Genomic DNA, 57,671 nt, shown 5'->3' on the forward strand with positions numbered 1-57,671 from the left:
GCTGCTAAAGTTTTTTCAGCTAATGCAAAACCAACTGCATTTGCAATACCCTGACCTAATGGGCCAGTTGTTGTTTCAATACCAGGCGCATAGCCATATTCTGGGTGACCTGGTGTTTTAGAATGTAATTGACGGAATTGTTTTAAATCTTCAATAGATAACTCATAACCAGTCAAATGCAATAATGCATATTGCAACATTGAGCCATGACCATTTGACAATACGAAACGGTCACGGTTCGCCCATTGTGGGTTCGTCGGGTTATGATTTAAAAATTCACGCCAAACAACATCAGCGATATCTGCCATCCCCATTGGTGCACCTGGATGCCCTGAGTTTGCTTGTTGCACAGCATCCATTGCCAAGACACGAATTGCATTTGCAATACGACGTTCATTTAAAGGGGTTGTCATAAGTCAGAATCCGATTAAATCAAATAAGATGAGAGAAGATGAGAAATCATCTTTCAAAAGATGCGACTATTGTCTTAAAAAAACGCCAGTGGGTAAAGTGCAATACACGATATTTCTTATTTTTCACGCATTCATTTGGCATTCTGGAAGCAAATGTTCATGTGATAGACAACACACTTCTTTGCTAGACACAATTTTAGGCCCTAAATTACAGATTTATTCATATAAAAAGGCATTAATATCAGTTTCACTGATACACATATCAATAAAAACATAATGAAAATGAAATAAATTCATGCTTTTTAGTCAGCTTGTGCTAGTCCTCTGCGTCAAGTCGATGTAACATACTCTGTCTTTTTGAAAATACCAATGATAGGACGTTCATGCGCGAGTATGCTGTTTTTACTTCAGAATCTGTAAGCGAAGGTCATCCAGACAAAATGGCTGACCAAATTAGCGATGCAATTTTAGATGCAATCCTAAAAGAAGACCCGTATGCGCGTGTCGCTTGTGAAACATTAGTAAAAACAGGTGCGGTTGTTCTTGCTGGTGAAATCACAACAACAGCAAATGTGGACTTTGAAGCGATTGTACGTCAAACCGTAAATGGTATTGGCTATCACCATTCTGATTTAGGTTTTGATGGTTCTACCTGTGCCGTCATCAACATGATCGGTAAACAATCTCCTGAGATTGCACAAGGTGTTGACCGCCAAAAGCCAGAAGATCAAGGTGCTGGCGACCAAGGTTTAATGTTTGGTTATGCAAGCCGTGAGACTGATGTTCTCATGCCTGCTCCTATCTCTTATGCTCACCGTTTAATGGAGCGTCAAGCAGAATTACGTCGTTCAGGTACATTACCGTGGTTACGCCCAGATGCGAAAAGCCAAGTGACATTTGCTTATGAAAATGGCAAACCTGTTCGTTTGGATGCAGTTGTATTATCAACACAACACGATCCTGAAATCTCTCAAATTCAGCTTAAAGAAGCGATTATTGAAGAGATCGTTAAGCCGATCATCCCAGCTGAAATGTTCCATGCAGGCACTAAATTCCATATCAACCCAACAGGTATGTTTGTAATTGGCGGCCCTGTAGGTGACTGTGGTTTAACTGGTCGTAAGATTATTGTAGATACTTATGGCGGTATGGCACGTCATGGTGGTGGTGCTTTCTCTGGTAAAGATCCATCGAAAGTTGACCGTTCTGCTGCTTATGCTGGTCGTTATGTGGCAAAAAACATTGTTGCTGCTGGTTTAGCAGATAAATGTGAAATCCAAGTAAGTTATGCAATCGGTGTAGCAGAGCCAACATCGATCTCTATTAATACGTTCAATACAGGTAAAGTATCAGATGAGTTGATTATTCAACTTGTACGTGAACACTTTGACTTACGCCCGTATGGCATCACCCGTATGCTCAACCTGATTCAACCGATGTATAAGCAAACCGCAGCTTATGGCCACTTTGGCCGCGAAGGTTCAGACTCTGCCTTTACTTGGGAAAAAACAGATAAAGTTGAAATCCTTAAAGATGCAGCTGGATTGTAATCCATAGTGCTCTTCTATAAAAAAGCTCGCAAATGCGAGCTTTTTTATTTACCCCAAAATTATTTAGCAGAATCTGTATTATCTTGCTTAAACATCTCAAATAGTGAATTGCTTTGAACGGGCTGATCTTCTTGATGATGTTGCGTATACAAATGCGCAAGCTTAATAACAACGACAACGGCTAGACATGCGGCAACACAGAACATCCATAGACCATACGGACTACGGATATGATGAGAGCCACAATGTGGACACTCTTTATCAGTTGATGCAACAACCTTGTCACAACATGCACAATGATATTGATATAACATCATTAATTCCTCCTACCACTTATTTTTTATTTTCTTTTTACAACAATTTCAAATGTTGCACTTTTATCCTATGAAAAAAAAACTGAGAATTCAATCTAGTTTTCTGACCTATTCATTCAAATTAACAATTTTTTATGACAATTTGATTAGAATCTCGATTTTAAACAAATCTTTAAGTTCTTAATATTATTTTGATCTTTCACATAATTTGATAAAATAATCTTTTGAAACTGTGGAATACATCATGACCGAATTAATTAATAAAGGTGGATTTCGAGAACGTGCAAATCGTAGCCGTAAATACAAACAGTCCGAAAATGAGATTACAACTCTTCAACCAAGCCACTATCAGCCACAAAACAAAGAAGCCGATCTGCCTGCCACTCCAGAACCAGCTCAGAATCCACAAGAGCAAAAAGATAAGACATAAAAAAGCACACGCTATTGGTGTGCCTTTTTATCTACATAGAACTGAATCAGTTCACGTCTTTAAACTCAATTTTCTTTTGATCAGGTTTTACTTCACGTGCTTCGCCATCAATAATGGTTGAGTCTCGATATTGACCACCACCTTGTTGATTTTGCATGTCCTGCATTTGGCGCATTAGATCAGCAAATGGATTCTGCCCTGCAGCACCACCAGCGCCCATACCTCCCATCATTTTATCCATCATGGCTTGCTGACGTTTGGCCATCGTTTTCATTAAAGCATTACGAAACGCCGTTTGTACAGGTGGAATTAAAACCAACACTGCCAATACATCAGAAATTAAACCGGGAACCATCAATAGAAAACCAGACATCGCCAGTGCTAATTTCTTGGTGACCGCTGGATCAGCACCTAATTGGCCTGTCATCTGCATTTGCTGCAATTGAGGCATGATGCTCGATGTACTTGAACGAACCATATTCAAGCCAATGAAGAATGCGATAATGAACCAGAAAAAGACATACCACATACTTCCAACGAGGTCACCCACGCCAATCCAAACTAAAACTTCGGCAATTGTGCCAAATACCACGATAAGAAGTAGATTCATGTCAAATCTCGAAAATTAAAACCTTGTGCAATCTTGAAGAATCAATCCTGACACAACAAATAAAATAAACTCAATAAACTAATTGATGGGTACATTTCTCAATTTATCAAGTCTGATATGATAGCTTGTATAAAAAAGCTCCCAATTAAATTTAATCTAATTGAGAGCCTCAATAATTTCTATCGATTAGCCACAAGTCGCTTGGATAATCTTCTTAGACTGCGGATCAATCGTTACTGTTACACGATTTTCACGATAATCCATAGTGACAGGCTGATTTGGTCCTACACTGCGAACAATCTCAGACTTGGTTTTTTGTTTGATTTGATCTTCGCTTAATCCAGACTGACCAATTAACTTTGTCGCTTCATCTGCTAGGCATTTTGGCTGACTTGCACGGAACAACTCCCACTCTTCAATCACCTGTCCATTTGGTAACTTACAGTATCCAACCTGACCATTGGCTTCATTTTTAATTTCCAACTGACCACCTTGCTCTACACAATATTTGCTTGCAGGGTTCGCCATACCAATTTTTGGTGGGGTCATATCTTTATTTGGTGTTGCTGAACACGCCGCCAATGAGGCTACAATTGCACCTAAGAGTAAGATCTTTTTCATAATTTGAATTCTGATAAAGTGAAAAGGCAAAGATAACAAAATAATGTCGATTATTATGTCTATGATTTGAAACAAAAAGAACTTAGGCAAAAAAGTATGGGCTGCATAAGGATGTAACCCATACTTTTTCATTCACAAACTTATCCAATAGAATAAAGATACGCTTATTGAATAATGATGTATTCCAGCCGAATAGCCTGATCAATCAAGTAATGCTCTTTGATAATATAAAAGTAAGGTCGTGTATCCACCCACTCATCCATTGCCATAATAGCTTGCGTATACCCCGTTGCCGCTGAAAAATCTTTAACTTGTATAATATCCATGGACTTCATCCTTTTTTATTTAGCCTAACATATTATATTTATTCATATATAGAACAAATTGAAGTCGAATAAGTCATTTATGCACCAATCATCTTTCAAGCTCAAGAAACATAAAAAAATGTCTCACAGGGTGGAGACATTTTTATTAGAAATGAAGAAAATCGAATATTAAAACGAAACCATTTTGCCAGGATTGAGCATTCCAGTAACACCATACCAACCTTTTGACATTGGAATCGCTAAGGGCGCCAATAAACGACCAAATAAAATATCGTTGTGCTGAATCTTAGTGAGCATTGCATAATCGGTGTTCTTAGCTGAAAAATCATCTGCAATTGCTTTACCTATACGGACGGTTTGCGCCACACCATGCCCACTCCAGCCATGTACCGCATAAATTGGAAATTTATTGCCAAATTTTCGATTATCAGTTGCGCCATTCATAGTCAAATCACTGATACCACTCCAGCAAAAGTCCATTTCGACATTTTCAAGCTGCGGAAAAACTTTATTAATTCGGCCTAATAAATATTGATTCATTTTGGCGGCAGACCAACTTGTGCCTGTACCTTGCCCACCAAAAAGCAATCTATTCTTAGAAACACCACGATAATAATCAATCTGTAATTGCGTATCGTAGACAGGATGATCGTGTGGTAATAATTCAGTAATTGGCATGTCTAATGGCGCCGTAACTGCGATATAGGTATGAAATGGAATTGCTGTTTGTTTCTTTTCAGGAAGTAGCTTAAATGCATTATGATGTACTCCAATGACCACACTTTTACGTGCTTTAATCACACCCGATGCCGTCTGCACATAAACTCCATCTGCTTGCTCAGTGATCGACAACACTTCCGTTTGTTCAAACACCCGCCCGCCATGCTGGCAGAAGCCGTGTGCCAAAGCGCGGTTAAGTGCCAATGGATGAATATGCCCACCCAAGTTATCGACCAAACCACCTTTATACAGGTTGGACTTGATCAACTCTTTTAATTCATACTCACCCACCACTTTCGTGTGATCCTCACCCAAATACTTCCGAGCATCTGCACCTTGAGTCAAGGCAATCAAATGTCCCTCATGTACCGCAGCGGTAATATGTCCACGTTTTCGCGCCAAATTTACAGCATACTTTTCAGCAATTTGATCAATTAAAGACATTGCTTCCGTAGAAGTAAAATGCCAAAGTCTCTTGGCATCTTCATAACTAAAGCGCTTAATCATCTCCTCAGCTTCCCAACGTGCCAAACCTGGGGTAAGCTGCCCACCATTTCGGCCTGAAGCGGCTGAACCGATTCGGTTCTTCTCAACTAAAATGGTATCCACATCTTGTTCAGCCAAATGCAATGCTGTTGAAGCACCTAGCAATCCTCCGCCGATCACAACCACATCACATTCTTGATCTGCTGATAAAGCATCAAAACAATGCCAATCCTCTAAAGAACTCTCATAATAGTTTGCAGGATGATCAAACTGCCCTTGCTTTGGGTTGACCCAACTCCATTCATTAGAATTTTTATATGCTTTACTTTCTTTAAAAACAACATCATCTAAATGCGCTGGTTTCTTTATATCACCAAACATTCTAAATTCACCTAAAACAATTTTTTACCGATTAGTGCAAGCAGCTTATCGCAGAAAAATTGAGTAACAAAACCAGAATCTTTCAATAATTTTGATAGGTATATCAGTAGCCGTATATTCCATCAATATACTCAGATTATGAAAACCAATTAAATTTGATGCGCCCAGATCTTCAAGCATCGACGATAAAAATGAGGTGATTCAATAAAAATCAATAATTGAAATTAAAAAAGCACCCGAAGGTGCTTTTCTCTCTTAGAGGCTAGTTGCAATCAATACCACAAAGCTGAATAACAATGTACCTAAAGATCTCTTGCAATGTACATGAACTTCTTGCTCAAACCCTTGAGCATACGGCTCCAAGTTTTCCATAACTTTAACGCTCATTAAATGTACTACACTTATTAATTTGCCTAACAAATCAATAGAAATAAATTAGCAAAAAGTCGTATATCTCGCTAGTGCAATTTTTCAACCAAATGGTGAATTTATGACAAAAATCGACACTTAATACAAAATAATTTTCAAAAAGAGCCTGCTTTACATCAAGACATAAAAAAAGCCCACCAAAGTGAGCTTTTTTTAAATATCGCGCTTAGTTTTAAGCAACGACAGTAATACCACTTGCTTGAGGGCCTTTTTTACCTTCAGTAATTGTAAAAGACACGCGTTGACCTTCATGTAGCACTTTGAAACCACTGCTTTGGATTTCGCTGAAATGAGCAAAAACGTCTTGTCCAGAGTCTGCATGAATAAAGCCAAAACCCTTAGTTTCATTGAACCACTTAACTGTACCAGTCACAGTATTAGACATATATTTAAACCTATTTTAAAAAATTTGGGGCGCTTAGCAGCGAGCAACTTGGAATCATAAACTCTGAGAGGAAATCTGATAAAACGAAAGGTTTATCTACAACTATATGAGATGCAAGATTTTCTGAATCAACAGCGTTATTCTTCTAGTTAGCTTTCACTATACACGACTTTACATTTTTCACGCAATCTCTATCTATCAATCCTACTCCCTACGTCTTTTTCCCGCAGGTTATTCAAGACTACGAATAAGTAGGAAATAATTTTTTTAATTAATTTTCAGACACTTAAATTTAAATATTTTCATCTAAATTCTAAATTATGATTTTTATATAAATTTTTAACATATTATTTCATTTTCTTTTACTCTCAAATATTCGCTATTTTCACTCAGTTCAAATTGTTTTAGCCACAAAAAAAGCCCACTGTTGTGAGCTTTTTTTTCACTGGTCTAAAGTAATTAGATAACAGTAATTAGAGTTGCTTGTGGGCCTTTTTTACCTTGACCAAGAACAAACGAAACGCGTTGGCCTTCATTCAATACTTTGAAGCCCTTGCTTTGGATTTCGCTGAAATGAGCAAAAACATCTTCGCCAGAGTCAGCTTGAATAAAACCAAAACCTTTAGTTTCGTTGAACCACTTAACAGTACCAGTAACTGTATCAGACATACCTTTAAACCTTTTAAACTTTGTTCATTTATGAATTAAATCAAAATTTTTACATCATGATTTAATACAATCTATCCTTATTGAATAGATACTACAAGTATGTGAACCATTTATGTCAATCGATAAAGTTGATTAACATCGGTATAAAAGCTTTTCCCGTCCAAATTAAAGTCAATTTCTTGACCTGATTCCAACAGGATCTTCTTTCCTACTTCTACCCATTTAAAACCATTCAGCGTATTTTGCTGACGCTTTAAAGGGATGATTCTCACACAAATTTCATTACCATTGCTGGCTTTGGCTACACGCCATTCATTAATAATTTTCAACACAAAATCACTCATTTCTGAGCTCAAGTGATCGATTTTGATTTACTATAACACTAGATAGATGAGAGAGGATAGCTACATTTCTAGAATCTAATAATTTTTAGCTTTATTTAGGGTTATTTCAGCTAACTTTATTACTGTCTATTCTTTTTAGACAGTAACCTTAAATACATCACAGAGCATAACTAATTTAATTCGGTTGGTAGCGGGAGCTGGATTTGAACCAACGACCTTCGGGTTATGAGCCCGACGAGCTACCAGACTGCTCCATCCCGCACCGACGAGTTATCTTTATACGCACATCTTTCCCACAATGCAAATTATTTTTATAAAAATCGCTTAATTTATCAATTAATGTCTAAATTACACACAAAGTGATCAAAACTCACTCTTATTCAATAGGCCTGAGTTAATCTTGCAAATGAGTTCTAAATTTTCAGATATTCAATAAATCAATTAAGATTCGTTCAATAAAACAACTATTTCTTTATAATTCAAAATTCTACAAAAATATTATGCAGTAAAAAGCCCATTATGTAACAATATCATCACCCTTTCATTTATATAGTGCTTCATGTCATTAATTATTGGTATTGACCCTGGTTCACGCTTAACAGGTTATGGAATTATCGAAAAAGATGGCAATAAGCTGCGGTTTGTTGATGCAGGAACAATTCGTACTGAAACACAAGAAATGCCTGAACGTTTGAAACGTATTTTTGCGGGTGTCGAACGTATCGTTAAATTTCATGGTCCAACAGAAGCAGCGGTCGAACAAGTATTCATGGCACAAAATCCCGATTCGGCTCTTAAGCTCGGTCAGGCCCGTGGCGCGGCAATTGCTGCACTGGTGAATCTAGATTTACAAGTCGCAGAATACACAGCACGTCAAATCAAGCAGTCTGTTGTCGGTTACGGCGCAGCAGAAAAAGAACAAGTTCAGCTCATGGTGATGCGTTTGCTTAATTTAACCATCCAACCTCAAGCAGATGCGGCAGATGCGCTTGCCGCAGCAATTTGTCATGCTCATGCGTCAGGTAGTATGAGTAAAATGGCAGTACTCAATGCTTTAGGTGGTATGGCACGCGGCCGTAGCCGTTCGAGTAGCAGACGCCGTTAAACCTTTTGATTCACGACTTTATATATCATTTTTGCCATGTCATGCGCTTGTAATCCCCTCATACCCTTTTCAGCCAGTAGATCGCCTGCCTGTGCATGCAGGCTGACAATCTCATGCAATGCAATCTGTTGATGAAATTGAGCTTTTAAACTCGCGATCATACCTGCCAATACATCCCCCATTCCACCTGTACCCATACCCGCATTGCCCTGCGTACAGATAAATAATTGTTCTTCTAAAATTAAACTACCTGCACCTTTCAACACCCATTTCCCTGCATATTTTTGTTGTAACTGTTGAATGGCAGCGATACGGTCTTGTTCTATATCCGCAGCAGTACATCCCAACAACGTTGCGGCCTCACCTGAATGTGGCGTTGCATAGAGATGCTGGTTTAATTGTTGCGGATGCTTGGCCAGAAAGCACAAGCCATCTGCGTCAAGTACAACCTCTAAATGTGAGTTTTGCTTGAGTAAATCAAACCATTGTAAATATATTTGCTCTGCCCATTCATCTCGACCTAAGCCCATACCAAAACAGACTGCATCTACTTGCATTAATAGCTGTTGAATGACTTCCTGATCTAAGGCATTAATGTCTCGCACCATAATATTTGGTGAACGTGCCAAAATGGCTTGATGATGTTTTACATGACAAATGACACTGACTTTACCAGCTCCTGCATGGAAGGCAGCTTCAGCGGACATGATCACTGCACCGCCCATGTCTGCATGTCCACCAACAACCAGCACATGCCCATAGCTTCCTTTATGTCCAAAAGCCTGACGTTTCGGCAAAACGATTTTTTCAGGCGACAAATAAGCAAGTGCTTTTAATTCTTGGTCAACTGGAATCAAACTCAGCAAATGTAGTTTCCCCACATATTCCTTGCCTTGACCAGTAAACAAACCTGCTTTGTAACCCAGAATCGTGAAGGTTTGATCAGCTTGCACGGCACAGGGCAAAGCTTGTCCAGTATTGGCGTTGAGTCCACTAGGGATGTCAATCGAAACTTTTAAACCTGTTTGTGCATTGAATAGTTGAATAATATCCTGCCAGTTTGGATCTAGCATTCGGTTGAGACCAATGCCAAATAAGGCATCAATATGACAATCAAAAGTGGGCAGTTCCTGATGGACAGCATTTTCAGATAAAAGATAATCAACACTTTGAATATCGACTTGATGAGACTGGGCAAAATCTGCGGCTTGTTTTAAATCCACGGATTGTCCGAGTTCTGTAGCAAATACCGTAATGCTAAATCCGTATTGCTTAAGAAACGCAGCAATATAATAGCCATCACCCGCATTATTACCCTGCCCGCACCAAACTGCGATCTTTTGAGTTTTATTTTGCTGAAATTGTTGCATTAACTGTTGTGTAATTGTCCAAGCCGCTTGCTGCATGAGCCCTAAAGATGAGTTTTGCTGAGCAAACCAACGCTGCTCCCATGCTTGGATACTTCGGCTATGGTAAACTACAGCTTGCATGTTTTTCTCCTTATTATCGTTTTATGGCTTCAAGCACACCATCTCAAACACAGTCTCAGAAAACGCCTGATAAAATCAAGTTACAACAGCTTGACCCTCAAGCATTAAAAGACTGGATCAAAGCACAGGCTTTAGACTTGGGCTTTGCTGATTGTGTCATTGCCAAACCAGATGCTCAAGATCAAATACCGCGTTTTAAGGAATATTTAGAACGCGGTTATCATGCAGATATGCACTATTTAGAAGAAAACTTAGAAAAACGTGCCAATCCAACCTTGCTCGTTCCTGGTACAAAAAGCATTATTTGTGTGCGCATGAACTATCTTGTGGCATCACCCAAGCCCCGTTATGTACCATTTGAACCAAATTCTGCCATTATTGCGCGTTATGCACGTGGTCGTGACTATCATAAAGTCATGCGTGGACGTCTTAAAACCTTAGCGACCCGTATTAAGGAAAAAGTCGGCGATTTTGAATCACGCCCCTTTGCTGATTCGGCCCCTATTTTTGAAAAATCGCTGGCTGAAAGTGCAGGTATGGGATGGACGGGTAAACACACCTTATTGATTCATAAAAAATCGGGCTCTTTTTTCGTTTTAGGAGAACTGTTTACTTCTCTAGAACTGCCTTTTGACCAACCTGCGACTGCACATTGCGGTTCATGTACTGCCTGTATTGATATTTGCCCAACACAGGCGATTGTTGAACCTTATATGCTGGATGCCCGAAAGTGTATTGCTTATCTAACCATTGAATATAAAGGTATTATTCCTGAGGAACTAAGATCAGGTATCGGCAACCGTATCTTTGGCTGTGATGATTGCCAGTTGATTTGTCCTTGGAATAGCTTTGCTAAAAAAGCGTCAATTCCAGATTTTGATCCAAGACATAACTTAGATGACATCAGCTTATTAGAAATTTGGCAATGGGATGAAGCAACGTTCTTAGCCAATACAGAAGGCAGCCCAATCCGCCGTACAGGCTACCAATCCTTTAAGCGTAATATTGCAATCGGTCTAGGAAATGCTCCATACTCAGCAGAAATCGTCACTCAATTGCAAGAAGCAAAAACGTTGCACGATGACATCGTCAATGTACATATAGATTGGGCAATTCGACAGCAATTGCAGCAAATAAACGTACACTGAATAGAAAAATGGTGTTTTTTGCCCTTTGGCTTTGGCACGATTTCTGTATGATGAATCTCAATGTCTGTAATCAATCATCATGGATATAACAATGACTTTACGTAATGACTGGACTCGTGATGAAATCCAAGCTTTATATGACCAACCTTTTCTAGACTTAGTATTTCAAGCACAAGGCGTTCATCGTCAGCATTTCCAAGCAAATGCGATTCAGGTCAGCACGCTACTTTCAATCAAAACAGGTAAATGCCCTGAAGATTGTAAGTATTGCTCACAATCTGCTCGTTACGACTCTAAGTTAGAAGCAGAAAAACGTATTGCCGTTGATAAAGTTATTCGTGAAGCACTTGCAGCAAAAGAATCTGGTTCATCGCGTTTCTGTATGGGTGCTGCTTGGCGTAACCCGCATGAGCGTGATATGCCTTATGTGCTAGAAATGGTACGTGAAGTGAAAGCATTGGGCCTAGAAACCTGTATGACTTTAGGTATGCTCAACCAATCTCAAGCGGAACGCTTAAAAGATGCAGGTCTAGACTATTACAACCACAACCTAGACACTTCTCGTGAATACTATTCTCATATCATCAGCACACGTACTTTTGATGACCGCTTAGATACTTTAGATCATGTGCGTCAAGCCGGTATGAAAGTATGTAGTGGCGGTATTGTTGGTTTAGGTGAAAGCCGTAATGACCGCATTGGTTTATTACATGAACTTGCAACCATGCCAGTGCATCCTGAATCCGTACCAATCAACATGTTGGTTCCAATCGAAGGCACACCTTTGGCTGATGTTGAAAAACTTGATGTGACTGAATGGATCCGTACCATTGCTGTCGCACGTATTATCATGCCACACAGTTATGTTCGCCTCTCTGCTGGTCGTGAATCATTAAGTGATTCTGACCAAGCGCTTGCCTTTATGGCGGGTGCGAACTCACTCTTCTCTGGTGATAAATTACTTACGACGCCAAATGCGGGTGAAGGCAAAGATCAGGTTCTATTTGCTAAATTAGGTTTAACTGCGGAAAAACCGAAACCAACGGTTGCAGAACTCTCTGTCGATGCCATGAGTGCATAAACAAAAAAGCCTTGTCAGATGACAAGGCTTTTTTAGATATGATTAAATTGATGTCACCAAAATGCCGTATTTGGCATTTAAAAACATTCCAACACGGATGATATCAACACCTGCTGCATGGGTTACTGACAATTCTTGGCTATGCACATCAAAATGAAATGAATCAAAAATGTCTTGATGTTGCATCAACCATGCAATCGTATCAGCAATACACTCATCAACAGTATATGTTTCTGATTTAAAGTCCTTATTCATAACACTATGTTATATCTTCACTTGATCTTTCAATCATAACGGATAGATAAGCTTCGTGCAGCTTGTTAAAAAAACACTTAGTAAAGGACATTACTCACTAAGTGTATTAACTTGAAATATGTTTTGAATTGCTTAAGCCGCTTGTGGGCTCAGGATATTTTGGCCCGCCTTTAAGCTTGCAACAGCTTTGGCATTAAATTCTAAAGTCAGCACATGGTTGTCTAAATGAACATGATAAGACTGAATCAATGACTGCTGACCCTCATCTGTTTCAAGCACATATTCATCTGCAATATTTAAAATACCTTCTAAATTGGTTGTACTAGAGGCACGATCATGACTGAATAAATCATAAATCGTCTGCAGATTAAAGCTTGTTTGCTGTTCCGTAGCATGGCTTTTTAAATAACTTTCTAGGAATAAAACAAACTTGTGTGCGAAGAAATAGTAGTTTGGTTTGTGGGTATAAAGCATGTTCATCGAAAGCTCCTTTACGGTGTTTTTTTCATCTAATCATGACTAAAAAACTAAGGATTTAACCTTAAAAGATTCTTAAAAGAACTTTGAGCTTTTTGTTAATAAACTTAATAATCACGCTAAAAACTTGATTATTCATCTAAATTATTTTTTTATTTTTGCAATACAGATCACAAAAAAATGTAAACCCCTTTATTTTTTGATCAAAAAATAACCAAATAAGCCTTTTTTATGAAAGGAAAAAACAATCAGTCTTAAGCAATATTAAACAAACAGGCTAAAAAAGCTGTTTTTACCAGAAATAAAAATACTTTATATCAACAACTTATTTATGATCGGAATTTTAGATCGAAACACACCATAAAAATGTGATGCAGTTTGCATTTCTAAAACCTAGTGATATATATTTCGCACATTACTTGTTCAGCGCAAAAATCCAACTGAGAAGTAATTTTAATTCAAACTTTTAGCCGATGTGTTCGAGAAATTATTATGAAAAAACTTGCTTTGATCGCTGCTCTTTCAGTTGTAGGTATTGCTAACGCTCAAGCTGCTGACGGAACGATTACAATTAATGGTCTAGTAACAGACAAAACTTGTGACATCGTGACTCCAGCTGGTAAAGACTTTACAGTAACACTTCCAACTGTTTCTAAACAAACTCTTGCTAACGCAGGTGATGTTGCTGGTCGTACTCCATTCCAAATCAACTTGGGTAACTGTTCAGAAGGTAAAGTTGCAACTTACTTCGAACCAGGTGCGACTGTTGATTTCAATACTGGCCGTTTACTTAACCAAAACGCTGGTGGCGCTAAAAACGTTGATGTTCAATTATTAGGCAACAACAACCAAGTAATCCCAGTTCTTGCTGCTGGTAGCAACGGTGCTCAAGCTAACTCGCAATGGGTTGACGTTGTAGAAGGCGGTACTGCTGACCTTAACTACTATGCTGAATACTATGCAACTGGCGCGTCTACTGCTGGTGAAGTAAACACTTCAGTTCAGTACACTATTATTTATCAATAATCTATTGATAAACTTTGCGAATTTCTAGATTTCTAGGAATTCGCAGTTGTACACTTCACGCAATCATAGAGAAAATTTAAATGGCACTGAACGGTTACAATTTTTTGCTTGGTTTAACGATGTCGTCGGCTTTGATCGCAAGTCATACACATGCGGAAATTATTTTGCATGGAACTCGCGTTATTTATCCATCTGACGCTCGTGAAGTGACTTTGCAAGTCAGTAACAATGGTTCTAAGCCATCGCTTGTTCAAGCATGGATTGATGAAGGTGATGCTAAAAGTACACCGGATCAGTCTAAAGTTCCGTTTATGATTACCCCTCCTATTTCGCGTGTAGACCCAATGAAGAGCCAATCGCTTCGTATTACTGCATTACCCAATGCGGCTCAGTTAAATCAAAAACAAGAAACTGTTTTTTGGTTGAATGTTTTGGATATTCCACCAAAGCCAACCGCAAACAGTAAAGATGCTATTCCTGATAATTTTTTACAGCTCGCAATTCGTTCACGCATTAAGTTTTTCTATCGTCCAGCCAGCATCAAAGCTGATGCCAATCTCGCTGGTGAAAAATTACAATGGGCGAAAAGCGGACAAACTTTAATCGTAAAAAATCCAACACCATTTCACGTCACCATGACTGCGGTGTACCAACAAAATGCAGGAAAGCCAGTTGACCTACTGCCTAAAGGTCTAATGCTCTCACCTTTTTCAGAGGACAAAATCCAATTGAAAACTGGGAGTACTGAAAAATTGAGCTATGTAAGCATCAATGATTACGGTGGTCGTATCGAACACCAGATCAAGTTTTAATAACAAACAAATTTATTTCCAATCAATAAATGATTTTGTACCTATCATTGAATAGGCGAACCGATTATGTCAAAGAAAAATGCAACAGCTAAATTCTTGAAGCGTCGTATCTGTTATTACCTTACTTCTGGGGTAGTCACAATCACGATGCCTATGGCTGTTTATGCAGTAGAACAGACAGCAGAAAAAGCTGCACCAATGGAAGCAGAATTTGACTCTGTTTTTTTAATCGGTGACGCCCAAAAAGTAGATATTTCTCGTTTTAAATATGGGAACCCCGTTTTACCTGGGGAATATAACGTTGATGTTTATATCAATGGTAACTGGTTCGGCAAAAGAAGAATGATGTTTCGTTCGGCAGAACAAAACCAAAATGCCTTTACCTGTTTCACTTCAAGCTCATTGCTTGAATACGGCGTAAAACAAGACGTTCTGGTTAACCGTACAGAATCTGCTGCGCCGAATGGTTGTTACAAAATCGAAGAATGGATCGAAAATGCATTTTATGATTTCGATACCTCGCGCCTGCGTGTCGACATTTCGATTCCACAGATTGCATTACAAAAAAATGCGCAAGGCTATGTTGATCCAAGTATTTGGGATCGTGGTGTCAATGCTGGATTTTTATCTTATAGCGGTAGTGCCTACAAAACCTTTAACCGCTTAAATGACAATAAAGAAACCACCAATGCCTTTATGGCGATTACTGCTGGTGCAAACATTGCTGGCTGGCAATTACGCCACAACGGTCAGTGGCAATGGCAAGATGGTGCTCAAAGTGAGTTAGATCCAAATAACAAAAAGAAATCTAACTACGAGTCTACCAGTACTTATTTACAGCGTGCTTTTCCTCAATATCGTGGCGTTTTAACCTTAGGCGATAGCTTTACCAATGGTGAGTTATTTGACTCATTCGGTTACCGCGGTTTAGATTTTTCTAGCGATGATCGCATGCTGCCAAATAGTATGCTCGGCTATGCACCCCGTATTCGTGGTAATGCAAAAACCAATGCGAAAGTAGAAGTTCGCCAACAAGGTCAATTGATTTACCAAACTACGGTTGCACCGGGTAGCTTTGAAATTAATGATCTCTACCCTACAGGGTTTGGTGGTGAGCTTGAAGTTTCGATTATTGAATCGAATGGTGAAATTCAAAAGCTTGCCGTTCCTTATGCATCTGTCGTGCAAATGCTCCGTCCTGGATTAAGCCGTTACTCAGTCACTGCAGGTGAATTCCGCGACCGTGATATTGATTTGACACCTTGGGTCACGCAGGGTAAATACCAACGTGGTATTAACAACTATTTGACGGGCTATACTGGCTTTCAACTGGCTGAAGACTATAGTGCCCTATTATTAGGTGCAGCCGTTGCAACGCCTATTGGTGCGGTGTCTTTTGACGTTACTCAGTCAAATACTGACTTTGACAAGCAAGGTTCGCAATCTGGACAAAGTTTCCGTCTAAGTTATAGCAAACTCATTTCACCGACCAATACCAACTTAACCTTGGCAGCCTATCGTTATTCGACAGAAAACTATTATAAGTTACGTGATGCCCTGCTTATTCGTGATCTTGAAGATAAAGGTGTGAATACTTTTGCTGTGGGTAAACAGCGCAGTGAATTCCAAATTACCTTGAACCAAGGTTTACCTGAGGGTTGGGGTAATATTTATATGGTCGGTTCTTGGAACGATTACTGGAACCGTAATGAGACCAGTCGCCAATACCAAGTGGGTTATAGCAATAACTATCATGGCTTAACCTATGGTCTTTCTGCGACCAATCGCCAGATCGAATATGGTTCAAATAATCAAACCCGTGATACTGAATATTTGATGACTCTTTCGTTCCCTATGAATTTCAGAAAGAGCGCTGTCAATGTCAACGCAAACGTATCTGAAAACAACCGCACAGTGGGTATGAGCGGTATGGTCGGTGATCGCTTTAACTACGGCGCTTCTGTATCTCATCAAGACAGACAGAATCCGAGCTTTAACGTTAACAGCCGCTATCGTACCAACTTTGCGACAGTCGGTGGTTCTTATAGTATCGCTGATTCATATCAACAAGCGATGGTTAGTATGAGCGGTAGTATTGTTGCACATGATAAAGGCATCCTGTTTGGCCCAGAACAAGGTCAAACCATGGTATTGGTCTATGCCCCAGATGCGGCAGGCGCCAAAGTTAATAATACGACCGGTCTGAGTGTAAATAAATCTGGTTATGCTGTGATTCCTTATGTAACGCCATACCGTCTAAATGACATCACGCTTGACCCACAAGAAATGTCGACCAATGTTGAATTAGAAGAAACCAGCCAACGTATTGCGCCTTTTGCTGGCGCGATTGCTAAAGTTGATTTCTCAACCAAGAAAGGCTATGCCATCTACATCAACACCAAAACAGCAGCGGGTGAAAGTTTACCGTTCGCTGCACAAGTCTTTAACACCAAAGATGAGTCTGTTGGTATTGTTGCACAAGGCAGCATGGTGTATTTACGTACGCAAGAGCCAAAAGGTGATTTGTATGTAAAATGGGGTGATGAAGCCAATGAACAGTGCCACTTCAGTTATGATGTCACAGCACAAATTTCTAACGATCAGCAAAGCATGATCATGACTGAGGCAGTATGCAAATGAAAAAGTTACTCTTAAACAGTGTTTTGCTTACCGCAGGTCTTGGCATCTATACAGAAGCAAATGCTGCTTGTACTCCAGAAATAGACAGGGGTAAAGAATTTAAAACAGTCGATATCTCAATGGCTGTGGGTCGTGTCGTTGTGAGACCAACGGATGAGGTTGGTAAAATTTTGCGTAAAGCTACTTTCCCTATTACTCCTAATGGTTCAACCTATTGGTGTGATAGAAATGGAGGAACTTTAGAAGCAAATCTTTCTCAAAGTTATGCTCTGAGTCCTTTAGGGAATAACATCTATTCTACTAATATTGAAGGTATTGGGATTCGCCTTTATCGTGAAGCTGAGAATGCGACAAATTTCTCTGGATATTATCCATATCGAGCATCAACACAAAGAAATACGAGATATACACTTGCAAATGGTTATTTTGTTGTTGAAATTATTAAAACAGCAAACCAAACTGGATCTGGTGCTCTAGTCCCTGGTCGATATAGTGCCTACCATGCTAGCGGATACGGGGTTACGCCTTGGTTAACAAGTACGGTGTATGGTAATGCAATTACTATTGCCTCTTCCTCTTGTGAACTACAAGGTAATATCAATAAAGTGGTTCAACTTCCTACTGTGATGAAATCAGGCTTTAGTGGTGTTGGTTCAACCCAAGGTGAGCAAGCCTTCGACTTAAATATCTTATGTAATGGTGGGAAAAACCCAACGGGATATGAAGAAAAGAACCAAATCAGTTTAGATTTTGATTTTCCACAAGACGGTACCAACAACCAAGTAATGTCCAATACAGCACCAAACTCAACCAAAGCCAATGGTGTTGGTGTACAACTTCTTTGGAAATATCAAAATAAAAATCAAGTGATCCGCAAAGGTGACAAGTTGGATGTTGGTTCAATTAGCTCAAACCAAACAGTACAATACAACATTCCATTATCTGCTCGCTATTATCAAACAGCGACCAATGTCACTGCAGGTACTGTTCGTGCAATGGCAACCGTAACAATCCAATACGATTAAACCTTTTATAAGACCTCTTCCCAAACGAGAGGTCTTTTTTTTATAAAATTCTAAACAGAATATTTCTAATCAATTATTTTTTTTAAATTTATTTCTTAAAAAGTCGCATTTTTTACTTTTGATAATAAGCCGTGAACAATAAACCAGAGGAACAATCAATGAAAAAACTGAGCATATTTGCCCTTAGCCTAGCCTTACTCGGCTGTGGTGAAAATAAGGATAGTTCGCAAAATAATACCAGTACTCAACCTACAGCAGCATCTACAAGCTTTAGTTTACGTAGTTTTAGCCAACCACAAACATGTCAGTATAACTTTGATGCAACACAGCAAGATTATGATACTTGGAACCTACAAAACCCCGGATATACTCCAATTACACAATTTCCTGAGATAAATGGTCAAAGGTTTGGTTTTATCGTTAGCTCTACACCTATAGATGAAGATGCATATGTTAACTATGTCGCTACTAGTAAAGCTCAGCTTAACTCAGCCAATGGAAATGGTGATTTCCCCCTCCCCACAACAGGAATTATTGCATTTGAAATGCAGCTAAAAATTCCAACACCACCACCTACAGGTGATTCTTCTTATACCTCTTCGTTTTTAATTACAGGAGTCACAAATAATGGTTATGCAATTCGCTCAGATTTCGGCTTTCAGTCAGGGACATATGATCCAGATTTTGGGGAAAACCCACCTGATTTAAGCTACTCTCTGAGATATCAACTTAGTGATGGTACTGGGCCTACGACAGTTGACTATTATCAGAATACCAAAGTGACTACTAATACAAATAGTTATCAACGTTTAGGTATCTATATCAACCAGTTAACAAAACAGGTCGGATTTATCTTTAATGGTATTGATCAAGGCTATCAATCTACTTTACCAGCAGCACTTGAAAATCTTAGTTTTAACATTGATAGCGGAGTTTCTATATATTCCAATCATTTAGATGGGCAAGAACTATCATCAGAACTGATCACTGACCGCAATGCTTTGCAATTCAGTTACCCTCAAGGTTCTACGGACATCTGTGGCAATGTAATTTAGTCCAGCTTAGTGTCACAAAAGCCTAATCGTTGATTAGGCTTTTTTCTTGCCAAAAATAGCAATCACATAATTTTCCCGTAACAAGGGTATACATAAGTTCCCTATTTGAATTTTAAAATATGTTACAGCGATCATATAATGTAGACCAGACAGGTCCGGTTTTTAAATTCGCATTAAAACAAAAATATGTGACACAATTATCAAATCCAAATAAACATATTAATTATCAATTTAAAAGCAAAATTTTAAATACATCACACTTTAAATAACTATTTAATCAATCTTTAATTTTAATATTGCCTTAATAATAATACTTATGTTAATTAATACTTAATACATCATATAAAAGGCAATAAACATGTATAACAATATCTATAAATCTGCCCTACTTTTATCATTAATGGCGTTTGCTTCGGTGGGTTATTCTGCAAGCACAATCCAAATGAATGGAAGTATAGTAGAAGATACTTGCTCTCAGCAGCATAACACTAGTGACTGTCAGCAATTGAATCAAATCAGAGATAAGATTGATTCTCAATCAATTTCTCTCAGTGACTTAAGCACTCATACCAAAAAAAATACAACCACCGACATTAGCTTCGAACAGCTACCAGATAAAAAGAATGCTGTTATTATCGCAAGTTACTACTAGTTACTAAAATATACATCAATATGTGAACTAATTAACATTTAAATTATTAGTTCACATTGTTCCAATCATAAAAACACTTAACAAATACTCGGCTTTATTTAGATTTTATTAAAAAATTAATTCAAAAAAACTACCCACTGTTTATTTTCAATAAAATATTCTTAATAAAAAAACTTAAAAAACAATTTAATTAAAACAGAATATGGAATTATTTTATTTATTCCATTGCATACATATTGACCACCCACAATATTTTCTATAATTTCATAAACGATGAAAATAAAAACACTTTAAAATAATAAGGACAAAAAATGGATCACTTAAAATTAGATTCGCCCAGCAATACGCCATGTGTTGATTGTACAAAAGACCCGATTGAATCTTTGAAAGCCATGTTTGTGGACATGGTACAAGCTGGGAGAATTCGCAAAGGTCAATGCCCTGCTATGCGACCAGTATTTCTTAAACCACACGGAATAGCCGCTGCTGAATTCAAAATCCGTGATGATTTACCCGAGAAGCTCCGTGTCGGATTATTTTCAAATTTAGGCAAAAGTTACCCGACCTGGGTTCGCTTCTCATCCGACACCACACCAACAAATACAGACTTCAAATCTACCCTTGGTATCGGGATCAAACTATTTGATGTTGAGGGAAAAAAAATACTCGGTAATCCTGATGCGAATACCTTTGATTTCTTGATGCAGAATTTTGATGCTTTTTTTGTCGACACTGCAAAAGATATGTGTGAATTTACCAAAGCTGGTGTGGTCGATGGTGATTATGATCCTTATCTAAAAGCTCATCCAAAAACCTCAGAATTACTGGATGCAATGGCAAAACCCGTAGCCAGTGTTTTAGCTTCCCCTTACTGGAGTGGTTTACCCTTTCAATTTGGTCCAAATGAATATGTAAAATATAAACTAGAACCTGTTTTTTATCTTGACCCACCGAATCATTCGCCTAATGACCCTTCTTATTTAGCCAACGACTTAATCTCGAGATTAAAAGTCTCTGAAGCACGATTCCGCTTCATGATCCAACTCAGAACAGATCCTGAACGTATGCCATTAGACGAAGCAACTGTCGTCTGGCCAGAAGATTTAAGCCCACCTATTCACGTTGCCGACATCGTCATACCCATTCAAGATATTTCAGCTCGCGGGCAAGCCGAATATGGTGAAAACTTAGCAATAAATATTTGGCGTGTCACTGCTGAACATGCCCCAGTCGGTTCTATCGCAGATGCTAGACGTGTTGTTTACGCAGCTTCGGCAGAGTTACGCCGTAATGTAAATGGTGTACCTCTAGGTGAACCTGATACTCCTCGTCCTGTTATTTCCCCAGCAGCGTGTATTGATACCAAGATCGTTCGTGCAGCAATCCATCCTGCAATTGGGGTCGCTCGCGTAGGTGACAGTGAAAATGAGTTTTTTATTGGACCTGAGCTTGTTGATGCTCCAACAGACCTAACCCAGCAGCCCAATAGCTATCGAGATAAGACTGGTGCAATCAAAAGGCAAGCAGCTCGATTCCGTATCTATGGCTACAATGCTGCTGGCGACGTAGTCCGTGAGCTGAATCCTGACAATGCCGATATTGTCTGGACTGTCCATGTTGCCAACCGTAAAGCTGAATGGTATCAATTTCAGTATGCACTGGACATACCAGAAGCCGTCAATGCTCCTGATAATGCGTTCACGCTACGTAATCCCAAAGTCAAACCAGCCAATCGACATAAATTAGCCATTGATCCAGGCCCACGTAGTATTTTTGGTCGTAATGTTTCGGGTGGTGCTGAACATCGTTTTGATACTGGAACTTTCCAAGCAGCAGCGGAACAGGCTGTGACTGTGCCTTTAGGTGAAATTCAAACAGATGAAAATGGACATTTATTATTTTTAGGTGGGCATGGTAAATCAGCATCTCCAACCCATGCACCTGTTTATGATCCAGACCATCCACCTAGCTTTAATAATGCTGATGATTGGTATGATGACACATCCGATGGCCCAGTCACTGCAACAGTTTCCATAAATGGAATCGAGATACCCGTTGAATCTGCGTGGGTTGTTGTTGCTCCACCCAACTACGCACCAGATGTTGTGAGCTGGCGAACCATGTACGACCTTATGTGCGATGTCTACGTCAATGCAGGTTGGATGGTGATGCCTGAAAAGCCATCCTTTACTAAGGACATTTGGCCACTCCTGAAACGTCTAGGCGGTTTACAGTGGGTAAATAAAGGTTTTGCAGCCTACTTTGGCAAAGGCTGCCCAATGGATTTTAATAACCCTGCACTGCTGGCTAAACTTTCATTCCAATCAAAGAATAAAAATTTACCTGATCCATATAGTGAATTACGTCGTGCCATCTTGCATAGTTTCAGACCATCCAAACCTAGCGTAGCTGAGCCAATACAATGGCCACATATCTGGCCTTGGATTTATGGTGATGCGTTTGGAAGCTTTTCAGAAAATGGGCCCGGCAATATGCTGACTATGACGGGTTTACAAGAAGGCCTACTCCGAAACTGGGTGGACGGAAATTTTATTGATGACTGGTCTAATGAAGAAATTAAATCGCCTTCATCTTTAGATCAAGTTCCATTACAAGATCAACCTCATACATTAGACCAGGCGGCCTTGCATTATTGTCTGGCAGATACCTTTCATCCCGGTTGTGAAATGACATGGCCGATGCGTCATGCCAGTATGTATAGTTCACCATTCAGAATCAGATTACGTGCAGCTACAAATCCCGAACCAGACTATGGCTCAACAATGACACCCATCAAAGTTCAGCAAGTTGATGGTCCCTTATATGCTCAAGTCGCTGGCAGTATTACCCGCTGGATGGCAGTCCCATGGCAAGGGGATACTGCATTCTGCCGCTCTGGATACGATCCAGATTTCGATCCCTATCTTCCAACATTTTGGGCAGCCCGTGTTCCAAACCACGTTCTCACAGAACAAGACTATCAAAAAGTTATAAATCCCGATCTATCGAGAGAAGAACGTATTGCTGCCTTTAATCAACGTCACAGTTGGCTACGCGCAATCCAAAATGCAGATACTGCCGAAGTGATGAAGCGTATGATTGCTCAATTTAATGAACTTGGTATTGTTGAAGTCCGTGCAGGTGTAAAGGACGATCCAGATATTCCTGAATATATCTATGTTGAAACACTGATTGCTGGTCAATTAAAAACGGCTGCCGAACATGCAACCAACTTGTTAGAAAGTAAGGTTGAACCACTTACTGACTTAGAAAAAGCAGGCTGGGCAAGTCATGAACAGTTATTGGCATTCCGCTCTGTCCGTGTACAAAAACGCTAAATGAACAACTTAAAGGTAGATGTCTGTATCGCAGGTCATGGGCCTGCTGGACTTATAGCGGCAAGACAACTTGCTTTGGCTGGGTTATCTGTGTGTACCATTGATAACCCAAGCCATAAGGTACATAAATTTGGTGAAACACTCCCCGGATCGGCAATTCGTCTATTAACCAAACTCGGCCTTCAATCAATCATTGAGCCTTTACAAACAGAGCAGCATGCCAATGGCTACTATTCACCTCGTGTCGGTGGAAATATGTCTTTTTGGGGAAGCGAGTCCCCCATCATTTCTGATGCCTTACATGATCCCTATGGGGTTGGACTTCGGATTGATCGGCAGAAATTCGATATGCTTTTAGCGCAGCATGCTCATGTTGAGGGAATAGTAAAATTTAGTGCAAACATTTTGGATTTAAAAAAAGATCGTAATATTTGGAACATTCAATTGGAATGTGGCAAATCCATTGCAACAAAATGGATTGTTGATGCAACAGGCCGCAGCGCCAAAATCATCCGTCTACTCGGTATTCAGCGCCATCGTGGTGTACCATTGGTTGCGCTGTATCGAACATTTAAACCAGAGAAAAGTATTTCACTCAGTAAAACCATCATTTCATCACATAAAAATGGATGGTTATATGCAGGGAAAATTTCAGAACAAAAATGGGTTCTTGGTTATCACACGATCCCCAAAACCGCAGCAGCACTTCACAACTATCCTATACACTGGGATGAAATTATTAAAACCAATACGATCATACCTGAGCTTTTTGGTGAATTAGAATTTGGAAAAAATATCTGTTGTCATGATGTACGTAGTGTTTGGTTAAAACAGGGTTTGGGGGAAGGCTGGATTGCTTGCGGTGATGCCTTATTGGCATTTGATCCTATCGCAGGGCAAGGTTTGTTTAATGCAATTTATACAGCAATGAAAGCAGCAGAAACGATTGTACAATATGATCAAAATAAGGATGCTCATCAACACTATTTAGCTGAAACTCATAAAATTATTAAAATCTATGAAAATCGAAGATATTCATTATATAAGCAAGAACAAAGATGGTTGAATAGTCCATTTTGGAAAGCACATCAAATGACCACTGGCTAAACTAGACCAAACGACGAACACAAGTATAAAAATCGATTAGATCAGCGTATTTCTTCTACTCACGATCTTTAAGTTGCTAAACTGATTTATGTTATGGAGCAAATATATGTTAGATCTGAAAGCTTTGGTACGCTTCGGTTTATTTTTCACAATCACTCCTCTACTGATCAGTATAAGTGGTTGCGCTTATCAGCATCAAAAATCAAACATTGTGGCTAATACACATAAAATTCCCTATCCAACCATTGATACGGAATTAGGTGAAAAGTTACAACCGAACGAGAGTATTGTGGCTGCACAAATTTCTGAGCAAATTGGACAAAGTATTCGTACACAATACACAGCAGGCCATGTGCTACGTGATGCACATCCTAAAGCACATGGCTGTCTTCGAGCAGAATTCCATGTCTCAAAATCGTTACCATCAAACCTAGCGAAAGGCATTTTTATTGCTGATAAAACATATTCAGCATGGATTCGTTTCTCCAATGCTTCAGGAGATGCCACCCAAGCCGACAATAAAAAAGATGCGCGCGGCATGGCGATCAAAATTCTAGGTGTTACTGGAAAAAAGATTATGGAGAATGATAATCAAGCAATGACTCAAGATTTTATTATGATTAATCATCCTGTATTTTTTGTAAATCAACCTGATCGCTATTTATCCTTTATACGGAATATAAATAGTGGAAGTACGCTCAAAAAATTGCAGATTCCTTTTGTCCTAGGTTTGCAGGGCACTATGAATGCGCTTAAAGCGAGAAATTCAATCATTTCCAATCCAATACAAGCCCGATACTGGTCAATGGTGCCCTATCAATTAGGATTAGGCGCTGACCGTCAGGCAGTTAAATATTCAGCAAGGCCTTGTTCTCAAAATACAACACTAGTGCCAGATCACCCCAATCATGACTTCTTAAGAGAAGCGCTTCGAAATAGCTTACAAAAAGGTGATGCATGTATGGAATTTCTGATCCAACCGAGAACATCAAATAAAATGCTGGTAGAAGATTCGATGACTGAATGGAAAGAAGCTCAAGCTCCATTTTATCAAGTTGCAACGATCCATATACCACAACAAAATTTTGATACGCCTACTCAGAATGAATTTTGTGAGAATCTTTCATTTACCCCGTGGCATTCACTGCCTGAGCATAGACCCTTAGGCGCTATAAATAGATTGCGTAAAGTGATTTACGAGAATATTAGTGCAATCCGACATGAAATGAATTCTACTCAAAGAAAAGAACCACTATAAAAATTTTTGTAGATATTCAATTGAATGAGCCATTCTTGATCTTATATTAAGTTTGATAGCAACTTGACTTCGTCATAAGAATCGAGGAACAGATTAGAATTTATAATAGTATTTAATTAAGCTAGTGCAATAAATAAACATAAAAAAGCCCATCTATCGATGGGCTTTTTCACTGCTCTAACGAATTAGATTACAGTGATAAGTGTTGCTTGTGGTCCTTTTTTACCTTGTCCAGGAACATAAGAAACACGTTGGCCTTCATTCAAAACCTTGAAGCCATTGCTTTGAATTTCGCTGAAATGAGCAAATAAATCTTCGCCAGAATCAGCTTGAATAAAACCAAAACCTTTAGTTTCGTTGAACCACTTAACTGTACCAGTAGCTTTATCAGACATACTTTTAAACCTTTTAAACTTTGTTTATTTATGGATCAAAACCTTAAATTTTGATCCAATCTATCTTTACTAAAAAAGATACTACCATTGTGTGAATTATCTATGTCAAACGATAAAGCTGGTTAACATCAGTGTAGAAACTTTTTCCATCTAAATTAAAATCAATCTCTTGACCAGACTCTAGAAGTACTCTCTTTCCAACTTCAACCCATTTAAAACCTAACAACGTATTCTGTTGACGTTTAAGTGGGATAATTTGCACACAAATTTCATTGCCATTACTGGCTTTGGCCATACGCCATTCATTAATAATTTTTAACACAAAATCACTCATTTCTGAGCTCATGTGATTGATTCGATTTACTATAACGCTAGACAGATGAGAAGAAGATAACTGCATTTCTAGAATCTAATAATTTTTAGCTTTATTTAGGATTATGTAAGCTAATTTAATTGCTATTTGTTCTTTCCAGAATAGCAACTATAAATACATCACAGAGCAAAATTAATTAAGTCGGTTGGTAGCGGGAGCTGGATTTGAACCAACGACCTTCGGGTTATGAGCCCGACGAGCTACCAGACTGCTCCATCCCGCACCGACGAGTTAGCTTTATAGGCGCTTTAACTTAATTATGCAAGTTTAATATTGATTAATAGCAACAAGAGCTCAATTTACAGTCGATTTATCAATATTTTTGAGTTTAACGGCACTTTTACTTCAATTTGAGTTGTATCAGTTTTTCACTAAAGTTAGATAAAAATAAGAAGAAAGTGAAAAAAGTAATATGTAGTATTGCCTATTCAAAGTATTGCTACATCAATTTCCCTAATTTTGTAGAGTTTTAGCTCTTTTCATTTAGAGCGAATAAATTAGTATCAACTATTCAAAAATATTTACTTGAGTCTGTCTATCTATAGAAAATATACACTTCCCTTTGAACTCTTGTGCATTGCCCAACTCATTTTCGGCACAGAACTCTAGGTAAATATACACATCTCCACTTTTTTGATTTATATAGTAATTACCACGTAAATTATCATTAAAACTAACCGTTTTTTTCTTTGTTACATTCGAAAGTACGAGTTTCTTGCACTTTTCAATCAGTTTTTCCTTATTTAAATTAATTTCGGACTTCCGAATATAAGCAGAGCTTTCACTCAAATCTCTCACATTTTTTCGATTATCATTCTCAATTATATAAGAATCAAATTCTGTAATGATATTAGAGTCTTTGCTCTTATAATCTTCAAAACTTTCACACCCTAACAAACCTAACATGATGGTGAAAGCTAAGATATTTCTCACTTTATTAATCTATATAATCAAAAAATATAATATAGCAAAAATAATGAAATATGACAAAGTTGAAAATCCCCAATACTCCCATAATTTATTTTAATTATTGATCTATTTTTATACTCAAAGCTAGGTTTAAAAATCCATTCAAAAATGCAACCACCTTAAATATTTGATATAAAAAATTAAATATATCTAATAAAAATATGTTCAACTTTTTACTATACCTTCTATTTTAAGCTTATAGAATAGATTTCATTTCACTCTTTATTACTCACCTTTTTCTTGTAAAAATAATTCATACTAAATATATCAGGAATATAAATAGTTATTTCCTTATCATCCTCTAATCATAGCTAACTTACTTAGGCTAAAAAGCATATTTAGATCATCAAATTATTTAAAAAGTCTTGTTCTCTAATTTCGATGTACATTGAATTGACTTAGCAAAACTATAAATAATATTCAGCATCTTCCAAACCTAGATAGATCTTGTTTTCACTCTTACTTATTAATTTTACTGATTACATAGCACTTACATAAATTTAGCCAATAAAAAAGCACTTACAATTAATGCATGTAAGTGCTTGATATATATGGTGGGCCCACCGTGACTTGAACACGGGACCAACGGATTATGAGTCCGCTGCTCTAACCAACTGAGCTATAGGCCCTAAACTTAAATCATATTTTATGTATGATTAATGCTGCCTGATCTTAGTCAAATTTAACTTAAATTACAAGCAGATGATTTTATCAAATTACGAAAATAATGTTAAAAATCATAAACTGCGCTGATTCTATCTGATCTTCCCAGCTTGAGTAAAGATCATATTGCACTATTTTGATCATTAATAAGACATCCAATTTTTTTCATCTGGTGTTTTAGGATATGTATTTTACTGAAAACTCGTATTACACTGCTGCGACTCAAAGCCTATGATGATAAACATGAAAAAATTTTTAGGAAAATCTATTTTTAAAGCAACAGGTTGGGAATATAACGTAGACCCAAGCATTTTAGAAAAAAAACAAGTCATTATTGGCTTTGAGCATACCTCAAATCTGGATACCATCCTTTCTCTCGCTTTATTTGAAATTTTAGAACTCAAAATTCATACCCTGATCAAAAAAGAATTATTCAAAGGTCCCTTAAAACCAATTTTAGAACGTTTAGGTGGCATCCCTGTCGACCGTAAAGCCAATAAAGATATCGTGACGCAAATGGTTGAACTGTTTATTCAAAATGACAGCTTTAATCTCGTGATTGCGCCTGAAGCAACACGTGCCAAGGATGGTGAAGAACGCAAACCCATTCGTACTGGTTTTTGGCATATCGCCAAAGCAGCCAATGTGCCAATCATTTTGATGTATGCCAATGCCCGTACCAAGCAAGGTGGCATTCTAGGAAAAATTTACCCAACAGATTTGCAACAAGATCTGGAAAAGATCAAAGCGCTTTATGCGGAATACGACATAGACGTAAAAATTAGCTAATTAATCCAATCTATTTGATCAATCTTTGACGCTTGATCAAGATTTTAAAGTTTGAATATGAGCGATGCTAGTTTTCAACAAAACCATCGCTATGCTAATATTCCTGCACTTTTTTTTAAGTTTTATTTTTTGGAGTTACTTCCATGGCGGGTCATTCTAAATGGGCCAATATTAAGCATCGTAAAGCTAAACAAGATGCAAGTCGCGGTAAGGTTTTTACTAAATACATCCGTGAAATCGTAACCGCTGCACGTTTGGGCGGGCCAGATGCGGCGAGTAACCCTCGTTTGCGTGCTGTAGTTGAAAAAGCACTGTCTGTGAATATGACACGTGACACCATCAACCGTGCAATCCAACGTGGTGCTGGTGGTGAAGACAATGATGATTTAAAAGAAGTTACCTATGAAGGTTATGGCGTTGGTGGTGTTGCGGTTATCGTTGAAACCATGACCGATAACTTAAACCGTACTGTTCCAGATGTTCGTCATTGTTTCTCTAAAACCAATGGTAACTTAGGTACCAATGGTTCGGTGGCTTACCTATTCACCAAGCGCGGTGAAATTTCTTTTGAAGATGTTTCTTTAGAAGACAAAGTCATGGAAGTTGCTTTAGAAGCAGGTGCTGATGATATCGAGATTGATGAAGATAGCATCTTGGTTATTACTAGCCCAGAAAGCTTTGGTGATGTTCAAGATGCACTTACAGCAGCAGGTTTAAAATCTGACAATGCTGAAGTTGTGATGAGCCCATCGACTAAAGCTGAAATCAATGATATTGATCAAGCTAAACAAATCATGAAAATGATTGATATGCTTGAAGATCTTGATGATGTTCAAAACGTTTATACCAACGTTGAATTCTCTGAAGATGTATTAACGCAACTTGATACTTAATACATTCAGATCAGTAAAAAATGCATCTTTTTAGATGCATTTTTTATAGCTTATTTAAAAGTTTATAGCAGTTAAAGACATTATATTCTTTGATCACGAAGCTTGAATGTAGTGCGACGACACTGTCAATCTTACCAATACGGCGTAATAGAATTTCACTATAGTCATCCATATTACGTGCGACCAATTCCAAAATAAAATCTGCACTCTGCCCTGTCACGAGAAAGGCATTGGTCACTTCTGGAATATCTTCAATTTCTTGTAGGAATTTATCAAAAGTTTCACTATCGTGTTTGCTCAACGAAACCTGCAAAAGAATATGCAAACTAAAACCGAGTTTATTGAAATTAATTTCACGTTTAAGCTGTCCCATCACTTGGGATTCGATCAGATTTTTAATGCGACGATGCACTGAACTTACCGAAAGATTGATGCGTTCTGATAGTTCATTCAGATTGACATCTTCATCGGTTAAAATTTCAAGAATTTGTTTATCAAAACGATCCAATTCCATTTTACAGTTCTCTCTTTGAATTTATGTTTTTATCGGAACTGCTCACTCAGTAATTTTAAGGGTCAAGGGAAAACATTCGTTTAACTTTTGACGATGCTGCATGGATAACGCAAACATGATTCCGATAAACTTTTGGTTTATCTCTGTCCCAAAGCCGAAACAAGACCTTTTGAGCAACTGTTCAACTGATCTCCCAATTGTTGAACAACTCGTTTCGATCCCCATCACACCCTGAAACATAAGATAACAAAGCCTTTTTATAATTATTTCCCTCTTTTCAGTTTTTTTAAAGTAAATTTGGCAATAATTTCTAATATTTTCTGCTTAAAACGAATTTTCTTTTAAATATTAATTTTATTCCCCGATAATTTTTTACTTTATCGGTCTTTTTTCTGTTTTCTTTCCCATAAAAAAGCCCCGATTATAATCAATCAGGGCTTTTCGACTCAAAATCTGATTTATAAACCACGCCAATCAACGCGTGCATTACGCTCAGTGGCATAAATACGCTGTACATATTGCCCAATCGGTAGGTCTGATAAATAGTCATAATATTGCTTCAGTTCGCCATCAAACTGTTCAATATCGTCATTCTCGAGTTCCCACGGCGTACCTTTGATCACCAATAAGGGTGCAAGAATTGAACAGACCGCAATATCCGCCAAACCCAGACGATCACCGACCATATAACGCCCTTGATTATCAATCAGACGCTGATTCAGATCACTAATCAACTCAGTCATCCGTAGTTTGGACTGCGCCACTTTTTCAGGACTGAGTTTATAATTGGTCGACACCAGACTTTTTAATATTGGTTTAGAAATCTTCTCGAACTGACGCAAATAGCCTTGCTCGCCCATCATGATTTCAAGTGGATGATCGCCAACCGAAAGCGCATGTGCCAATGACCAGCGACGAACATGTACACCAAGCTCGTCAGTCAGCTTGTCAATTTCTAAAGCTTGCTCACGTAACTGTTCATCTCTTCTGAGCAAGGTATGCTCAGGATAGGTACTATCCAGATATAAAGCGATTTGTGTTGAATCAGCAATCCAGTGTTTATCATCTTTCAACATCGGCAATAAATATTGCCCAGATTTCAGATAAGTAAACGCACGATGAAAACCAGGAATCAAATTATGTGCCACATAGTCCAATTCCTTATGATCTAACAACCAGCGAGCTTTTTCACAATAGTGAGACAAAGGAAATTGGTATAAAACCCGCATAGACTCTCCAAATTTATTTTTCTATTCGATCAAACATAAGGTTTTCCCTACTTTAGAAGTAAAAGTTAATGAATACAATGTCCTTTTTGCTCTATCTTTTTAATTTCAGCGTGATTGCTTTATAAATATTCTTGGTGAGATTATTCCTTTATTTCATAGAAAGCACCTTTTTGCATTGATCAACAAAGATACAATACCACTAAACACCTGTTTTTAATCAATATTCCATATCTATTTTTCTGTTATTTTTCTCATAAAAAATGCTTAAGAATTATTGTGATATCCAAGCCATAACTGATGGTTTAGTGGAAAAGTAAAACTTTTGTAAAGTGTCTCTTATCTATTAGAGGTGCTCACATGTCCAGTAATCAATCAGTGATTCAAGTTCAAACACAACTGATTTCAAATGATCAGCAGGCCATCAATGCTGCCTATCAAGTTGCTGACTTTGCATTAGAAGATCGAAATAATCGTGATCAAAATCGTATTTTGCCCACCGAACAAATTATTCAGTTTAGCCAAAAAGGTCTGGGTGGAATCCGTGTACCACAACACTATGGTGGTGCTTTTGTCTCCAATAAGACCTTAGCCCATGTGTTTCGTATTTTAAGTAAAGCCGATGCTAATGTTGGACAAATTCCACAAAACCAATTCGGCCTTTTAAATTTTATTAATATCACTGGTTCAGACGTACAAAAGCAGTTCATTTACGCTGAAATTCTGGCAGGCAAACGCATTGCCAATGGTGGACCTGAAAAAAACTCCAAAGATACCAAAGCCATTCAAACCACTTTAAGCTTGGAAAATGGTCAATACTTTTTAAATGGAGAAAAGTTTTACTCGACTGGAACCAGCTTTGCAGACTGGTTAGCGATTCGTGCCTTGCATCCAGATGGCTATACCGTATTGGCAATTGTTGATCAACATGCTGCTGGTGTTGAAGTGATTAATGACTGGAATGGCTTTGGTCAACGTACTACAGCCAGTGGAACAGTAAAACTACGCAATGTTGTCGTTGATCCTACACTATTTTTTGATGAACGCATTATTGCCGACACCCCAAATGTACGCGGTGCTTATTCACAACTTTTACAGGTTGCGATTGATGTTGGCATTGCCGAAGCCGCTTTTGATGACACCTTATCCAGCATTCGTAAAGCACGCCCCATTATTGATGCAGGCGTAGAAAAAGCCAGTGAAGAACATTACACCCTACAAGAAGTTGGCAAGCTCAATATCCTGCTCGATGCTGCCATCTTATTACTGGACGATGCTGCTGAATATCTAGATGAACTTGATCAAGTCGCTGCAATTTCTGCTGATCAAGCTGCTCGTGCTTCAATTTTAGTGGCTGAAGCAAAGATCTATGCCAATGATGCAGCCCTGCATATCTCCGAAAAATTACTCGAACTTGGTGGAAGCCGTGCCAGCCTGAGCCAACATAATCTTGATCAGCATTGGCGCAATGCTCGCGTACATACCTTACACGATCCTGTGCGTTGGAAATTCCATGCCATCGGTGACTATTACCTCAATGGTACTCACCCTGCCCGCCATGCCTGGATTTAAGGAGCACATCATCATGACCTCTTATCAAGAATTACAAGGTTTTGCCAAAACCAATTTTAAAGCAGCCCATATTATCCAAAGCGATGCCGAAGCCCTAGACATTGCGATCCAGCTCAGTCAACAGTTTAAACAAGCGGCAGTTGAACGCGATGCCAATCGAAACTTGCCGTTTACTGAAATCGAAACCTATAGTCAGTCAGGTTTATGGGCAATTACGGTACCTAAGCAATATGGTGGTGCAGAGGTTTCCAGTCTAACCGTAGCCAAAGTCATTGCTTTGTTTAGTGGTGCGGATGGTTCAATCGGTCAGATTCCTCAAAACCATTTTTATGCATTGGAAGTATTACGCAATACTGGTACGGAAGCACAAAAGAAACGCCTCTATCAAGAAGTGTTACAAGGTGCGCGTTTTGGTAATGCGCTGGCGGAATTTAAAACCCGCACGTCTGCACATAAACAAAGCACCTTAATTCCAAGCGAAAACGGTTATCTGATCCAAGGGGAAAAATTCTATTGCACGGGTAGCCTATTCGCCCATCGTATTCCAACACTAGTGGTTGATGAAACAGGTAATGAGTTTTTGGCTTTTGTACAAAGAGACAGCCAAGGATTAGAACTGATTGATGACTGGTCTGGTTTTGGGCAACGCACCACAGGCAGCGGTACAGTCAAATTTAATCAGGTCTTTGTTGCCAAAGAGGATGTGATTCCTTTTGATACTGCCTTTAAGCAACTGTCTTTGGTTGGCCCCTTTGCTCAAATCATGCATGCCGCGATTGAAGTCGGGATTGCTCGTGCTGCTTTTGAAGAAACACTGGAGCGTGTGCGTGTCGCCCGCCCTTGGATTGATGCCAATATTGATTCCGCCACTCAAGACCCCTTAACCCTATCTGAGTTGGGTCGTGTAGCAACCGATGTCAAAGCCAGCGAACTTTTACTTAAACAGGCAGCTCGCTCTGTAGATATTGCCAAACAGGATCTCAATGCTGAGAGCTTAGCCAAAGCCTCAATTGATGTGGCAAAAATACGTGCGCATAGTACGGAAACTGCATTAAAAGCATCATCGAAACTGATTGAATTGGCGGGTAGTCGTGGTAGTCAACGTGCTGATGGTCTTGATCGTCATTGGCGTAATGCACGTGTACACACCTTGCATGATGCTGCACGCTGGAAATATTACTTCATTGGTAATTATGTGTTGAATGGCATTCTGCCTCCACGTCGGGGGACTTTGTAATGAGTCAAACGACTGCTAAAAAAATCTTGTTAAATGCCTTTGATATGAACTGTGTCGGTCATATCAATCATGGTTTATGGACACATCCCCGTGATCAATCACATCGCTTTAATGAATTGAGCTATTGGACTGAACTGGCACAGACCTTAGAACAAGGTTTGTTTGATGGCTTATTCCTTGCCGATATTACAGGGGTTTATGATGTCTATCAAAATGGAATTGAGCTGACTTTAAAAGAGTCGATTCAGTTACCAAGTCATGATCCTTCTACCCTAATTTCGGCGATGGCATTGGTGACACAGAATTTAAGCTTTGGTGTTACCGTTAATTTGAGCTATGAACAGCCCTATCAATTTGCACGGCGATTTGCCAGTCTTGATCATTTGACCCAAGGTCGTTTGGGCTGGAATATTGTCACTGGCTATCTGGATAGTGCCGAACGTTTGATTGGGCAAAAAGGTTTAAAAGATCATGATGCACGTTACGATCAAGCCGAGGAGTTCTTACAGCTTTGCTATAAATATTGGGAAGGTTCGTGGGAAAATGATGCCCTAAAAAAAGATAAACAACAGCGCGTTTTTACTGATCCGAACAAGGTCCACTTGATCAATCATCAAGGACAATATTACCAAAGCCAAGGTGTGTTTCAGGTTGCACCTTCAGTCCAACGTACGCCAACACTCTTCCAAGCAGGTGCTTCACCGAAAGGACTACAGTTTGCTACGCGCCATGCCGAATGTATTTTTATTGGTGGTGATCAACCAGAAAAGATTCGTCAACAAGTCAATAAGATACGACTACAAGCACAGCAACAAGGGCGAGATGAAGATGCGATTAAAATCTTTGTTGGGATTACCGTCGTTGTGGCTGAAACACATGAACTTGCCCAGCAAAAACTGGCTGAATACCGTCAATATGCTAGCCCTGAAGCAGGTTTAGCACATTATGCCAGTTCAGTCGGAATTGATCTTGCCAAGTTTGCAGATGATGAAGCGATTCCTTATCAAAAGAGCAATAGCATTGCTTCCGTTAATGAAAAGTTTAAAGAACAGCGCATCAGCAAGAATGACTTAAAAGCACAGCATATTCTGGGTGGACGTTATCCCCTGATTGTCGGCAGTGGTATTGAGGTTGCGGAATACCTGATTGAACTACTCGATCAAACTGGCATTGATGGTTTTAACCTGACCCGTACGGTTGCACCTGAATCACACCATGATTTTATTCGACTGGTGATCCCGGAGTTACAGCAACGTGGACGTTATAAAACTGAATATGCCACAGGCTCATTACGCAATAAGCTATTTGCCCAAGGCCATCATTTGGCCACCAGCCATCCAGCTGATCAGTTCCGATGTCGAACGCATAACAACACAGATGAGCTAAAAATAATTGAAGAAATTAGTGCTTAACATTTAAGAAAAGAATTGGAGAAATATATGGCTCAAACAGCCTCAAAAAAATGGCTTGGTATTGGCCTTGTCGTCGTCGTTGCGATTATTGCCTTATTGATTTGGAATAAACAAAGACAGAACCATAGCAGTGAACTGGTGATTGGGATCAGTCCTTCTTTTGCTCATCCACTGCAAGTTGCAGCAGATGAAGCCAAACAACAAGGTTTGAATGTCAAATTGGTCGAGTTTTCCGACTGGAATACCCCAAACATCACTTTGAATCATGGTGATATCGATGCGAACTTTTTCCAGCATCAGCCCTTTTTGGATAATGCCATTAAAGAAACTGGCTTTAAATTAAAGTCATTTGCTGCAGGTGCGGCTTCACATGTTGGACTGTATTCAAAAAAATATAAAAGTTTTGATGAACTCCCGAATGGTGCAACTGTTGCGATTCCGAATGATCCTGTCAATCAAGGCCGTGCTCTATTACTGTTACAACAAGCCAAGTTGATTGAACTGAAAGACAGTAACAATCACCTTTCTGCACTAAAAGACATTACAGCGAATCCGAAGAATCTGAAATTTACTGAAGTTGAAGGCCCGCAAACTGCGCGTGCCATTGATGATGTTGATCTCGCTTTTGGCTATCCACATTACTTACGTTTAGCCAAGACGGCTGATCCTGAAAGTGCCTTATTGTTTGATGACAACACCAATAAACGTTATGCGATTTTATTTGTGGTGCGTGATGATTATCAGGACAAGGACAACAAACTACAGAAATTTGTCGAGATTTATCAAAACTCACCTAAAGTCAAAGCTGCATTGGATAGTGATTTCGGTCCGACTTTGTGGTTCCCAGGTTGGAAATAAGGAGAACAATCATGGTGAGTTTTGGTTCACAGGTCGATTTTTCAGTCCCGCATCTAAAAATACGTGGTTTAAATAAGTTTTATGATGTACAGGGCCAACGCTTACATGCCTTAAAAAACATTAGTATTGATATTCCCAAAGCACAGATTGTTGGGATTATCGGAAAAAGTGGCGCTGGTAAATCATCCCTACTCCGTACCTTAAACGGCTTAGAGTCGATTGATACAGGCAGTATTTTGATTCACCAGCAAAATATTGCTCAACTTAGCCATGCCGAGTTGATCAAAACTCGGCAGAAAATTGGCATGATTTTTCAGCATTTTAATTTAATGTCTGCCAAAACTGTGTGGGAAAACGTAGCTTTACCGCTACGTATTGCAGATTATGACAAGGCTGAGATTGAACAACGGGTCAACGAGGTATTGACGCTGGTGGGATTAGAAGCAAAGCGACATGATTACCCTGCTCAACTTTCTGGCGGGCAGAAACAACGTGTTGGTATCGCACGTGCTTTGGTTTCTCAGCCTGAAATTCTGCTTTGCGATGAAGCAACTTCCGCACTGGACCCTGAAAGTACGGCCAATATCCTATCCTTATTAAAACAGATCAACCGAGATCTTGGTTTAACCATTGTCTTGATCACCCATGAAATGCAGGTCATCCAAGAGATTTGCGATCAGGTGATTGTAATTGATCAGGGTGAAATTGTTGAAGCCGGGCAAGTCTGGTCGGTATTTTCCAATCCACAACAACAGATCACGCAGGAATTACTCAACTTTGAACAGGTGAATTTACCCTTTGAGTTGAGCCAAACCATTCTGCCTCAGAGCACGCATCAGATTTTAAAATTGAAATATGTCAGTGAATCGAAATCGGTGCCTGATTTATATGAACTATTGGATGGTTTTAATAGTCCAGTTCAGGTGTATTACAGTCAAATTGATAGCATTCAGCAGCGTACCATCGGCTCATTGATCATCGGGATTCGCAATCTCGAGTTTGATCTAAACCGCTCACAATCTGAAAAACATCCAGCAATAACACAACTTGAGGTGATCGGTTATGTACAATCAACTCATTGATCTATTACTGACAGGAACCACCGATACTTTAATCATGGTCGGTGTTTCTGCGATTCTCGCTTTTTTGATTGGTCTGCCAATTGCCTTAATTTTGGTGAGTACTGCAGATTTTGGGATTTATCCTTCCAAGAAAATCAATCAGTCCTTAGGCTGGATCATTAACATCACTCGATCAGTCCCCTTCCTGATTTTGATGGTGGCTCTGATTCCATTTACCCGATGGATCGTCGGCACCAGTTACGGCGTCTTGGCTGCGATTGTCCCCTTAACCATTGCTGCTATTCCGTTCTTTGCCCGTATTGCAGAGGTCAGTCTACGTGAAGTCGATCAAGGGTTAATTGAAGCAGCACAGGCGATGGGCTGTAACCGCAAGCAGATTCTTTGGCATGTATTGCTTCCTGAAGCTTTGCCAGGAATTGTTGCAGGTTTTACCGTGACCATTGTCACCATGATCAGTTCCTCTGCCATTGCTGGTGCCATTGGTGCTGGTGGTTTGGGCGATATCGCCTATCGTTACGGCTATCAACGTTTTGATATGCAAGTCATGCTGGCGGTGATTTTAGTCCTGATTGTTTTGGTCATGTTGGTACAAACCACAGGCGATAATATTGCCAAACAGCTCGATAAACGCAAAGTTTAAGCTCGAAATAAAAATCCGCACTCGCCATGACCTGACTTTGTCATGGCTTTCATGTAAAATCAGCAGCAATTTTTAAATAACACATTTGTGAGTGGTTTCATGGGTTTTAATTGCGGTATTGTTGGTCTGCCAAACGTAGGTAAATCTACATTGTTCAATGCATTAACAAAGGCAGCGATTGCAGCTGAAAACTTTCCGTTCTGTACCATTGAACCGAATACAGGTATTGTCCCTGTTCCAGATCCACGTTTAGATAAACTTACAACGATTGTTAAACCGCAACGTGTTATTCCAACCACGATGGAATTTGTTGATATCGCAGGTTTGGTTGCTGGCGCATCAAAAGGTGAAGGCTTGGGTAACCAATTCCTTGCCAATATCCGTGAAACAGATGCAATTGCACACGTGGTTCGTTGTTTTGAAGATGAAAACGTGATTCACGTAAATGGTAAAATTGACCCATTAGATGACATCGCAACCATCAATACTGAACTTGCACTTGCTGACCTTGATACTGTTGCAAAAGCGTTATTACGTTTAACTAAAGCCGCAAAAGGTGGCGATAAAGAAGCACTTGCAACCAAAGCAGTTTTAGAAAAAATCCAGCCTTTACTTGATGAAGGTAAACCAGCACGTGCAGCAGATCTTTCTGATGATGAACGTAAAGCAGTCCGTGGTTTTGGTTTAATGACGCTTAAACCAACGATGTATATTGCCAACGTGGCAGAAGACGGTTTTGAAAACAACCCTCACCTTGAAGCAGTAAAAAAACTTGCTGCTGAAGAGAATGCCATTGTTGTACCACTTTGCAACCAAATCGAAGCTGAAATTTCATTATTAGAAGATGAAGATCGCGCTGAATTCTTGGAAGCGATGGGCATGGAAGAACCAGGCTTAAATGTCGTAATTCGTGCAGGTTATAGCTTACTTGGCTTACAAACTTACTTCACTGCTGGTGTACAAGAAGTTCGTGCTTGGACGGTTAAAGTCGGTGCGACTGCGCCACAAGCAGCTGGTGTGATTCACACTGACTTTGAAAAAGGCTTTATCCGTGCTGAATGTGTGGCTTATGATGACTTCATCCAATATAACGGTGAAAACGGCGCCAAAGAAGCAGGAAAATGGCGCTTAGAAGGTAAAACCTATGTTGTTCAAGACGGCGATGTATTACACTTCCGCTTTAACGTATAAATCAGTTTTTTGATTTCCAAACCGCCAGTAATGACCTTATTGGCGGTTTTTTTTATTTGCACAATGATAACTACAATTTTAATAGCCCATTAACTCAATAATTTTTGCAATTGCTGAGTCACATGCTGCCGTGCTTTTTTCTGCTTGAAGATTGTTGGAATATGTAATAAAAAGAACGAATAACGATATTTTTTATGGTCACGTAAGGCTTCACTTAAATAATGATAGAGCTCGATTGCGGCTTCACGGTGAAACGCCCATAAGGCCTGTTGTCGATACATCACCACATAATAGGCATCATTCGGCCAGTTCAATTCATGTTTCTGCCGATAATCACAAGATTCACATATCACCCCACCCCGACTTTGAACTAAATAGCGTGTACTCCAAGCCTTTGAATCATAGCCTTCTGGCAAGTCTTGAATCTGGTCAATACCACTAGAAAGATTTGGATAATAAAATGCAGCATGCCAGTAACCGCCACAAGAATCCTGAAAACGCGCATATTCAAAATCTGCATGATGCTGAAAATAATCGACATCTTTTTTTAACGGAATCTTCGCCAATCTAGCAAATTCAAAATCTGCCTTGGCCTGACATGCGGGACATTTAATGTTTAATTTGCAAGGTAATGACCAATATTCGTAAATTCCTGTCATGTGTTTTTTAATTCTGACCGCCACATTTGAATAGAGATAGCTTAGCAACAGAACGAGTTTTTTAGAATCTTTCAATCTAATAAATGAAAAAGCCAAGCTTGATCAACTTGGCTTTGTATATGTGCGTTCAGCTCATCATGCGACTGTTTGCGGCTTCATATCCATTTCAGCGCGTTTCATTTGAGCTTCTTTTAAAATCCGTTGATGCAACGGCTTACGGAAACCTAGTAAGAAAACAAATTCAGCCAAAACAAATAAAGGCCCAATTGCCAAACCGATCAGATCATCAACAAAAGCTGGTTTTTTCTTTTCAAAATAGTGGCCCACAAATTGGAATACCCAACCTACTACAAAAATACCAATACTCGCACCTAGCCAACTCCACATTGCTAAAGCAGCAATTTTCACAGCCACAGGATATGCCAAGACAAATAAAATCAGCATCAAAATACCGAATAACTTATCCAGTGAAATATAATAAATACTGCTTAGAACGATAAGCAACATGGCCAAAGTGATTGAAAAGCCCGAAATTTCTACGCCAGCACGTGCCGTTAAACATAGAATAGAAAAAACAATTAAGGGAATTCCCACAAAATGGGTCACAACATTATTTCGATCTAAGTGATAAGCCGCATATTGACTAAGTAGACGTTCCAAATTTGTCATTTCTCATTCCTCATATCATTCGTTTATGCTGTTAATCTATAAGAAATATTGCAGCGAAGTTGTCATGTAGCTGACAAATGGATTTATTTTTCTCAAAGGAACCCGTTGTGCTAGATTCGATTTATATCCAACATTTGCAGCAAAACTCATGGTTTAGCCACCTAGCCGAGCCTTTTCAAAATTTTATTATTGAACATGGCAAGAAACATATCTTCGAAAAAAATGCAGCCGTTTTTAATGCGCAAGATCGATTTGATGGAGTTTATGGCGTATTGGAAGGCTCAATTAGCTTGGGTTATATCGACGTCAATGGCAATGAAGCGATTGCTGCAATTGCGGAACCGATCATGTGGTTTGGTGAAATTTCCCTCATCGACCAGCAACCCCGCTCACATGATGCGATTGCATTAAAGAAAAGCGTGGTGCTGCAAATACCAGCACAACCACTCAATGATTTCTTGCTGCAAAATCCGTATTACTGGTACTACTTTGCCCTGCTGACCAGTCAAAAACTACGCTATGTATTTTTAGAGCAAATTGCGATTCAAACCCAAAGCATTACCCAGCGCCTAGCACAACGCTTATTGTTTATTTTAGAGGGTTATGGCAATCGTTCGTTTATTCAGGATTTTAGTATTCAAATCTCTCAAGACCAATTGGCCAATATGTTGACGGTATCTCGACAAACTGTAAATCAAGAGCTCAACCTGTTTGAAAAGCAAGGCGTCATTCAGCTTGGTTTTAAGAAAATCGAAGTCATTGATTTAGATCGGCTTAGAAAATTGGCAACAGTCAGTCACCTAAAAGTGTAAGTATAATGTCTTGTATTTTAAATGGATAAGCACAGCATTTTTTTGCAATATGCTTTTAAGCTTAAACATAAATTAAAAGATAAACTCTCACTATAAAATACTACTGATGCCCTAAAATATTTCACAAAATCAGTCTGCTTTCTTGTCTTGAACACGCATACATTAAAGCTAAGCACTATCGCTTACCCGATGCAGATGACAATCATGAGAAAAATTGCAACGATTTTAACAGCAGGCCTATTTACAGTACTCAGCGCTAGCGCATTTGCCTGCCCGAAAGGAACTCAAATTCAAGGTGGTACAGGACCAAATCACAAAGGCGGTAAATGTGTTGCAACAAGTGTGGTAAAAACCAAGAAAGAAGCAACCAAAACAACAGATACTGCAAAGCATGACATGACGAAAATGAAAGATACTGCGAAACACGATGCGATGAAAGCAACAACAGATACGAAAAAAACAGCCAATACCACAGCAACCAAAGCCAAACAGGAAGCAGCAAAAACGGTCAAAACCTCATAAGCGTTTGATGACTTTAACCATAAAAAAGCGAGATAAAACATCTCACTTTTTTATTTGTATATGCTTACTTAGGTGAAGTATTGCCTAGCGCTGGATTATCAATCGCATCCTTACACTGTGCTTTATCACGCTCGTAATCAACCTGCTTCTGAGTCGATGCATTGGCATTATCTTTTACATCACGTGCCCAAGTATCTAAACTGGTCAATGCTTTACGACACAATGCATATTTGCCTTCCGTTACGGAATCGGTCATTTTGACATTGATACGCCAATCGGTACTGAGCTGACGCAATGGTTTTCTGACTTTTTCTTCAATCTCTGTCACTTGTTTATTATAAATAATCGGATCGATGTCATTGATCAACTTCCATGCTGTATTGGCATAGGTGGTGGCATCGTTGTTAAGTTTCGGCGCAGGTTTGATTTCGACCTTTTCTTTTGGCTCATTATTTGAGTTTCCGCAAGCAGCCAATAAAAATGCACTACACAACAGGATTGCGGTTACACGAGAGTTTGGATTAGACATAGCAAATCGCCGATGAAACATTTGGACATTATGCTAGTCAATTTGGGAGTAATTCTCAATGCTTGTTACTTATTTACCCAGCAGAATGCTTTTTATTCTAAGTAATTGATTTTATGTTTTTGTTCAGCATACTGTCAGACGTGTCCATCTATAAAAAACTAAAACTTCAAGAAGGAAGACATCAACAATGTCACAAATCAAGATTTATGCCTTACAAACCACCATCGAGCAGTTTAGGAATCAACTTTCTCATGCCATCCATCAAGCGCTAGTTGAAAGTTTACACTATCCCATCGAAAAGAAATTTCAGCGTTTTATTGCGCTAGCGAAAGAAGACTTTATCTATCCCAATGATCGGAGCCAGCATTATCTAATTATCGAAATTTCGATGTTTGAAGGCAGAAGTACTGAAGCAAAAAAACGTTTGATTCAAAGCATTTTCAATTATATTCAGCAACAATGTGGAATTTCAGCACAAGATATTGAAATTACAATTTTTGAAACACCGAAATGCAATTGGGGAATCCGTGGTCAACATGCAGATGAATTGCAACTGAATTATCAGGTCAATCTATAAGCAGACAAATCGCAGATGAAGTGCTATTTTTTGTCTAACAAAAAGCAGGTTTTTTGTGGCGTATAAGCTTAATTCGACAAAAAGTTCTGCTATGCTTAAACACAAATTAATCAGGATAGGATTATTCGCATGAGCGTCACTCTTGGAACTCCACTTCAATCTTCTGCATTTAAGGTTTTACTGTTAGGTTCTGGAGAGCTAGGTAAAGAAGTTGTGATTTCTTTACAACGCTTAGGTGTCGAAGTTCATGCTGCAGATCGTTATGATCACGCGCCAGCCATGCAAGTGGCACATTATGCCTATACCCTGAATATGGCTGATCCAGCCGAATTAAAACAACTGATTGAAAAGATCAAACCCAATTTAATTGTTCCTGAAATTGAAGCCATTGCCACAGAAGTTTTGATTGAAATTGAACAAAGCCAAACCGCAACGGTAATTCCATCTGCAAAAGCAGTTAACCTCACCATGAACCGTGAAGGAATTCGTCGTTTAGCTGCTGAAGAACTCGGCCTACCAACCTCTGCTTATCGCTTTGCCAATACCTTAGACAGCTTCCGTGCTGCATGTGATGACATTGGTTATCCAAACTTTGTAAAACCTGTCATGTCTTCTTCAGGGAAAGGTCAATCTCGTGTGAAGAGTTTTGATGAAGTGGATGCCGCTTGGGATTATGCAATGCAAGGCGGCCGCGTCAATCAAGGCACCGTGATTATTGAATCGCAAATTGATTTTGATTTTGAAATTACCTTGCTTACCGTTCGTGCAAAAAATCCAGAAACAGGTGAAATTGAAACCCATTTCTGTGATCCAATCGGACACCGCCAAGATGCGGGTGATTATGTCGAGAGCTGGCAGCCGCAACAGATGACGCCTGCTGCGCTGGAAGAAGCAAAACGCATTGCCAATAAAGTCACTGTTGCTTTAGGCGGTTGTGGTATCTTCGGTGTAGAGCTGTTTATTAAAGGCGATAAAGTTTGGTTTAGTGAAGTTTCACCCCGCCCACATGATACGGGTCTGGTTACGTTAGCTTCACAATTCCAAAGTGAATTTGAATTACATGCCCGTGCAATTCTCGGTCTACCTGTCAATACAGCACGCCATAGTGTCGCTGCAAGTGCGGTGATTTATGCAGGTGTTGATGCTAAAAACTTGAGTTTCACTGGCTTGAATCTTGCTTTAGCTAATCCAAACACAGACTTACGTCTATTTGGCAAACCTGAGGGCTTTAAACGTCGCCGTATGGGCGTTGCAACTGCCCGTGCTGAAACAACGGATCTTGCACGTGAATTGGCACAGCACGCCGCATACCAAGTGAGTGTACAAACCAACGCTTAAGATGACCTTAGGTGCTTATCATCACAACTTCCCCTCTTTTTAGAGGGGCTTTGATAGAAGATCCAGCTTTATGATCAAGACCTCTCCTTTGTTGAACTACGTCACCAGTCTTCATGATATTCAAGCCATTAACCAATGGCGTACGGATGTAGAAAAGCAATTACAGGAGAGCTATGAAAATGGTCAACCTATTCGTGAAGTGATTGGAGCGCGCTCTGATTCGATTGATGAAGCCCTGATCTTTCTTTGGAATCATGCAGGCTTAGATCAAACAGAATTGGGCTTATTTGCAGTAGGCGGTTATGGTCGCCATGAAATGCTGCCCTATTCAGATACTGATATCATGATTTTGTCTGAGGATGAAATCAGCGAAGAACAAGAAAAACTGATCTCGACCTTTATTTCATCTTTATGGGATGTCGGTAATTTCAAACCGGGGATCAGCGTTCGTACCATTCAAAACTGTGTTGAACAAGCCATTAATGATTTAACTGTTGCGACCACCTTGATTGAAGCTCGTCTCATTACCGGTAATCAGCAACTGGCAAAATGGCCACGCCGTATCGTTGCGCAAACATGGACAGATCAAACCTTCTATGATGCCAAAATGGCTGAACAAGCCAAACGTTATGCACAACACAACAATACTGAAAGTAATTTAGAACCTGATATTAAAAATGCCCCGGGGGGTATTCGCGATATCAATCAGATTGGCTGGATTGCCAAACGCCACTTCCGCGTCAATCGTATTTATGATTTAGTACATTTGGGTTTTATCACTGAATTTGAACTGGGTGTATTGGAAGAAGCTGAAAGCTTTATATGGGAAATTCGCACCCATTTACATCGTTTAGCCAAACGCGATGAAAACCGTTTATTGTTCGAATATCAACGTGATATCGCTGCAAAATTTGGTTATGTGCGTGAAGAAGGTCAGCCTGTTAATTTTGCTGTTGAACAGTTTATGAAGCGCTACTATCGTACCGCACAGCAAGTTTCAACGCTGAATGAAATGCTACTCGCCTATTTCAATGAATCGGTGATTACCCCACGCCTGCCTGAATATGAACGCCACATTATTGATATTAATGAACGTTTTAAAATTGTCGATGGAAAATTGGCTGTTCAACATCACAAAGTATTTTCAGAAGAACCTATTGCCATCTTAGAGTTATTCTACTTATTAGCAAATCGCCCTGAAATTACCGGTATTCGTGCCCGTACTTTGCGCCTGCTGGTGCTTGCTGCAAAACGGATTGATCAACGCTTTCGCGATAATCCAGAACATCAAGCCTTGTTTATGTCGATCATTCGCTCACCGCATTTATATGACACCATGGTGGCAATGAAGCGTTACGGTGTGTTGGGCAATTACATTCCTGCTTTTGGACAGATTACGGGCTTGATGCAATATGACCTGTTCCATATTTATACCGTCGATGCGCATACTCTGTTATTACTCCGCAATTTAAGTCGCTTTAAAGAACCTGAATTTGCCAAAGAATTCCCAGTGGTCAGCTCTGTGTTCCAGCGTATTGCCCGCCATGACATCGTGTATATGGCTGCAATTTTTCATGATATTGCCAAAGGTCGTGGTGGTGATCATAGTGAACTTGGTGCACTGGATGCGATTGAGTTCTGCCGTACCCATGGCTTTACCGAGCGTGAATGTAAGTTGGTTGCATGGCTGATTAATAATCATTTATTGATGTCTCTTACTGCACAGAAAAAAGATATTTCAGACCCTGACGAAGTCAAAGACTTTGCTGAAAAAGTCGGTGATATGGAGCATCTTGATTATCTTTATACCCTGACGGTTGCTGACATTAACGCAACTAATCCGAAGCTGTGGAATACATGGCGTGCGTCCTTGATGCGTCAGCTCTATACCTACGCACGTGATGTGATTCGTTCAGGCTTAGGTCGTCCAGTTGACTATCAAATGCTGATTGAAGATACCAAATTTGCTGCCAGTGAACTCTTGGTTAATGACTTCTCTCTCGCTGAAGTTGAGAAAGTCTGGCAAGAGCTGGGCGATGAATACTTCGTCAAAGAATCGGCCAATGAAATTGCTTGGCATACCCAAGCAATTTTGCAACACGGCGATAATCCCGAGCCTCTGGTACTATTGCGTGCGCATCGTAATGCTGCCGATGATGCGGTTCAGATCTTTATCTATACCCGTGATCAACCAAACTTGTTTGCCACTACCGTTGCGGTACTGGATCGTATGAATCTTGATGTCCAAGATGCCCGTATTATCACCGCCTCAACTTCATTCAGCTTAGATACTTATCTGGTCCTTGATCGTTTTGGTACCTTGCTGACCGATCCAGATCGCGAACACAAAGTCAAAGCCGCTTTGGTTGATGCATTGAGCCATTCAGATCAATATCCGGGGATCATGCAACGCCGTATTCCACGTCATTTACGTCATTTTGATGTGCAAAATACTGTAGATATTGTCTTAAACCCGACGTTACAGCAGCACATGGTTGAAATCTCAACCCTTGACCATCCAGGTCTGTTGGCGCGTATTGGTGGTTTATTCATGTTGCAAGGTTTGGATATCCATTCTGCAAGAATTGCCACACTGGGCGAACGTGCGGAAGATATTTTCTTTGTCACCAAGAAAAATGGTGTCTTGCTCACCGATGAAGAAGTGAAAACTTTTGCGGAAAGCTTAAAAGCCGCTTTAGATGAAGCATCGAATCAAATTTGTAATCCATCTTAAATTTTATTGTTTGGTAACTGTTTAAATGAACTCTAGCTTGTCGTTATTGCATCCCTATCCTTTTGAAAAGTTAAATCAACTTTTTAAAGATGTGCAACCTGCCAATTTACCGCTGATTCCTTTATCAATTGGTGAGCCTAAACATCCTGCACCAGAGTTCGTTAAACAAGCGATTATTGATAATTTTGCCCATCTATCGACCTACCCGAACAGTAAAGGTCTGCCTGAGTTGCGCCAAAGTATTGCACAGTGGCTTAGTAATCGCTTCAAGTTGAATCATATTAGTGCAGAAGATCATATCCTGCCTGTTTCTGGTACACGTGAAGGTATTTTCTCTTTTGTACAAGCTTTGATTAAGCGTGAAGATGCACCGTATGTGGTGATGCCAAATCCGTTTTATCAGATTTATGAAGGTGCAGCCCTGCTTGCAGGTGCAAAACCCTATTTCATTAACTGTACTGAAGAAAATGGCTACTTAGGTGACTTTGATGCAGTTCCAGCGGAAGTCTGGGAAAAAACCGCCTTACTGTTTGTATGTACGCCAGGTAACCCGACAGGAACGGTTCTATCAAAAGAGCAGTTTAAAAAGTTGATTGCCCTGTCTGATCAATATGGTTTCGTGATTGCATCGGATGAATGTTATTCGGAACTTTGGTTTGACCAAGCACCAATCGGCCTATTAGAAGTTTGTGCCGAAATGGGACGCGATGATTATAAAAATTGCATCGTGTTCCATTCATTATCTAAACGTTCAAACTTACCGGGCATGCGTTCTGGTTTTGTTGCGGGTGATGCGGCTTTATTAAAACCTTATTTGCAATACCGTACCTATCACGGCGCTGCGATGCCCGTACAAAATCAATTGGCATCTATTGCAGCGTGGAATGATGAAGCACATGTTGAAGAAAACCGTCAGCAGTATCGTGCTAAGTTTGATTTATTCCAGTCTGAACTCGGTCATTTATTGCCTTTACAAAAACCAGATGCAGGTTTCTATTACTGGTTAAAAGTCGATAACGATGAGACTTTTGCCAAAATGCTGATGGAAAAAGCGCATATCAAGGTTTTACCGGGTCGTTATTTGTCTCGTGATACAGAACAAGGCAATCCGGGTGAAGGTCATGTCAGAATGGCTTTGGTTGCAGATTTGGCACAGTGTGAAGAAGTGGTCAAACGCCTGAAAGCAATTCTATAAATAAAAAGATCCCCGAATATTCGGGGATCTTTTTAAAATCAAGACATTAGAAATCAAAACTTGCACTGAGCATAAAGGTACGCGGCAAACCTGCATTTAAATAAGTATTTGAGGTTTTCGCATTACTACCTATATTGTCATAGCCGCCGACTGACGCCCAATATTTCTTATCAAAGACATTATTGATGCTTAAGTTAAATGTTGTTGGAACCTGATTGAATTGGGTTTTATAGCTTGCACCTAAATCTAAACGCGTCCAATCTCCCACTTTCAGAGTATTAGCGTCATTGGCGTAGCTAGAACCTGTATAAACTACACGACCATTCACCGCAAGATCCTGCTCGATTGGTAATTGCCAATCAGCACCTAAATTGGCTTGGAATTTTGCAACACCAATTTCCTGATTACCATTGTATTTAGCTTCAGGAGTTTGCTTTTGTTTTGCATCTAACCAAGTCACACCACCTAGTATTTTAATTGAATCAGTAAGTTTGCCATAACTGCTCAACTCAGCACCGCGATGCACATATTTTCCGCCATCAACAAAATAATTGTTCTGGTCGACAATCCCTTTTTGTTTATCAATATCAAATAAGCTTAACGTTAAACCAATCTGATCATTTTCAAATTTCGCACCCACTTCTTTTTGCTTTGCAACAAATGGCTTAAGCACCGTTCCTTTGTTTTCAACAGTTGATGGCGCTGAAAGCCCTTTTGCCAAAGACTCGATATAGTTCGCATAAATCGAGATTTCAGGGGTTATTTTATAACTGACACCAAGCGCAGGGGTAAATTTGCTTTCATCATAACTGGTTTTATCAGAGGTGTTATATGTATAGCTATCTTGCATAATTTGCTGATAACGCCCACCTAACATCACCGTTAAACGCTCATCTAATGCTTTGAGATTATCGCCAATCGCGATACTTCTTAAACGTGTCCGTGTCGTTAATTTCGGTGCATCTAATTGATTGCCTTTGAGTGCACTGCTCGAATATTCAGGCTTTTCATACTGTGTTGGTCGATAAATATTTCCAGCAAATGTATTGGTGTAATCCATCACATAGGCATTACGGCTATTCTGCTGGAAAGCAGATCCTGATAACACAAGATTATGTTCAATCGTGCCTGTATTCAACTTCGCACGTACACCAATTTCGCCTGTGTTGACCATATCTACACGTGCATTATCAAAACGATAGGAAGTGCCATCACCCGTTGTTGCATTGGTCAATGTGAAATTCGCCAAGCTATTGCTTTCTTCACCATGCCGGAAACCATAGGCAGCATAAGCTGTCACTGCATCACTTAAATCATATTCTGCACGGTAGCTACCAAACACATCTTCTTCATTAGAGTACGTCCACTTTTGCGCATAATTACTAGAAGAATCAATTGGTTTAGGGATACTCGTCACGCCACTTAAAGTAATGTTTGGGCGTGTTGCATCTAAGCGGTTATTGCTATAGCCCATGTCACCAGACAACCGTAAACGATCACCACGATAATCCAGCCCGATTGAGGCCAAGCCTAAAGAAGCTTTTTCATCATCTACACTGGTATTTCCGCCACGATATGCTGTATTTACACGCACCCCGAACTCTTGGTTCTCACCAAAACGACGGGATACATCATTTGCAATTTGTCCACCATTAAAATCTGTGCCTACAGTGACTCTGTTTAATGGTTCATTCGCTGCACGTTTTGGTAATAGATTAATTGCACCACCAATACCACCACTACTTGGTGTAGCACCATTTAAAAATGCAGACGCCCCTTTAAGTAACTCAACACGTTCAAACAATTCTGTAGGGATATATTGACGAGGTAGAATCGAGTACAAACCATTATAAGCAGTATCATCAGAACCTAAAACAAAGCCACGAATATAGTAAGATTCCTGAAAATTACCAAAACCTCTCGCAACTCGCACACTTGGATCTGCCTGTAAAACATCTCCTACACTTTTAGCTTGGCGTGACTGAATATATTCATTGGTATAGCTGGTCAAATTAAATGGTGTATCTAAGTTTTTTTGATTGCCAAAAATCCCGACTCGACCGCCGCTCGCGACTTGTCCACCCGCAAAAGGCTCCGTTAAACCATCAGCCGAGGCATCTGCACTTGCAGTAATTCGAATGGTATTCAAAGTTACTGTTGTATCTGCTTGAGCACTTTGTTGTCCTTCATCCGCAAAAACGGCTGTTGCCCCCATTGAAGCACATGCCATCATCAGCACTAATGGTTTAAGTTGTCTACCCATGATCTTTATCAGCCGACTTAAAAAATCGCATAATAAATGAGAATTGATACGTTTTACACTATTTTTTACCTATATGTGCCACTGTACAATTTTATGATTTTGAAAACCCGAACCCTATTAAAATTAAGATCCTGAATTCAATAATGATAAATTTAAAGCTATATAAATACCCAGAATGGAACATTTATTTTAAATTTGCCCAATAAATAGGATTGCTGCGATGAGCATCATCAGTCCGCCCGAAATACGACTGACTGCTTTTACTGCACGCGGTCTACTTCTAAGCAATTTCTTGGCTGCTATCCCCACAAACATATACACCACAGCACAACTAATTAAGTGAATTAATCCCAGCAAAATAATTTGTGCGGTTGGTGAAAATGCCATTTGTGGATGAATAAACGGTGGCAATAAGGCAAAAAATAACAGCAAGACTTTCGGGTTTAAGCCACTAACCCCCATTCCTTTAATCAACCATGAACCTGCTGAATCAAGCGATTGCGTGGCATCTGTCTCAGTTGAAATGGTGGCTGGATGTATAAATAGATTGATGCCCATCCATAACAAATAACAGGCGCCCATGATCGTCATCACAGTAAGTAAAATTGGATAGTGTTGCACCAAAGCGCCCACACCTGCTGCCACACATAAGATCGCCATGAGATGCCCAAACACCAAACCTGTGACGGCATTTAGAATAAATTTACCTTTGATGCCTGCAAGAATGACATAAGCCCAATCGGCGCCAGGTGTTAATACGAATAAGATCGAAACGCACCAAAAAGCAAAAATCACACTAAGTTCCATAAGCAAAGCCCTTCCCACATCGACAATACGATCTTTGATCGTTTTCTTTTTCACCATTTGGTGAAGATTGTTGAGAAAGGATATGCTTTAATGGTGAAAATGTTATTCCAAATACTTCTATATCTTCAAAGCCCGAAGGGAGATTCTTCTAAATGGATCGCATTGATAAGAAAATTATTGCTGAACTACAAGCAAATGGGTGATTATCTATCACAGAACTTGCAGAAAGAATCGGTTTAAGTCTGTCGCCTTGCCATCGTCGTGTTAAAGCATTAGAAGAAAGTGGTGTGATTAAAGGCTACCATGCTGATCTAGAAGCCTCAAAAATTGGCCTTAATTTCTCAGCGATTATCTTTGTCACTTTAAAAGATGGAGATAAAAAAGCACTTTCTAGCTTTGAAGAAAAAGTCATTGAAATTGGCAATGTGATTCAGGCACAACGATTATTTGGAAATCCAGATTATCTACTGCACGTCGTTGCTAAAGACTTGGCCAGTTTCCAAAAACTCTATGATGACAGCCTGTCGGCCTTACCCAATGTACAGCGACTAACCTCAACCATTGTCATGAAAAATGTAGTCTCAAATCGTTTACTGCCTCTTTAAGCAATAATTATCATTTTGGGTAAAATAAAAAGTTCGGAATTGAAACAATTCACACTTTTCCTAAGCTTAAAAGTAATAAACATAAGCGACTTTATTAATTTTTTTATCTGTCTATGGGCTATTGAGCAACTGTTGAAATCTTCGTCTATACTTAGCCATCAAAACTTGATGACTATGGAAAGATGACTTCTCAAACTCCCAAGAAAATAAAGAAAAAGGGTTGGCTCATTTTAGCAATTGCGGTTGTACTTTTAATTATTGCAATTGTGGTTTGGCAGACTGGAACTGCTAAAAAATCAGTGAATCCTGAAAAAGCTAAAAACGCAGATACCACTGAACAAAAAGCCGCTTTAACTGTAACAATTGTTCAACCCCAACAACAAAATTGGGAACAAACCTTTACTGCTAATGGCAATATTGCGGCATGGCAAGAAGTGGTGATTGGCAGCGAACTCTCAGGCCAGCGTCTTACCCGTGTGAATGTCAATGTCGGCGATGAAGTGCGTCGTGGTCAGGTCTTAGCTGAAATTAATAGCGAAACCATCCGTGCCGATTTGGCAGCAGCCAAAGCCAGTTATGCAGAAGCTCAAGCCGTACTGACTGATGCGATTACCAACAATAAACGTATTCAGCAACTAAAAAATACAGGCGCAATTTCAGCACAAGAGTCTACTCAGTATCAAACCTCTCAAGCAACAGCTCAAGCGCGTCTAGATGCAGCCAAAGCACAAATTGAAAGTAACCAATTACGCTTAGCACAGACCCAAGTGGTTTCACCTGACAATGGTGTGATTTCAGCCCGTACAGCAACGGTTGGATCTCTTGCACAAACAGGTCAAGAGCTGTTCCGCTTGATTCGAGACCATCGTTTAGAATGGCGTGCCGAAGTGACCACATCGGATTTATACAAGCTTAAACAAGGTATGACCGCACATATTGTTTCACCTGACCCAGCCCAACCTGCTGTAACAGGTAAAGTCAGAATGATTGCACCTGTGATTGATCCACAAACCCGTTATGGCTTGGTCTATGTGGACATTCCAACTACTCAAGCTGTGCGTATGGGCATGTTTGTTAAAGGTGAATTTGATTTAGGTCAGAAACTCGCATTGACGGTTCCTCAAACAGCCCTACTGTTGCGTGATGGTTTTTCCTATGTCTTTATTGTCAATGACAAGAATCGTGTCACCCAACAGAAAGTCATTGTAGGTCGCCGTTTGGGAGATCGTGTCGAACTCTTGAATTTACCAACGAATGTAAAAGTGGTTTCTTCAGGTACAGGTTTCTTAGCTGATGGCGATCTGGTCAGTATTGCCAAAGACATTCCAGAGACACCACTTAGCAAACAACTTGTGACCACACAGGAGAAATGACATGAATTTCTCCGCTTGGTCAATCCGAAATCCAATTCCTGGCATTCTGTTATTTATTATGCTGGGTTTGGCAGGATTGCTCTGTTTTAAATGGATGAAGATCCAACAGTTCCCTGACATTGAACTACCCATGGTCACTGTGACAGCGGCATTACCCGGAGCTGCACCACCTCAGCTTGAAACCGAAGTCGCACGTAAGATTGAAAACTCGATTGCAACTCTGCAAGGTTTGAGAAATCAGTACACTAACATTCAAGATGGTGTGGTCACTGTCACAGCGGAGTTTCAATTAGAAAAACCTCTACAAGAAGCTGTGGATGATGTGCGCAATGCAGTGTCACAAGTTCGTTCCGATCTACCTGCCGATCTACGAGATCCAATTGTCAGCAAGATCAATCTTTCAGGTTCGCCAATCCTGACTTACACCATCCAATCGCCAAAGATGGATGAAGAAGCACTGTCATGGTTTGTAGACTATGATATCGCCCGCGCGATGTTACAGGTTAAAGGCGTTGGTGCTGTTGCTCGTGTTGGTGGCGTCACACGTCAAGTTGAAGTCGAACTCGATCCTGAAAAACTATTGGCGCTGAATGCAACTGCAACCGACATTACCCGTCAACTACGTTTGATTCAGCAAGATGCTTCTGGCGGCCAAACCAAAATCGGGGGTAGTGAACAATCCATCCGCACCATTGCGACCGTAAAAACAGCTGATGAAATTGGTGCAATGGATATTGCCCTCAGCGATGGTCGACATATTCGTCTGGATCAGGTTGCAACTGTTCGTGATAGTATGGCTGAACGGCGTTCCGCTGCACTCTTAAATGGACAACCTGTGATTGGCTTCGAAATCACACGAAGTAAGGGCGCTAGTGAAGTCGATGTAGAAAAAGGAGTTGTCGTCGCATTAGATAAACTCAAAGCGGCACATCCCGATATTAAAATCAACGAAGCCTTTAACTTTGTAAAGCCAGTCGAAGATAACTATAAAGGCTCGATGTCTCTGTTATATGAAGGTGCGATATTAGCGATCTTGGTGGTGTGGTTGTTCTTACGTGACTGGCGTGCCACCATCATTGCTGCAACGGCCCTGCCATTATCGATTTTACCAGCCTTAATTGGCATGTATTTCTTTGGCTTTACCCTCAATACCGTTACGCTTTTAGCCATGTCATTGGTGGTGGGTATTCTGGTCGATGATGCCATCGTTGAGATTGAAAATATCATACGGCATTTACGCATGGGGAAAACGCCTTATGAGGCGGCCATGGAAGCAGCCGATGAAATTGGTCTAGCCGTAATTGCCACCACGTTTACATTGATTGCTGTATTCCTACCCACTGCGTTTATGAGTGGTATCGCAGGTAAATTTTTCGTTCAGTTTGGTTGGACGGCGGCTCTTGCCATCTTTGCCTCACTGCTTGTTGCGCGTTTACTCACCCCAATGATGTCCGCCTATATTTTGAAACCATGGGTCGGTAAGGTTGAACAACAGGATGAATCAACAACAGTACAAACAGCTACTGATCAAGGTACAAGCAGTCTAGCCAAAGACCGTGCTAAAGACGGCAAAGTTATGCGTGGCTACATGCGTTTGGTGACGTGGTGTCTGAATCATCGCTGGATCACTTTAGCTGGTGCAATTGCCTTTTTTGTCGGTTCGGTCTTACTGATTCCGTTGCTACCTACAGGCTTCGTCCCGCCACCTGATACAGGACAAACGCAGGTTCGTTTGGAGCTCACCCCAGGTTCACAATTTGCAGATACGCTTAAGACTGCCGAATATGCACGTACGCTGATTAAAGACCATCCCGAGATCAAAAGTATCTATACCACGATTGGCGGCGGTGCTGCGGGAACAGATCCTTTTGCAGGTGGTGCATCAAGTGAACCGCGTAAAGCAACGCTCACGATTCAAACCACAGAACGTTCTGATCGTAGTGCCAGCCTACAAGACATTGAAGATCAACTGCGCCAACGTCTTGCCCCACTTCCGGGTGCACGCATTCAAGTTGGTTTAGCGGGTAACAACAGTCAATACCAACTGGCTTTATCAGGTGATGATCCAGAGGCCTTAATGTCAACTGCACGTAGCCTTGAACGCGAATTACGTACCATTCCGAATGTAGGCAGTATCACCTCCAGTGCGGCTTTGATTCGTCCAGAATTGGTGATTCGTCCAGACTTTGCCAAAGCGGCTGATTTAGGTGTGACCACTTACGATATTGCTGAGACTTTACGAATCGCAACCGCGGGTGATTTTGATCAAAACCTTGCGAAATTGAACTTATCTCAACGCCAAGTCCCTGTTGTAATTAAACTGCCACTGGCTGCCCGTCAAGATCAAGAGCTCATGAAACGCTTGATGGTGAAAGGGAATCGAGGCCCAGTGATGCTCGGTACCATTGCAGATGTTAATATCGAAAGTGGTCCATCACAAATTGACCGTTTCAACCGTTTGCGTAATATCAACTTCAATATTGAATTGAATAATCAACCGTTGGGAGATATTGCGGCAAAAGTTGATCAACTACCGACGATGAAGAATTTACCACCTACGGTGAAGCGTACCAATATTGGTGATGCCGAAGTGATGCAGGAACTGTTTGCTAGTTTTGGTCTGGCAATGCTCACAGGTGTACTGTGTATCTACGTTGTGTTGGTATTGTTATTTAAAGATTTTTTACAGCCAATTACCATTCTGGTGGCCTTACCTTTATCCCTCGGTGGTGCATTCGTGATGCTGCTTTTAGCTAAAAGCAGTTTCTCAATGCCAAGTTTGATTGGTCTGATTATGCTGATGGGGATTGCCAGTAAGAACTCTATTCTACTGGTCGATTACGCGATTATCGCAAGGAATGAAAAGCATTATTCTCGATTCAATGCCCTACTCGATGCCTGCCATAAGCGGGCACGTCCAATCATCATGACTACGCTGGCCATGGGTGCTGGGATGTTACCAATTGCACTCGGGATTGGTACTGATCCAAGCTTCCGTGCACCAATGGCAATCTCGGTCATTGGTGGTTTGATTACCAGTACCTTCTTATCGTTATTGGTGATCCCTGTGGTGTACACCTTTATCGATGATATTAATCGCAAGATCCATCGCTTTAGGAAGACACCACATCAACCTATTGAACCTACTCAATAAGCTTGCATAAAAAAGACGGTCATTTGACCGTCTTTTTTATTTAATACATGATCAGTACCAGCATCAATAACAAAAAACTGAGTCCTGCTAAATAATATAAATGGCGCAGATGCCGATTTAACCACGACAGGTAAATACTTGAACCGATCAATTGAACAATAGCGAGATTCCAGATCAACACTAACCCCACCATCCAGAAACACAACAAAGTATTTTGAACAAAATTATATTGCGGATAAATCAAGATCACCAACACGCTATAGAACATCAAATTCTTCGGGTTCAACACACTGGAAAGCAATCCCGATAGAAACGCCTTCAGGTAAGCATTATTGTGCGGTTGATGAACACGTTTCTCATCAAGTTGATTGACCCTCTGTGCCGATTGAGCCAAACGGAAACATTGAATCGCCAAATATGCAAAATAAACAACACCCAACCACTTCATGAGGATGAATAATTCGGTATTCACC

Annotated in this window: 55 protein-coding genes and 3 tRNA genes (2 of these 58 cut by a window edge); 32 read left to right on the top strand and 26 right to left on the bottom strand. The window is 39.9% G+C overall.

Going from position 1 to position 57,671, the window contains the following annotated elements; all coding sequences use genetic code 11:
• Nucleotides 1–413 carry the start of a transketolase gene (gene tkt / locus A7P54_RS00280; protein ID WP_171548298.1) on the bottom strand. The gene continues 1,576 nt to the left of window position 1, outside the view, so the window shows 413 of its 1,989 coding nt (coding positions 1–413); its start codon is at nucleotides 411–413; its stop codon lies beyond the left edge, outside the window.
• 383 nt (nucleotides 414–796) lie between these two features.
• Here tkt and metK point away from each other — a divergent pair, with 383 nt between their 5' ends.
• Nucleotides 797–1,963: a methionine adenosyltransferase gene (gene metK / locus A7P54_RS00285; protein ID WP_004653111.1), complete on the top strand. Its 1,167-nt coding sequence runs from the start codon at nucleotides 797–799 to the stop codon at nucleotides 1,961–1,963.
• A 59-nt stretch (nucleotides 1,964–2,022) separates the two neighbouring features.
• Here metK and A7P54_RS00290 read toward each other — a convergent pair whose 3' ends face one another.
• Complete coding sequence (locus A7P54_RS00290; protein WP_004807761.1) at nucleotides 2,023–2,280, bottom strand: hypothetical protein; 258 nt, start codon at nucleotides 2,278–2,280, stop codon at nucleotides 2,023–2,025.
• A gap of 241 nt (nucleotides 2,281–2,521) precedes the next feature.
• Between A7P54_RS00290 and A7P54_RS00295 the strand changes: the two genes are divergently transcribed.
• Nucleotides 2,522–2,707 carry a hypothetical protein gene (locus A7P54_RS00295; RefSeq protein ID WP_004807762.1) on the top strand — a complete coding sequence of 62 codons (186 nt, stop codon included), beginning with the start codon at nucleotides 2,522–2,524 and terminating at the stop codon, nucleotides 2,705–2,707.
• A gap of 46 nt (nucleotides 2,708–2,753) precedes the next feature.
• On the opposite strand, the gene A7P54_RS00300 is transcribed toward A7P54_RS00295, so the two are convergent.
• The 8 genes from A7P54_RS00300 to A7P54_RS00335 form a co-directional block, all read right to left on the bottom strand.
• Nucleotides 2,754–3,317, bottom strand: a complete 564-nt coding sequence (locus tag A7P54_RS00300) for an FxsA family protein (protein WP_171548299.1) — start codon at nucleotides 3,315–3,317, stop codon at nucleotides 2,754–2,756.
• A 186-nt stretch (nucleotides 3,318–3,503) separates the two neighbouring features.
• Nucleotides 3,504–3,938, bottom strand: coding sequence for a DUF333 domain-containing protein (locus A7P54_RS00305; protein ID WP_004807767.1), 435 nt, complete (start codon nucleotides 3,936–3,938; stop codon nucleotides 3,504–3,506).
• A gap of 164 nt (nucleotides 3,939–4,102) precedes the next feature.
• Nucleotides 4,103–4,264, bottom strand: coding sequence for a hypothetical protein (locus tag A7P54_RS00310; RefSeq protein WP_005316127.1), 162 nt, complete (start codon nucleotides 4,262–4,264; stop codon nucleotides 4,103–4,105).
• 168 nt (nucleotides 4,265–4,432) lie between these two features.
• The gene (locus A7P54_RS00315; RefSeq protein WP_171548300.1) at nucleotides 4,433–5,851 is read right to left on the bottom strand and encodes an FAD-dependent oxidoreductase; all 1,419 of its coding nucleotides are present in this window, start codon (nucleotides 5,849–5,851) and stop codon (nucleotides 4,433–4,435) included.
• A 601-nt stretch (nucleotides 5,852–6,452) separates the two neighbouring features.
• On the bottom strand, nucleotides 6,453–6,665 hold the full coding sequence (locus tag A7P54_RS00320) for a cold-shock protein (protein WP_004807774.1): 213 nt from the start codon (nucleotides 6,663–6,665) through the stop codon (nucleotides 6,453–6,455).
• A gap of 459 nt (nucleotides 6,666–7,124) precedes the next feature.
• A complete protein-coding gene (locus A7P54_RS00325; RefSeq protein ID WP_004653101.1) occupies nucleotides 7,125–7,334 on the bottom strand; it encodes a cold-shock protein in 210 nt (69 codons plus the stop codon).
• Nucleotides 7,335–7,444: 110 nt separating this feature from the next.
• Nucleotides 7,445–7,678, bottom strand: a complete 234-nt coding sequence (locus A7P54_RS00330; protein ID WP_004807776.1) for a hypothetical protein — start codon at nucleotides 7,676–7,678, stop codon at nucleotides 7,445–7,447.
• 185 nt (nucleotides 7,679–7,863) lie between these two features.
• Nucleotides 7,864–7,940, bottom strand: a tRNA-Met gene (locus tag A7P54_RS00335).
• A 297-nt stretch (nucleotides 7,941–8,237) separates the two neighbouring features.
• Between A7P54_RS00335 and ruvC the strand changes: the two genes are divergently transcribed.
• The gene (ruvC, locus tag A7P54_RS00340; RefSeq protein ID WP_004807778.1) at nucleotides 8,238–8,783 is read left to right on the top strand and encodes a crossover junction endodeoxyribonuclease RuvC; all 546 of its coding nucleotides are present in this window, start codon (nucleotides 8,238–8,240) and stop codon (nucleotides 8,781–8,783) included.
• Here the strand turns inward: ruvC and A7P54_RS00345 are convergent.
• Nucleotides 8,780–10,273 (bottom strand): NAD(P)H-hydrate dehydratase, encoded by a 1,494-nt coding sequence (locus A7P54_RS00345; protein WP_171548301.1) that lies wholly within the window; start codon nucleotides 10,271–10,273, stop codon nucleotides 8,780–8,782. The two genes, ruvC and A7P54_RS00345, sit on opposite strands and share 4 nt — an antisense overlap.
• A 23-nt stretch (nucleotides 10,274–10,296) precedes the next feature.
• Here A7P54_RS00345 and queG point away from each other — a divergent pair, with 23 nt between their 5' ends.
• On the top strand, nucleotides 10,297–11,421 hold the full coding sequence (queG, locus tag A7P54_RS00350; protein ID WP_171548455.1) for a tRNA epoxyqueuosine(34) reductase QueG: 1,125 nt from the start codon (nucleotides 10,297–10,299) through the stop codon (nucleotides 11,419–11,421).
• Between the two features lie 91 nt (nucleotides 11,422–11,512).
• Nucleotides 11,513–12,502, top strand: coding sequence for a biotin synthase BioB (gene bioB / locus A7P54_RS00355; protein ID WP_033133316.1), 990 nt, complete (start codon nucleotides 11,513–11,515; stop codon nucleotides 12,500–12,502).
• 42 nt (nucleotides 12,503–12,544) lie between these two features.
• On the opposite strand, the gene A7P54_RS00360 is transcribed toward bioB, so the two are convergent.
• Together A7P54_RS00360 and A7P54_RS00365 are read right to left on the bottom strand one after the other, a co-directional pair.
• A complete protein-coding gene (locus A7P54_RS00360; protein WP_005203133.1) occupies nucleotides 12,545–12,757 on the bottom strand; it encodes a hypothetical protein in 213 nt (70 codons plus the stop codon).
• Between the two features lie 132 nt (nucleotides 12,758–12,889).
• Nucleotides 12,890–13,237: a hypothetical protein gene (locus tag A7P54_RS00365; protein WP_004807786.1), complete on the bottom strand. Its 348-nt coding sequence runs from the start codon at nucleotides 13,235–13,237 to the stop codon at nucleotides 12,890–12,892.
• A 489-nt stretch (nucleotides 13,238–13,726) separates the two neighbouring features.
• Here A7P54_RS00365 and A7P54_RS00370 point away from each other — a divergent pair, with 489 nt between their 5' ends.
• The 9 genes from A7P54_RS00370 to A7P54_RS00410 all read left to right on the top strand — a co-directional run bounded on the left by A7P54_RS00370 (nucleotide 13,727) and on the right by A7P54_RS00410 (nucleotide 26,147).
• Nucleotides 13,727–14,260, top strand: coding sequence for a fimbrial protein (locus tag A7P54_RS00370; protein ID WP_004653088.1), 534 nt, complete (start codon nucleotides 13,727–13,729; stop codon nucleotides 14,258–14,260).
• A gap of 80 nt (nucleotides 14,261–14,340) precedes the next feature.
• The gene (locus tag A7P54_RS00375) at nucleotides 14,341–15,072 is read left to right on the top strand and encodes a fimbria/pilus periplasmic chaperone (protein ID WP_171548302.1); all 732 of its coding nucleotides are present in this window, start codon (nucleotides 14,341–14,343) and stop codon (nucleotides 15,070–15,072) included.
• A 63-nt stretch (nucleotides 15,073–15,135) separates the two neighbouring features.
• Nucleotides 15,136–17,712 (top strand): fimbria/pilus outer membrane usher protein, encoded by a 2,577-nt coding sequence (locus A7P54_RS00380; protein ID WP_171548456.1) that lies wholly within the window; start codon nucleotides 15,136–15,138, stop codon nucleotides 17,710–17,712.
• Complete coding sequence (locus tag A7P54_RS00385; protein WP_171548303.1) at nucleotides 17,709–18,737, top strand: fimbrial protein; 1,029 nt, start codon at nucleotides 17,709–17,711, stop codon at nucleotides 18,735–18,737. Before A7P54_RS00380 ends, A7P54_RS00385 begins: the two co-directional genes overlap by 4 nt.
• Before the next feature lie 158 nt (nucleotides 18,738–18,895).
• The gene (locus A7P54_RS00390) at nucleotides 18,896–19,792 is read left to right on the top strand and encodes a DUF4882 family protein (RefSeq protein ID WP_171548304.1); all 897 of its coding nucleotides are present in this window, start codon (nucleotides 18,896–18,898) and stop codon (nucleotides 19,790–19,792) included.
• Nucleotides 19,793–20,150: 358 nt separating this feature from the next.
• Nucleotides 20,151–20,444: a type 1 fimbrial protein gene (locus A7P54_RS00395; RefSeq protein ID WP_171548305.1), complete on the top strand. Its 294-nt coding sequence runs from the start codon at nucleotides 20,151–20,153 to the stop codon at nucleotides 20,442–20,444.
• Nucleotides 20,445–20,755: 311 nt separating this feature from the next.
• Nucleotides 20,756–23,782 (top strand): LodA/GoxA family CTQ-dependent oxidase, encoded by a 3,027-nt coding sequence (locus A7P54_RS00400; RefSeq protein ID WP_171548306.1) that lies wholly within the window; start codon nucleotides 20,756–20,758, stop codon nucleotides 23,780–23,782.
• On the top strand, nucleotides 23,783–24,889 hold the full coding sequence (locus tag A7P54_RS00405; RefSeq protein ID WP_171548307.1) for an FAD-dependent monooxygenase: 1,107 nt from the start codon (nucleotides 23,783–23,785) through the stop codon (nucleotides 24,887–24,889).
• A 106-nt stretch (nucleotides 24,890–24,995) separates the two neighbouring features.
• Nucleotides 24,996–26,147, top strand: a complete 1,152-nt coding sequence (locus tag A7P54_RS00410) for a catalase family protein (RefSeq protein WP_171548308.1) — start codon at nucleotides 24,996–24,998, stop codon at nucleotides 26,145–26,147.
• A 185-nt stretch (nucleotides 26,148–26,332) separates the two neighbouring features.
• Here A7P54_RS00410 and A7P54_RS00415 read toward each other — a convergent pair whose 3' ends face one another.
• The 5 genes from A7P54_RS00415 to A7P54_RS00435 all read right to left on the bottom strand — a co-directional run bounded on the left by A7P54_RS00415 (nucleotide 26,333) and on the right by A7P54_RS00435 (nucleotide 28,513).
• Nucleotides 26,333–26,542 carry a cold-shock protein gene (locus A7P54_RS00415; RefSeq protein WP_004807805.1) on the bottom strand — a complete coding sequence of 70 codons (210 nt, stop codon included), beginning with the start codon at nucleotides 26,540–26,542 and terminating at the stop codon, nucleotides 26,333–26,335.
• A 100-nt stretch (nucleotides 26,543–26,642) separates the two neighbouring features.
• The gene (locus tag A7P54_RS00420) at nucleotides 26,643–26,876 is read right to left on the bottom strand and encodes a hypothetical protein (protein WP_004807806.1); all 234 of its coding nucleotides are present in this window, start codon (nucleotides 26,874–26,876) and stop codon (nucleotides 26,643–26,645) included.
• A gap of 185 nt (nucleotides 26,877–27,061) precedes the next feature.
• Nucleotides 27,062–27,138, bottom strand: a tRNA-Met gene (locus A7P54_RS00425).
• A gap of 284 nt (nucleotides 27,139–27,422) precedes the next feature.
• Nucleotides 27,423–27,821: a hypothetical protein gene (locus tag A7P54_RS00430; RefSeq protein ID WP_171548457.1), complete on the bottom strand. Its 399-nt coding sequence runs from the start codon at nucleotides 27,819–27,821 to the stop codon at nucleotides 27,423–27,425.
• A 615-nt stretch (nucleotides 27,822–28,436) separates the two neighbouring features.
• Nucleotides 28,437–28,513 (bottom strand) — tRNA-Ile (locus tag A7P54_RS00435).
• A gap of 265 nt (nucleotides 28,514–28,778) precedes the next feature.
• On the opposite strand from A7P54_RS00435, the gene A7P54_RS00440 reads away from it, so the two are divergent.
• Both A7P54_RS00440 and A7P54_RS00445 read left to right on the top strand, forming a co-directional pair.
• Nucleotides 28,779–29,336, top strand: coding sequence for a 1-acyl-sn-glycerol-3-phosphate acyltransferase (locus A7P54_RS00440; RefSeq protein ID WP_171548309.1), 558 nt, complete (start codon nucleotides 28,779–28,781; stop codon nucleotides 29,334–29,336).
• 143 nt (nucleotides 29,337–29,479) lie between these two features.
• Nucleotides 29,480–30,229 carry a YebC/PmpR family DNA-binding transcriptional regulator gene (locus tag A7P54_RS00445; RefSeq protein WP_171548310.1) on the top strand — a complete coding sequence of 250 codons (750 nt, stop codon included), beginning with the start codon at nucleotides 29,480–29,482 and terminating at the stop codon, nucleotides 30,227–30,229.
• Nucleotides 30,230–30,272: 43 nt separating this feature from the next.
• Here A7P54_RS00445 and A7P54_RS00450 read toward each other — a convergent pair whose 3' ends face one another.
• Together A7P54_RS00450 and A7P54_RS00455 are read right to left on the bottom strand one after the other, a co-directional pair.
• Nucleotides 30,273–30,743, bottom strand: coding sequence for an Lrp/AsnC family transcriptional regulator (locus tag A7P54_RS00450; RefSeq protein WP_004653077.1), 471 nt, complete (start codon nucleotides 30,741–30,743; stop codon nucleotides 30,273–30,275).
• A gap of 458 nt (nucleotides 30,744–31,201) precedes the next feature.
• Nucleotides 31,202–31,972: a glutathione S-transferase family protein gene (locus A7P54_RS00455; RefSeq protein WP_171548311.1), complete on the bottom strand. Its 771-nt coding sequence runs from the start codon at nucleotides 31,970–31,972 to the stop codon at nucleotides 31,202–31,204.
• Between the two features lie 357 nt (nucleotides 31,973–32,329).
• Here A7P54_RS00455 and A7P54_RS00460 point away from each other — a divergent pair, with 357 nt between their 5' ends.
• From A7P54_RS00460 to ychF, 7 genes are all read left to right on the top strand, one after another.
• Entirely contained in the window at nucleotides 32,330–33,541 is a 1,212-nt protein-coding gene (locus tag A7P54_RS00460; RefSeq protein WP_171548312.1) for an SfnB family sulfur acquisition oxidoreductase, read from the top strand.
• A gap of 13 nt (nucleotides 33,542–33,554) precedes the next feature.
• Entirely contained in the window at nucleotides 33,555–34,778 is a 1,224-nt protein-coding gene (locus tag A7P54_RS00465) for an SfnB family sulfur acquisition oxidoreductase (RefSeq protein ID WP_171548458.1), read from the top strand.
• Nucleotides 34,778–36,190 (top strand): LLM class flavin-dependent oxidoreductase, encoded by a 1,413-nt coding sequence (locus tag A7P54_RS00470; protein ID WP_171548313.1) that lies wholly within the window; start codon nucleotides 34,778–34,780, stop codon nucleotides 36,188–36,190. Before A7P54_RS00465 ends, A7P54_RS00470 begins: the two co-directional genes overlap by 1 nt.
• A 27-nt stretch (nucleotides 36,191–36,217) precedes the next feature.
• Complete coding sequence (locus A7P54_RS00475; protein WP_019384221.1) at nucleotides 36,218–37,048, top strand: MetQ/NlpA family ABC transporter substrate-binding protein; 831 nt, start codon at nucleotides 36,218–36,220, stop codon at nucleotides 37,046–37,048.
• 11 nt (nucleotides 37,049–37,059) lie between these two features.
• Nucleotides 37,060–38,130 (top strand): ATP-binding cassette domain-containing protein, encoded by a 1,071-nt coding sequence (locus A7P54_RS00480; protein WP_171548314.1) that lies wholly within the window; start codon nucleotides 37,060–37,062, stop codon nucleotides 38,128–38,130.
• Nucleotides 38,111–38,770 carry a methionine ABC transporter permease gene (locus A7P54_RS00485; protein WP_004962596.1) on the top strand — a complete coding sequence of 220 codons (660 nt, stop codon included), beginning with the start codon at nucleotides 38,111–38,113 and terminating at the stop codon, nucleotides 38,768–38,770. The genes A7P54_RS00480 and A7P54_RS00485 overlap by 20 nt, the downstream gene beginning before the upstream one ends.
• A gap of 99 nt (nucleotides 38,771–38,869) precedes the next feature.
• The gene (gene ychF / locus A7P54_RS00490; protein ID WP_005189415.1) at nucleotides 38,870–39,961 is read left to right on the top strand and encodes a redox-regulated ATPase YchF; all 1,092 of its coding nucleotides are present in this window, start codon (nucleotides 38,870–38,872) and stop codon (nucleotides 39,959–39,961) included.
• A gap of 89 nt (nucleotides 39,962–40,050) precedes the next feature.
• On the opposite strand, the gene A7P54_RS00495 is transcribed toward ychF, so the two are convergent.
• Together A7P54_RS00495 and A7P54_RS00500 are read right to left on the bottom strand one after the other, a co-directional pair.
• Nucleotides 40,051–40,620, bottom strand: coding sequence for a hypothetical protein (locus A7P54_RS00495; RefSeq protein ID WP_171548315.1), 570 nt, complete (start codon nucleotides 40,618–40,620; stop codon nucleotides 40,051–40,053).
• 135 nt (nucleotides 40,621–40,755) lie between these two features.
• A complete protein-coding gene (locus A7P54_RS00500) occupies nucleotides 40,756–41,289 on the bottom strand; it encodes an Mpo1-like protein (protein WP_171548316.1) in 534 nt (177 codons plus the stop codon).
• Between the two features lie 107 nt (nucleotides 41,290–41,396).
• On the opposite strand from A7P54_RS00500, the gene A7P54_RS00505 reads away from it, so the two are divergent.
• Together A7P54_RS00505 and A7P54_RS00510 are read left to right on the top strand one after the other, a co-directional pair.
• The gene (locus A7P54_RS00505) at nucleotides 41,397–42,101 is read left to right on the top strand and encodes a cyclic nucleotide-binding domain-containing protein (protein WP_171548317.1); all 705 of its coding nucleotides are present in this window, start codon (nucleotides 41,397–41,399) and stop codon (nucleotides 42,099–42,101) included.
• Between the two features lie 204 nt (nucleotides 42,102–42,305).
• Nucleotides 42,306–42,623 carry a hypothetical protein gene (locus tag A7P54_RS00510; RefSeq protein ID WP_171548318.1) on the top strand — a complete coding sequence of 106 codons (318 nt, stop codon included), beginning with the start codon at nucleotides 42,306–42,308 and terminating at the stop codon, nucleotides 42,621–42,623.
• Nucleotides 42,624–42,687: 64 nt separating this feature from the next.
• On the opposite strand, the gene A7P54_RS00515 is transcribed toward A7P54_RS00510, so the two are convergent.
• Nucleotides 42,688–43,152 (bottom strand): hypothetical protein, encoded by a 465-nt coding sequence (locus A7P54_RS00515; protein WP_171548319.1) that lies wholly within the window; start codon nucleotides 43,150–43,152, stop codon nucleotides 42,688–42,690.
• Between the two features lie 187 nt (nucleotides 43,153–43,339).
• Here A7P54_RS00515 and A7P54_RS00520 point away from each other — a divergent pair, with 187 nt between their 5' ends.
• The 4 genes from A7P54_RS00520 (at nucleotide 43,340) to dapC (ending at nucleotide 48,996) form a co-directional block, all read left to right on the top strand.
• The gene (locus tag A7P54_RS00520; protein ID WP_171548320.1) at nucleotides 43,340–43,729 is read left to right on the top strand and encodes a tautomerase family protein; all 390 of its coding nucleotides are present in this window, start codon (nucleotides 43,340–43,342) and stop codon (nucleotides 43,727–43,729) included.
• A gap of 120 nt (nucleotides 43,730–43,849) precedes the next feature.
• Nucleotides 43,850–45,067 carry a formate-dependent phosphoribosylglycinamide formyltransferase gene (gene purT / locus A7P54_RS00525; RefSeq protein WP_171548459.1) on the top strand — a complete coding sequence of 406 codons (1,218 nt, stop codon included), beginning with the start codon at nucleotides 43,850–43,852 and terminating at the stop codon, nucleotides 45,065–45,067.
• A 70-nt stretch (nucleotides 45,068–45,137) separates the two neighbouring features.
• The gene (gene glnD / locus A7P54_RS00530) at nucleotides 45,138–47,801 is read left to right on the top strand and encodes a [protein-PII] uridylyltransferase (RefSeq protein WP_171548321.1); all 2,664 of its coding nucleotides are present in this window, start codon (nucleotides 45,138–45,140) and stop codon (nucleotides 47,799–47,801) included.
• A gap of 25 nt (nucleotides 47,802–47,826) precedes the next feature.
• Entirely contained in the window at nucleotides 47,827–48,996 is a 1,170-nt protein-coding gene (dapC, locus tag A7P54_RS00535) for a succinyldiaminopimelate transaminase (protein ID WP_171548322.1), read from the top strand.
• Between the two features lie 46 nt (nucleotides 48,997–49,042).
• Here the strand turns inward: dapC and A7P54_RS00540 are convergent, their stop codons facing one another.
• Nucleotides 49,043–51,259 (bottom strand): TonB-dependent receptor, encoded by a 2,217-nt coding sequence (locus A7P54_RS00540; protein WP_171548323.1) that lies wholly within the window; start codon nucleotides 51,257–51,259, stop codon nucleotides 49,043–49,045.
• A gap of 189 nt (nucleotides 51,260–51,448) precedes the next feature.
• Complete coding sequence (locus A7P54_RS00545) at nucleotides 51,449–52,066, bottom strand: LysE family translocator (protein ID WP_171548324.1); 618 nt, start codon at nucleotides 52,064–52,066, stop codon at nucleotides 51,449–51,451.
• 209 nt (nucleotides 52,067–52,275) lie between these two features.
• Here A7P54_RS00545 and A7P54_RS00550 point away from each other — a divergent pair, with 209 nt between their 5' ends.
• The 3 genes from A7P54_RS00550 to A7P54_RS00560 all read left to right on the top strand — a co-directional run bounded on the left by A7P54_RS00550 (nucleotide 52,276) and on the right by A7P54_RS00560 (nucleotide 57,198).
• Nucleotides 52,276–52,671: an Lrp/AsnC family transcriptional regulator gene (locus tag A7P54_RS00550; protein WP_354667331.1), complete on the top strand. Its 396-nt coding sequence runs from the start codon at nucleotides 52,276–52,278 to the stop codon at nucleotides 52,669–52,671.
• 182 nt (nucleotides 52,672–52,853) lie between these two features.
• Entirely contained in the window at nucleotides 52,854–54,044 is a 1,191-nt protein-coding gene (locus tag A7P54_RS00555; RefSeq protein WP_171548325.1) for an efflux RND transporter periplasmic adaptor subunit, read from the top strand.
• Between the two features lies 1 nt (nucleotide 54,045).
• On the top strand, nucleotides 54,046–57,198 hold the full coding sequence (locus tag A7P54_RS00560; protein ID WP_171548326.1) for an efflux RND transporter permease subunit: 3,153 nt from the start codon (nucleotides 54,046–54,048) through the stop codon (nucleotides 57,196–57,198).
• Between the two features lie 40 nt (nucleotides 57,199–57,238).
• Here the strand turns inward: A7P54_RS00560 and A7P54_RS00565 are convergent, their stop codons facing one another.
• A protein-coding gene (locus A7P54_RS00565; protein ID WP_171548327.1) for a LysE family translocator crosses the window boundary here: on the bottom strand, nucleotides 57,239–57,671 show its 3' portion. It continues 191 nt past the right edge of the window; 433 of the gene's 624 nt are visible here — the last part of the coding sequence; the start codon falls outside the window, past its right edge — the gene reads right to left on this strand; it ends in the stop codon at nucleotides 57,239–57,241.

This window comes from Acinetobacter sp. Ac_3412 (assembly GCF_013072675.1).
Taxonomy (GTDB): domain Bacteria; phylum Pseudomonadota; class Gammaproteobacteria; order Pseudomonadales; family Moraxellaceae; genus Acinetobacter; species Acinetobacter higginsii.

Excerpts from the sequence above, each read along its gene's own strand:
- A7P54_RS00560 (WP_171548326.1), top strand. The coding sequence starts at position 54,046 with ATGAATTTCTCCGCTTGGTCAATCCGAAATCCAATTCCTGGCATTCTG.
- metK (WP_004653111.1), top strand. The coding sequence starts at position 797 with ATGCGCGAGTATGCTGTTTTTACTTCAGAATCTGTAAGCGAAGGTCAT.
- A7P54_RS00480 (WP_171548314.1), top strand. The coding sequence starts at position 37,060 with ATGGTGAGTTTTGGTTCACAGGTCGATTTTTCAGTCCCGCATCTAAAA.
- A7P54_RS00520 (WP_171548320.1), top strand. The coding sequence starts at position 43,340 with ATGTCACAAATCAAGATTTATGCCTTACAAACCACCATCGAGCAGTTT.
- A7P54_RS00440 (WP_171548309.1), top strand. The coding sequence starts at position 28,779 with ATGATGATAAACATGAAAAAATTTTTAGGAAAATCTATTTTTAAAGCA.
- A7P54_RS00515 (WP_171548319.1), bottom strand. The coding sequence starts at position 43,152 with ATGTCTAATCCAAACTCTCGTGTAACCGCAATCCTGTTGTGTAGTGCA.
- A7P54_RS00415 (WP_004807805.1), bottom strand. The coding sequence starts at position 26,542 with ATGTCTGATAAAGCTACTGGTACAGTTAAGTGGTTCAACGAAACTAAA.
- dapC (WP_171548322.1), top strand. The coding sequence starts at position 47,827 with ATGAACTCTAGCTTGTCGTTATTGCATCCCTATCCTTTTGAAAAGTTA.
- A7P54_RS00470 (WP_171548313.1), top strand. The coding sequence starts at position 34,778 with ATGAGTCAAACGACTGCTAAAAAAATCTTGTTAAATGCCTTTGATATG.
- A7P54_RS00455 (WP_171548311.1), bottom strand. The coding sequence starts at position 31,972 with ATGCGGGTTTTATACCAATTTCCTTTGTCTCACTATTGTGAAAAAGCT.
- queG (WP_171548455.1), top strand. The coding sequence starts at position 10,297 with ATGGCTTCAAGCACACCATCTCAAACACAGTCTCAGAAAACGCCTGAT.
- A7P54_RS00540 (WP_171548323.1), bottom strand. The coding sequence starts at position 51,259 with ATGGGTAGACAACTTAAACCATTAGTGCTGATGATGGCATGTGCTTCA.
- A7P54_RS00445 (WP_171548310.1), top strand. The coding sequence starts at position 29,480 with ATGGCGGGTCATTCTAAATGGGCCAATATTAAGCATCGTAAAGCTAAA.
- bioB (WP_033133316.1), top strand. The coding sequence starts at position 11,513 with ATGACTTTACGTAATGACTGGACTCGTGATGAAATCCAAGCTTTATAT.
- A7P54_RS00405 (WP_171548307.1), top strand. The coding sequence starts at position 23,783 with ATGAACAACTTAAAGGTAGATGTCTGTATCGCAGGTCATGGGCCTGCT.
- A7P54_RS00310 (WP_005316127.1), bottom strand. The coding sequence starts at position 4,264 with ATGGATATTATACAAGTTAAAGATTTTTCAGCGGCAACGGGGTATACG.
- ychF (WP_005189415.1), top strand. The coding sequence starts at position 38,870 with ATGGGTTTTAATTGCGGTATTGTTGGTCTGCCAAACGTAGGTAAATCT.
- A7P54_RS00365 (WP_004807786.1), bottom strand. The coding sequence starts at position 13,237 with ATGAACATGCTTTATACCCACAAACCAAACTACTATTTCTTCGCACAC.
- A7P54_RS00315 (WP_171548300.1), bottom strand. The coding sequence starts at position 5,851 with ATGTTTGGTGATATAAAGAAACCAGCGCATTTAGATGATGTTGTTTTT.
- A7P54_RS00475 (WP_019384221.1), top strand. The coding sequence starts at position 36,218 with ATGGCTCAAACAGCCTCAAAAAAATGGCTTGGTATTGGCCTTGTCGTC.
- A7P54_RS00430 (WP_171548457.1), bottom strand. The coding sequence starts at position 27,821 with ATGTTAGGTTTGTTAGGGTGTGAAAGTTTTGAAGATTATAAGAGCAAA.
- A7P54_RS00345 (WP_171548301.1), bottom strand. The coding sequence starts at position 10,273 with ATGCAAGCTGTAGTTTACCATAGCCGAAGTATCCAAGCATGGGAGCAG.
- A7P54_RS00465 (WP_171548458.1), top strand. The coding sequence starts at position 33,555 with ATGACCTCTTATCAAGAATTACAAGGTTTTGCCAAAACCAATTTTAAA.
- A7P54_RS00400 (WP_171548306.1), top strand. The coding sequence starts at position 20,756 with ATGGATCACTTAAAATTAGATTCGCCCAGCAATACGCCATGTGTTGAT.
- A7P54_RS00375 (WP_171548302.1), top strand. The coding sequence starts at position 14,341 with ATGGCACTGAACGGTTACAATTTTTTGCTTGGTTTAACGATGTCGTCG.
- A7P54_RS00410 (WP_171548308.1), top strand. The coding sequence starts at position 24,996 with ATGTTAGATCTGAAAGCTTTGGTACGCTTCGGTTTATTTTTCACAATC.
- A7P54_RS00460 (WP_171548312.1), top strand. The coding sequence starts at position 32,330 with ATGTCCAGTAATCAATCAGTGATTCAAGTTCAAACACAACTGATTTCA.
- A7P54_RS00300 (WP_171548299.1), bottom strand. The coding sequence starts at position 3,317 with ATGAATCTACTTCTTATCGTGGTATTTGGCACAATTGCCGAAGTTTTA.
- ruvC (WP_004807778.1), top strand. The coding sequence starts at position 8,238 with ATGTCATTAATTATTGGTATTGACCCTGGTTCACGCTTAACAGGTTAT.
- A7P54_RS00500 (WP_171548316.1), bottom strand. The coding sequence starts at position 41,289 with ATGACAAATTTGGAACGTCTACTTAGTCAATATGCGGCTTATCACTTA.
- A7P54_RS00390 (WP_171548304.1), top strand. The coding sequence starts at position 18,896 with ATGAAAAAACTGAGCATATTTGCCCTTAGCCTAGCCTTACTCGGCTGT.
- A7P54_RS00545 (WP_171548324.1), bottom strand. The coding sequence starts at position 52,066 with ATGGAACTTAGTGTGATTTTTGCTTTTTGGTGCGTTTCGATCTTATTC.
- A7P54_RS00325 (WP_004653101.1), bottom strand. The coding sequence starts at position 7,334 with ATGTCTGATACAGTTACTGGTACTGTTAAGTGGTTCAACGAAACTAAA.
- A7P54_RS00290 (WP_004807761.1), bottom strand. The coding sequence starts at position 2,280 with ATGATGTTATATCAATATCATTGTGCATGTTGTGACAAGGTTGTTGCA.
- A7P54_RS00395 (WP_171548305.1), top strand. The coding sequence starts at position 20,151 with ATGTATAACAATATCTATAAATCTGCCCTACTTTTATCATTAATGGCG.
- A7P54_RS00510 (WP_171548318.1), top strand. The coding sequence starts at position 42,306 with ATGAGAAAAATTGCAACGATTTTAACAGCAGGCCTATTTACAGTACTC.
- A7P54_RS00370 (WP_004653088.1), top strand. The coding sequence starts at position 13,727 with ATGAAAAAACTTGCTTTGATCGCTGCTCTTTCAGTTGTAGGTATTGCT.
- A7P54_RS00495 (WP_171548315.1), bottom strand. The coding sequence starts at position 40,620 with ATGACAGGAATTTACGAATATTGGTCATTACCTTGCAAATTAAACATT.
- glnD (WP_171548321.1), top strand. The coding sequence starts at position 45,138 with ATGATCAAGACCTCTCCTTTGTTGAACTACGTCACCAGTCTTCATGAT.
- A7P54_RS00320 (WP_004807774.1), bottom strand. The coding sequence starts at position 6,665 with ATGTCTAATACTGTGACTGGTACAGTTAAGTGGTTCAATGAAACTAAG.
- A7P54_RS00485 (WP_004962596.1), top strand. The coding sequence starts at position 38,111 with ATGTACAATCAACTCATTGATCTATTACTGACAGGAACCACCGATACT.
- A7P54_RS00330 (WP_004807776.1), bottom strand. The coding sequence starts at position 7,678 with ATGAGTGATTTTGTGTTGAAAATTATTAATGAATGGCGTGTAGCCAAA.
- A7P54_RS00305 (WP_004807767.1), bottom strand. The coding sequence starts at position 3,938 with ATGAAAAAGATCTTACTCTTAGGTGCAATTGTAGCCTCATTGGCGGCG.
- A7P54_RS00450 (WP_004653077.1), bottom strand. The coding sequence starts at position 30,743 with ATGGAATTGGATCGTTTTGATAAACAAATTCTTGAAATTTTAACCGAT.
- A7P54_RS00555 (WP_171548325.1), top strand. The coding sequence starts at position 52,854 with ATGACTTCTCAAACTCCCAAGAAAATAAAGAAAAAGGGTTGGCTCATT.
- A7P54_RS00420 (WP_004807806.1), bottom strand. The coding sequence starts at position 26,876 with ATGAGTGATTTTGTGTTAAAAATTATTAATGAATGGCGTATGGCCAAA.
- A7P54_RS00385 (WP_171548303.1), top strand. The coding sequence starts at position 17,709 with ATGAAAAAGTTACTCTTAAACAGTGTTTTGCTTACCGCAGGTCTTGGC.
- A7P54_RS00360 (WP_005203133.1), bottom strand. The coding sequence starts at position 12,757 with ATGAATAAGGACTTTAAATCAGAAACATATACTGTTGATGAGTGTATT.
- A7P54_RS00295 (WP_004807762.1), top strand. The coding sequence starts at position 2,522 with ATGACCGAATTAATTAATAAAGGTGGATTTCGAGAACGTGCAAATCGT.